Source organism: Microbacterium sp. NPDC090281 (assembly GCF_044769635.1).
Lineage (GTDB): Bacteria > Actinomycetota > Actinomycetes > Actinomycetales > Microbacteriaceae > Microbacterium.
This window is the reverse complement of the sequence record NZ_JBIVYH010000001.1, coordinates 953,747-1,010,003: the sequence shown is the minus strand read 5'-3', so window position 1 is coordinate 1,010,003 and position 56,257 is coordinate 953,747. Positions and strand designations below refer to the sequence as shown.

Here is a 56,257-nt window from a genome sequence, read left to right as displayed (position 1 = left end):
CGAGAGCATCCCCGTGCCCCCGTCGGTGGATGCGCTGGAGCCGATGCCGACGACCAACCGTGAGACACCGTGGTCGAGAGCTGCGGCCAGAGCCTGACCGAGACCCGTCGTGTCGGCATCCCAGGGGCGCAGCTCGTGCAGCAGCTCGATGCCGGAGGTCGAGCCGAGGTCGACGACGGCCGTGCCGGCCGGGGCATCATCGGTGGGCGGGAGCAGCAGCCAGGACGTGTCGATCCGCTCCCCGGCAGGTCCGTCGACCGTGATCGGCATCCGCACAGCGCCGGGCACCGCCGCCTCGAAAGCGGACACCGTGCCCTCGCCGCCGTCCGCCATCGGGCGGTGCACGAACTCGGCGGTGGGGTCGACAGCGGCCCATCCCTCGGCAAGCGCTGCAGCGGCATCCGCAGCCGTGATCGTGCCCTTGAAACTGTCCGGTGCCAGCACGACCCTGGTCACAGCGCGAGCCCCGGGGTGCTGGCGCGCACGACGACCTCGAGCGGCAACGGCGCCTGCTCCCAGTCGGCATCGACCGTCGCACGGAAGGCCTGGTAGCCGACCTCGCTCAACGGCACGCGCACCGTCGTCAACGCCGGGGAGACATCACTGCTCGCCGGCACGTCGTCGAAGCCGCAGACCGCGATGTCGCCGCCGACCTCGCGCCCGGCATCACGGATCGCGGACATCGCTCCGAGCGCCACCACATCACTGATCGCGAAGATCAGGGTGCCGGGCGCAACGCCGTCGGCGAGCGCCTTCTTCATCTCCGCGGCCCCCGACTCGCGACGGAAGTCTCCCCGGCGCACGCCCTCCACCACACCACCGGCCGGTTCGAATCCGGCACGGAAGCCGGCCAGACGATCATCCGACGTCCGCACGCCTTCCGCCGCACCCAGGGCGATCGCCGAGCGGTATCCGGCCGCGGCCATCCGCCGACCGAGAGCCTCCGCGCCGGAACGATTGTCGATCTCGATGCGACGCTCGCCTTCGTCATCCGGCCCGAACGCCACGACCCTGCCGCCGAGGCGCACGAACTCCGCGAGTTCGTGCGCGGTCTCGGTCTCCGTCGGCTCCTGCGTGCGGGAGGCGGCGAGGATCAGCCCGCGCGGACGCTGACCACGCAGGGCCCGCACGATGCGCGCCTCGCGTGCCTGGTCGCGTTCGGTGATCGCGATGGTCACGACCAGCCCCTCCTCGTCGGCGCCGCGGGCCACGCCGGAAGCGATCAGGCCGAAGTAGGGGTCGGCGATGTCGGCGACGAGCAGGGCGATGACCGGAGACGTGCCACGGGCGATCGACTGGGCCGAGACGTTCGCGGTGTATCCCAGCTTCTCGGCGGCCGACTCCACACGCTCCCGGAACGACTCAGCGACCTTGCGCTCCGATCCGTTGAGCACTCGGGACGCGGTCGCCAGCGACACACCGGCCTCGCGCGCGACGTCGTGCAGCGTGGGAGCGGGTCCCCGCGCGTGACGCTGCGCCCGCGTCGGTGAGGGGCGTTCCGCGGACGATGCGGACTTTGTCATGCCCCAGAGCCTACTTCCAGGGGCATCGTCACACCGACCCCACGAGGTACCCCCGCAGCGCTGCCGCCTCGCTCGCGAGCAGCGCCGGATCATCGCCGGGCACGAACTCCAGCAGTGCATCACGCGGCGGAGTCGCAGCGGTGCCGGCCTCGGCGAAGAACCTCGTCCACAGGGCGTCTCTGGCCCGCAGCGGCAGGCGCTCGTGCTCCGGCCACCACGAGAAGACGTGCGCGACGCTCGTGTACGTGGCCAGCGCCCGGTAGTCGTTCAGCACCGCATCGACCCCGGCGCCGACCGTCGGCTGCCAGTAGGTCGACAGAGCAGGGCTGCCTACCTCGGCCAGAAGTCGCAGCGTGCTCGGCGCCGTATCGGCGAGGGTTCCGGAATGGAACTCGAGGGCGAGACCGATCCCCCGCCCCTCGGCCTCGGATGCCGCAGCCCGGAGTCGCGCGACCACGGCGTGCCGGTCGCCTTCGGCGGCCACATCCGATCCGACGTCGCCCGCCCAGATACGCACCCGGTCTGCGCCGAGCGCCTCGGCACTGTCGAGGATCGGCGTGAGCGATTCCCCGACTCCGGCGCGGAAGTATGACCCGTAAGAGGCCACCGCGAGTCCGGCGTCGATGGTGATCCGGGCGACCTCGGCTGCTCGGACGACATCGCCCGGCGGCACGTGCACGTCGCCGCCCCACTCGATGGCCTCGAGCCCGGCATCCTTCGCGAGTTCGACGATCCGCTCCGGCGTGAGAGCTCGGAACGTCACCGAGCACAGTCCTGCGCGGATTCGGGTCATGGTGTCATCCTCTCAAGTCGTGCCCGATCGCCCCGTTCAACCGAGGTGCGGGGATACGGCGGCGGCGAACGTCTCGACCGTGCGGCGCACGACGCTCGAAGGAGCATCCGCCCAGATGTCGGCGTTGAAGATCTCGACCTCGATGTCGCGGTCGTACCCGGTCGCCACCACCGCACGGGTGAGCGAGCCGAAGTCGATCACCCCGTCTCCGGTGTAGTGCCGCGAGAGCAGCACGTCGGCGGCGAGGGGCGTCTTCCAGTCGCACACCTGGTACGTGGCGATGCGTCCTTCACGGCCGGCTCGCGCGATCTGCTCGAGCACCTGCGGATCCCACCAGATGTGGAAAGTGTCGACCGCGGCGCCGACCACGTCCGCGTCGAAGTCGCTCGCGATGTCGAGCGCCTGGCCGAGCGTCGAGACGACGGCCCGATCGGACGCGTACATCGGATGCAGCGGTTCGATCGCGAGCGTCACGCCAGCCGCCTTCGCCTCCGAAGCCAGCACACCGATCGCGTCTCGCACGCGCTCACGCGCCCCGATCAGGTCGCGCGAACCCTCGGGCAGTCCGCCCGCGACGAGCACGAGCACGGCGGTCGACCCCTCGGCACCGGCAGCGGCCAGAGTCGCCGTCTCCTCGATCGCCCGGCGGTTGTCGTCGAGCGCGGCGTTCCGCTGCGTTCCGGCCGGCAGCGTGAAGAAGCCTCCACGACAGTGGGTCGTGAAGCGCAAGCCGGAGTCGCCGAGCATCCGCGCCGCGACGTCGAGGCCGACCTCGTTCACCGGCTCGCGCCACAGTCCGATGGCCTGCACCCCGGCGTCGGCCGTGACCCGCAGAGCCGTGGCGAGGTCGGCGTGCTTGATGGTCGCCTGGTTGATCGAGAGGCGCGGGTCGGGGGTCTGCGAAGGAAGGGTCATGCGTCCACTCCGTTCAGACGCAGCATGCCGTGCCACCGTTCGCGGGCGAGGTCGGGCTGCTCCAGCGCCAGCGAGGCGTTGGCGAGCTCGACGATGCGGCTCAGATGCGGCAGGCTGCGGGCGGAGTGCAGTCCGCCGACCATCTGGAAAGCGGGCTGGTGCCCGTTGAGCCACGAGAGGAAGGCGACCCCGGTCTTGTAATAGAACGTGGGAGCCGCGAAGACCTGTCGGCTGAGCTCCTCGGTCGGGCCGAGGATGCGCAGATACCCCTCCTGGTCGCCGGCATCCAGCGCCTGGATCGCCGCGGAGGCAACGGGCGTGATCGCCGCGAACGCTCCCAGCAGCGCGTCGGAGTACGCGCCCACACCCGCACCCACACCCTCACCCACACCCCCGCCCACGCCGCCGAGTGCACGGCTTGTCGTCGAGTGCACGGCTTGTTCACCGGAAGAAGCCGTGCGCTCGGCAGCATCCGGTGCACTCGGCGAGATGTCGGGAGTGGCGGAGGGGGCGGCTGAGGGAGTGGCGGAGGTGGCGGAGGGGGTGCCGGCGATCAAGCCCACGTAGTTGAAGTCGTCGCCCGTGAACATGCGGACGCCCTCGGGGAGGCGGCCGCGCACCGCGATCTCGGACTCGGCGTTCAGCAGGCTCATCTTCACACCGGCGACCTTGCCGGGGTTCTCCTCGATGACCTGCAGGAGCACCTCGGATGCGGTCTGCCAGTCGGCCGCGCCGAAGTAGCCCGCGAGCTCGGGGTCGAACGCGGTGCCCAGCCAATGCAGCACCACCGGCGTGGTCGCGCGCGACAGCACCTCACGGTAGACGCGGCGGTAGTCGGCGGCACCTGTCGCGACGCGGGCGAGGTGCCGGGAGGCCATGAGCACGGGGCCGGCCCCCTGCTCCTCGGTGAAGTGCAGCTGCTCCTGGTAGGCCGCGATCACCTGGTCGAGCGAGATGTGCGTCTCCTCGACGTGGTCGGTGTTGACGCCGACCACGACGGATCCGCCCTCCTCGCGGGCGACCTCGGCGCTGCGGGCGATCAGCTCACGGGTGGCTGCGGCATCCAGGCCCATGTTCCGCTGCGCGGTGTCCATGGCGTCGGCGACCCCGAGCCCCCACGAGTACACGTTGCGGCGGAATGCGAGCGTGGCATCCCAGTCGATGTCGGCCGGCTGCCCCGGAGTGTTGTCGGCGTGCACCTTGGGCACGACGTGGGCGGCGGCGTACGCGACGCGGCTCTGCAGCGGGGCGGTCGGACGCGTGTAGGCGCCGGAATCGTTGAGGGCCACGTCGGCGGTCTCACCGTTCGCCCGGAGAAGTCGCAGGGTGCTCATGCGCGCCTCAGCCCAGGCTCAACGACGACAGGGCGACCTTGCGACCCTCGGCGCTGGAGGTCAGGCCGGCCTCCGCGAACTGCACACCGCGGGCGCCCGCGAGCAGGTCGAACGGGTAGTCGGTGCCCTCGACGTACGAGACCAGGTACTCCTCCCACTGCTGACGGAAGCCGTTGAGGAAGACCTCGTTGGTCGGCACGTTCTGCCAGTCGGCGTCGTAGTCGCGGGTGTCTTCCAGGTCGGGGTTCCACACCGGCTTCGGGGTGGCGTTGCGGGGCTGGATCTTCGCTCCGAACAGTCCGACGACGGCAGAGCCGTGCGTGCCGTCGACCTGGAACTCGACGAGCTCGTCGCGGTTCACGCGCACGGTCCACGAGGAGTTGATCTCGGCGATCACTCCCCCCTCGATCTCGAAGATGCCGTAGGCCGCGTCCTCGGCGGTGGCCGTGTAGTGCTCGCCCTTCTCGTCCCAGCGGTCGGCGATGTGCACGGCAGCCTGCGCGTAGACGCTCTTGACCTCGCCGAAGAGGTTCTCGAGCACGTAGTTCCAGTGCGGGAACATGTCGGTGATGATGCCTCCGCCGTCTTCGGTGCGGTAGTTCCAGCTCGGGCGCTGCGCGGGCTGCCAGTCGCCCTCGAAGACCCAGTAGCCGAACTCACCGCGCACCGAGAGGATGCGCCCGAAGAAGCCGGAGTCGATCAGGCGCTTGAGCTTCTGCAGCCCGGGGAGGTAGAGCTTGTCGTGCACGACGCCGGTCTTGACCCCCGCCTGGTCGGCGAGACGCGCGAGCTCGATCGCCTCGTCGAGCGACTCGGCGGTGGGCTTCTCGGTGTAGATCGCCTTGCCCGCGGCGATGGCCTTGCGGATCGCGGTGGCGCGGGCCTTGGTCACCAGGAAGTCGGCGTAGATCTCCCACTGCGGGTCGGCGAGGGCGGCGTCGAGGTCGGTCGTCCAGTCCTCGATGCCGTGCTTCGCTGCGAGCTCGGCGAGCTTGGCCTCGCTGCGGCCGACGAGGATCGGCTTCACGGTGATCCTCGAACCGTCGGAGAGCTCGATGCCGCCCTCCTCGCGGATCGCCAGGATCGAGCGCACCAGGTGCTGCCGATATCCCATGCGTCCGGAGACGCCGTTCATGATGATGCCGATCTCGCGGGTGTTCGCCTGGGCCATGGTGTTCCGTTCTGTCGCAGGAAGCTGTTCGCACTTGCCTCACCAACGTGGGAAAGCGCTTTCCGAGATCATGCCACGAGACTCGGGACGATCGCAACCGCAGGCCGCCGACCCGCTGCAGCCGAGATCCATCCGGCAGGCCGACGCGCTCCCGGGCCTCCGCCGTCTGCGCGGACACCCGCCATGACAGGATGGGCGGGTGACGACTCCTGCGACGACGAAGGTGCACTATGGCGACCATTCGTGAGGTCGCGAAACGCGCAGACGTCGCCCCTATGACGGTGTCGCGCGTCATCAACCGTCCGGAGACCGTCGCCGAGGCCACACGCGAGCGCGTACAGCGGGCGATCCGGGATCTCAACTACGTCCCCAACCGCCTCGGGTTGGGGCTGCGCAACAAGCAGACGATGGTGATCGCCCTCGTCGTCGGCGACATCTCGAACCCGTTCGCGACCGAGCAGATCCTCGGCGTCAGCGAGGCGGCGAAGTCGCAGGGGTACAACCTGATCTTCGCCCACACCGACTCATCGCCCGAGGAAGAGCTCGCGCAGCTTCGGCACCTGGTCGAGCGCCGCGTCGACGGCATCGTGCTCTCTCCGGTGCTGAACACTCCCGACGCGGTGCGGTTCGTGCAGGAGCAGGGCGTGCCGATCGTCGTACTGGACTACCCGATGCCCGACAACGACGTCGACGTCGTACGCAGCGACAGCGAGGACGGCGCCCACCGCCTCACGCAATACCTCATCGAGCTCGGCCACACCCGCATCGCGATGCTCAGCGGCACGGAGCAGGCGGTGACGGCCCGAGAGCGGGCAGCGGGGTACCGCGCGGCGATGCAGGCCGCAGGACTCAGCGAAGACATCCGCTTCGGCGCCTTCAGCATCGCGAGCGGGTACGCCATGGCCGGCGACGTCCTCACGGCGAAGGAGCGTCCGACCGCACTCGTCACCGCCAGCAACTTCATCGGGCTCGGAGCCGCACGCAGGGCCCGCGACCTCGGCCTGCGGATCCCGGAAGACGTCTCAGTCGTCACGTTCGACAACATCGGCACCGAGATCGCCTTCGACCCGTTCTTCACCGGCATGGTGCAGCCGGTGCGGGAGCTCGCCGCCCTCGCGACCGACATGCTCCTCGAGCGTGCCACCGAGCGCCATGAGGGTCCTGGCCGCGATGTCGTGCGGCTGATGGAGCTCGACACGCACAGCTCCGCCGCCGGACCGCACCCCGGCTGACCCCGACCCGCACCGCCACCCGGGCGCCCGACTCACTCCTTCACTCCGCCGGCCGCGAGCCCCTTCGTGACGAAGCGGAACGCGAACACGATGATGATCAGCGCCGGGACGCCGAGCAGGACCAGCGCGGCGTAGTACTGCGACGACTCCAGCGGCGTCGGCGCGAAGGCACTGCGGATCGACTGCACGGCCTGCGCCGCGGTCGTGAGCTCGGCGGAGCGCAGCAGCACTGAAGGGAACACGAAGTCCTGCAGCGACCACATCACACTCAGCGCGGCCAGGTTGATCAGCGGCCCCCGGCTGAGCGGGACGGCGATGCTCCAGAAGATGCGGAAATGCCCGGCGCGGTCGATGATCGCGGCCTCGACGAGCTGCCTCGGGATGTCATCCATCCGGTTGCGCAGGAGGAGCACCGCGAACGGCAGCGTCAGCACCGCCTCGGGCAATGCGACCCCGAGATGCGTGTTGAACAGGCTCAGCGTGCCGCTGAGGAAGTACACCGGAACCAGGATGGCCGTCGCCGGCACCGCGAGGAACAGGAGCACGCCGTAGTACAGCGCCTCCTTCCCGCGGAACGGCACGAACGAGAACGCGTAGGCGGCGAGCGCGCCGATCGTGCAGACGAGGAGCGCGTGGAACAGTGCGACGATCGCGCTGTTGAGGAACGTCTGCGGGATCGAGACGCCGTTGAGCGGCCGGGTCAGCACAGCCCAGTAGTTGCCGATGCCGCCGACGGCCACCGACATCTGGACGGCATTGATCAGCGGGGCGGCGAAGGCCAGCGCGAAGATCGCGAGGAAGGCGTAGATCACGATCCGGTCGACTCGACGGGCCCTGATCGGGAGCGATTCCTCGCTCTCCTCACTCCTGGCCTCGGCGCGCCGACGCTGTCGTTCCGTGATCGTCGATGCGGCCGTCGAGACCGCCTTCGTCGATGCCGTGGTCGTCATCGGTTCGCCTTCCGCTGGGAGAGGATCTGGAGCACCGAGATCCCGAGAGCCACGATCAGCACGATGATGGATGCCGCGGCTGCGAAGCCGACCCGGTCCGCGCCGAGCGTCGCGCTGTAGATGTAGGTGCCGACGATGTCCGTCCGACCGCCCGGCTGTCCGCCGGTGGAGAAGTAGATGATGTCGAACGCGCGGAAGCTGCCGAGGAGCACCGAGAGCGCCACCGTGATGTGTGTCGTGCGCAGCAGCGGGAACAGCATGATGCGGTAGATCTGCCAGACGCTCGCGCCGTCCAGCACCGCCGACTCGATGATCGACGCGTTCACCTGGGCGACATCGGTCGTGTAGTACATGATCGGCAGACCGATGCCGTAGGTGAGCAGGATGCCCACTGCCACGTAGGCGGCAGTGGGATCGCCGAGCCAGTCCGGCGCGACCCATCCGAGTCCGGTGGCGCGGAGAGCCTGGTTGAGCGCCCCGTCGCGCGTCTCGAGCATCCGTCCGAACACCGTCGCGAACAGCGACATCGGGATCAGCGACGGCAGCAGGAACACGGTGTAGAAGAGCCTGCGGAGCTTCACCCCCGACGCCATCATCATCGCCAGCACGAAGCCGAGCGTCATCGCGACGACCACGCTGAACAGTCCGAAGAGCACGGTGTTCAGCAGCGACTGCTGGAACGACGGATCCCCCAGCACGAGGACGAAGTTCTGCGCGCCGACGTCGACCGCGTTGCGGAAGGTCAGCCCGACCTGCTGCGTGCTGACGACCCCGAGGATGCCGAAGCTGTAGAGGTAGTACACGCCGTAGAAGATCAGCAGCGGAGCCAGGAAGAGCAGGGCGATCCAGCCGCCGTGCTTGCGCAGCGGCCCGCCGGCAGCCCGGGGGCGACGTTTGCGTCGCCCCCGGGCTCCTTCCGCGACGATGACGGATGTCTCCGTCATTGCGCCCCGCTCTCGCCGTGCGGGTAGCGACCCGAGTCCCATTCGGACTGCATCTGGGCCGCGGCGTCCTCTGCCGAGGTCGTGCCGCGGAGCACGTCGAGGATCGCGTTGCCCTCGACCTTGTTCAGGAAGTCCTGCTGGCTGTTTCGCTGTGAGGTCGGGTCGGCGATCACGGCGCTCACGGCCGCGTAGCCGGCACGCGCCGCATCCGTCTCGAGCACGTCCTCGGAGACCCCGTAGCCGGTGAGGCTCGGGACCAGGATCAGGTCCTTCGCCCAGATGTCGGCACCGGCCGGGCTCAGCAGGAACGAGATGAACGTGGTCGCCGCCTTGACGTTCTTCGAGTTCGCCGGGATCGCGAGGCCACCCTCGGCGAGGGCGCGGATGGCAGGCTCGCCGCCGTCGACCAGCGGCAGCGGCGCAGCACCGACATCCTCGAGGTCGATCCCGGCAGCCGCACGTCCTGAGGCGGACAGCAGCGAGTTCTGCCACGAGCCGTCGATGAAGAAGGCCGCCTCGCCGGAGGCGAACAGCTCGCTCGGTCGGCTGCCCTGCAGACTCAGCACGTCGGAGCCGACGATGCCGTCGTCGAACAGCGACTTGTAGGCGTTGAGCCCGTCGACCAGCGCGGGCTGGTCCCAGGAGCCGCTGCCGCCGATGATGTCGTCGGAGAGTCCCGGCGAGGTCTGCTCGGCGATCGTGAACAGCATCTCCTCCTGCCAGTACGGCTCACCGCTGAAGACCACGGGAGTGACGTCGGGCTTCGCGGCCTCGACGGCGGCGACAGCGGTCTTCCACTCGTCCGCTGTCTTCGGCACCGCGATCCCGAGCTCGTCGAGCATCGCCGCGTTGTAGTACATGACGGCGCTGCCGATGGAGCCCATCGGCAGCGAGTACAGCTCGCCGTCCGAGGCGATCTGCTCGGTCTGCGCGACCATGGACTCGTTGAGTCCGCCGACGAGATCGGCACCCCAGTCGCTCACCGGCAGCAGGTAGTCCTTGACCGTGTTGGTCATCGCCGAGACCTGGACGCCGACCACGTCGATGCTCTCGTCGCCGCTGAGGGCCAGCGGCAGCTGCTTCTGGTAGTCCTCGTTGGTGAAGGTCTTGAGCTTCACGGTGATGTTCGGATTGGCCTTCTCGAACGCGTCGATCGCGGCGTTCAGGGTCGCCTCCGGCGGGAACCACGTCCAGTACGTGATCGTCGCCTTCTCGGAGGTGTTCTGCTCGACGCCTTCATCGCCGCCGACACCGCCGCTCGAACCGCAGCCCGCCAGGGCGACGGCCGCGACGGTCAGAGCGGCCAGGGATGCCGTCTTCACGAATCGCTTCATGGTGTTCCTTCGCTTCCTTGTGATTGTGCCCCCGGGTGGGGCGTTCAGGAGAAGATCGGTTCCGGGCGCTGCTCGCTCGGAACCGCGGATGAGCCGTGCACGTCGAGCACCGTCGGCAGCACGATGTCGCGTCCGGGTCCCGAGTACTCCCGGTCGAGGCGCTCGAGCAGCAGCGCGGTCGCCTGGCGCGTCATGGCATCGACGGGTTGGACGATGCCGGTGAAGAACGGGTCGTGCACGATCTCGGTGCGGGCGTTGTCGAACGTGACGATCGACAGGTCGTCCGGGATCGTGGCGCCCCTCTCGCTCGCACGCCGTGCCGCGCCGATGGCGATGAAGTTGTTCGCGGTGACGAGCGCGGTGGGACCGGATGGTGCGTCGAGCACGCCCTCCGCCATCGCATAGCCGCTGGCGATGGTGAAGTCTCCATACCGGATGTCGACAGGGAGTCCTGCCGCGTCCATCGCGTCGCGGTATCCGTCCGCCCGGTCGACCGCCGTGACGATCTCGCGCTGTCCGCTCAGCATCGTGATGCGGCGGTGCCCGAGGAGGAGGAGATGCTCGGTGAGCTCGGCGGCGGCGGAGCGCGAGTCGCAGCGCACCGCATCCACGTCATTCTCCGGCATGCGGTAGCCGATCACGACGATCTCGCATCCGGCCTGCTGCACGAAGTCGACGGGTTCGGCGCCGTTGCGGACAGGCGAGAGAATGACGCCGTCGACCCTGCGCTCGATCATGGAGCGCAACTGCCGCATCTCTTCGGCGGGGTCCGCCTGCGTGTGGGCGAAGATCACGGTGTATCCGGCCGCGCGCGCCGCGTCGCTGACCGCGGTGATCTGCTGGATCGCGAAAGGGTTCGTGATGTCGCTCACAAGGAGTGCGAGCGTCATGGTGCGCTGGTGTCGCAACCCCTGCCCGATCATGTTCGGCACGTACTTCAGGTCATGGATGGCCTGCTCGACCCGTACGCGCGTCTTCGGTGCCACGCTGCCCGGATCGTTGAGCACGCGGGAGACGGTCATGGGCGCCACTGCTGCCCGTCGTGCGACGTCGCGCATCGTTGCCATCGTCCACCTCCTCGTGTGCGGTACGCGTATCATGATATGCGTACCATGAAGGAATGCACAACCTCGAAGGAGCAACGATGTCCCTCACCCCCGCCAGCTGGTTCCCCGGAGCCGCACTCGGCATCTTCATCCACTTCGGGCACGCCGCCCGCCGAGGATGGGAGCTCTCGTGGCAGCTGACCGGAGGCGTCGAAGGACAGTTCCCCGCCCGGGAGCCGGTGCCGGCGGAGGAGTACTTCGCGAATGCGGCTCTCTTCGATCCCCAGGGTTTCGATGCCGCTGAGTGGGCGGATGCGATCGCCGCGACGGGCGCGACCTACGCGGTGTTCACGACCAAGCACCACGACGGCTTCGCGATGTTCGACACCGCACTGAGCGACTACTCCATCACGCGCACCTCGCCGTTCGGGCGCGACATCACGCGCGAGCTCGTCGACGCGCTGCGCGCCCGCGGCATCCGGATCGGCTTCTACTTCTCGTTCCCCGACTGGCACCACGAGGACTACCCGCGGATGACGGATGCCACCACCACCAAGCCGTACCGGATCGGCTCCTACGTGCGCACGTCGCCGGCGCAGTGGGCGAGGTTCCACGCGTTCATGCGCGGCCAGATCACCGAGCTGCTCACGAACTACGGCGACGTGGCCGTGCTCTGGTTCGACGGTGAATTCGAGCACACCGCCGAAGAATGGGACTTCGCCGGGATACGCGAGCACGTCCGCTCCCTGCAGCCCGACTGCCTGGTGAACGACCGCTGCCTCGGCCAGGGCGACTTCCTCACCCCGGAGCAGCAGCTTCCGGACGCGGCACCGGCGCAGCCCTGGGAGGTGTGCCTCACCATGAACGAGTCCTGGGGGTGGACTACCGACGACGAACGCTGGAAGAGCACCGCGACGATCCTCGACCGCTTCATCCACACGATCGCCGCCGGCGGCAATCTCCTCCTCAACGTCGGCCCGAAGGGTGACGGCACGTTCCCCGCGGAAGCGAGCGAACGGCTCACCGAACTCGGCGCGTGGGTGTCGCGGAACCGTGAGGCCGTGTACGGCCTCACGGCCGCACCGGATCGGATCAGCGGCCCCGTCCCGCTCGCCGCCAGGACCGCCGACGACGGCATCCGGCTCTTCGCATACTGCACACTGCGCCCGTGGGACCGCCTCGTCCTCCGCGGGGTGCCGGTGCGGCGTGTCCGCGGCGTGCGGGTTCTCGGCACCGACAGCGCCCTCGAGTACGAGGCCGTCCCGAGTCTTCCCGACGTGCACGCGGGGTCGACCGATCCCCGCGGAGACCTCGAGATCACAGTGCCGCGGGATGTCGCCGACAGCCTCATGCCGGTGATCGAAGTACACCTGGCACCGCTGGCCTGATCCCCTCTCGGCGCGCCCGTCCAGGCCGGCAGTCACTCCGCCTCGGAGCCGGTGGGTCTTGCGTTCCGGAGGATGCTACGCGTACCATCGCCAACGATACGCGTACCATGCGTGTCGTCCTCGAGAGATCAGTCGCAACGATGCGGAGACCCTGATGAAGACCATGCCCGCCAGGCGCGGAACCCGCGCCCGGATCGCCACGATGGCGGTCGCCGCTCTGGTCGGAGGCCTGCTGGCCGCCACCGTCCAGACGCCGGCGATCGCCGCCACCCCCACCGTCCCCCTGCCTCAGGCGGCGGACTTCGAGCAGCCGATCACCCTCCTCACCGCGAGCGGCGAGCTCTCCCCGGGCCTCGCCGTCAACCGCCCGGCGGCGCAGCCCAAGCACTTCTGGACCGACGGCTTCATCGACGGCAGCCGCTCGGTCACCTGGTCGGTGTCGTCCACCCAGCCGACCTCGTACCGGATCTCGCTGCTCGCAGACCTCGGCACCGGATCCACCCTCACTCTCACGTCGAGCGCCGGCGCTGTGGCGACGATCACGACGACCGCATCAGGGTGGACGCGCACGGATGGCGGCGAGATCGCCCTCCCCGCCGGGACGAGCACGCTGACCCTCGCCCACACGAGCGGTTCCGGGCAATCGATCAAGTCGATCGAGCTCGTGCCCGCCGGCGCCTGGGCCGACTACCAGGCTCGCGTCGCCGCCTTCAAGCAGGCGTCGGAGGCGACCAGGGTCGAACTCTCCGAGTCCGGGATGGGACTCATGTTCCAGTACGGGGGATGGTCGTTCCCCGCGACCGGGGCCAACCCCGACCTCGAGACCCACACCGATGGCTTCGACGTCGAGGCGTTCGCCGACCTGGTCGAGGAGGCAGGAGTCGAGCACGTCATCTGGTCGATCACGTGGTGGAACTACACGATGCAGGCGCCGATATCCGCGGTCGACGACATCGTCGGCAACGGGAACCGCACCGCGTCACGCGACCTGATCGGCGAGCTGGCCGATGCGTTCGAGGAGCGCGGGATCATGTTCCTGCTCTACTACCACATCGGTCAGGACGAGCACCTCGGCTACAACTCGACCGACTTCTGGCAGGCGCAGCAGTGGCCGGACACGTTCACCCCGACCGGGCTCGGCGACCGCTCCACCGCGCTCGAGAACTGGAAGACGATCGTCACGCAGATCGGCGAGCGCTACGGCACGAAGCTCGACGGCTGGTTCTTCGACGACGGACTGATCTACTACCCGGCCGACTTCGAGGAGCTTGGTGCGGTCGCGCGTGCAGGCAACCCCGCGCGCCTCGTGTCGTGGAACAACTGGATCGTCGCCGACTACACCGAGTTCCAGGACGTGGCCTTCGGCGAGGAGGGGTGCGTCGACCGACCGGGAGCGGGTTCGCCCGCCGTGGGCGGGGACGGCATCATCGTCTCCGGCAAGGATGCGGGCCTCCTCCAGCACTGCATGCAGCGGATGGAGCAGGACTGGGGAGTCAACAGCGCGAACATGCCGATCACGACCCAGCAGACCGCGGCCGGGCTGCAGTGCTCGGTCAGCGATCGCCTCGCCCGCAACGGCGCGGTCAGCCTGAACCTGATGATGCACTACCCCGGAGTGCCCTCAGCGACGTCGATGGCCGAGATCGAGAAGCTGGCGGCGGGTCCCGTCGCCCCTGAACCCGACGCACTGATCAACAACACCGAGTGCGGCATCTCATACTCGGAAGGCTGGGCCACAGCGAGCAACCGCACCGGCGCCGGGGACCACCTCCTCGACGTCACCTACACCCAGACGCTCGATGCCTCGTTCGAATACGCCTTCACCGGCACCGGGATCGACGTGCTCGGCCCGATCGACTCGGCCGCGAGCGTCGGCGATGTCTACATCGACGGGGCCAAGGTCGACTCGTTCTCGCTGACGGCACCGTCATACACTCCGCAGAGCGTTCTGGCATCGGTCCAGGGCCTGCCTGCGGGTTCGCACACGCTGAAGGTCGTCCGCACCGGCGGCTCCTACCTGCAGCTCGACGCCCTGCGGATCACCGCCGCTCCCCCGGAGGTCGCCGTCGAAGCCACCGTCGTCGCGACCTGCCGCGGCGCGAAGGCGTACCTGAACGCATCGGTGACGAACGGCGAGGGCGCGCCCGTCTCGGTGAGCATCACCACCGCCTACGGCACGAAGGAGATCGAGAGCGTTCACGCCGACAGGACGCGAGACGTCACGGTGAAGACGAAGCTCAAGAGGATCCCGGCAGGGACGACGACCGTCACGGGCTCGACAGCAGACGGCCGCACGTTCACCCGCACGATCGAGTACGCCGCCGTCGCCTGCCGCTGACGACGCACGACCGGGTGGGCGGGTGCCGGCTCCACATGAGCGAGCACCCGCCCGCCCGCGCATCCGCGCATCCGGGCATCCGGGCATCCGGGCTCAGCGCATCCCGGCTCAGCGGGACGACGGCTCAGCGCATCTGGGCTCAGCGGGACGAGGGCTCAGCGGGACGAGGTGCTCGCGCGCTCGACGAGAACCGTCGGGATGACGTCAGCCTCGAAGACTTCCGAGGTGCCCTCGATCGCTCCGACCAATGCCGACACCGCGCGGTGGGCGAGGGCTTCGAAGTCCTGACGGATCGTGGTCAGCGGCGGGCGGTAGTTCGCGGCATCCGGCACGTCGTCGAAGCCGATCACACCGACGTCCTCCGGCACGCGACGGCCGGAATCGGCAAGCGCCCGCAGCAGCCCGAGCGCCATCTGGTCGTTGGCGCAGAAGACGGCTGAGGCCGAGGCCAGCGCCTGCCCCTGGGCATAACCGGAGTCCGCGCTCCAGTCCCCGCGGACGACGGCGGGAGGACGGATGCCCGCTGCGATGAGCGTCTCGCGCCACCCCCGCTCGCGCTCGAACGAGGCGAAGGAGTCGGCGGGTCCCGCGAGGTGGTGCACGGTGGCATGTCCGAGGGCGAGGAGCCGACTCGTGGCCGCGGACGCGCCGCCCGCGTGGTCGCTGTGCACCGACGCGAAACCGGCGTCGATCGGCGCATCGACCACGACCAGACGCAGTCCCGCTGGACGCTGCGCGTCGGAGACGAGCGCCGACGCCTCGTTCAGGACGATGGCGCCGTCGACCTCCTGCTCCGCCAGTCGGTCGAACGCTTCGGCGACGCCGTCGGCCGCTGTCACGAGGGTGAGAGCGTATCCGCGTTCCGCCGCCGCTTCGGCTGTGGCCTGCAGCATCCGAGAGTTGCCGACCGTGGCGAGCGTGGTGACGACGAGTCCGATCGTCTGCGAGCGGCCGGTGCGCAGAGCGCGAGCCGCACGGTGCGGGCGGTAGCCGAGCGCGGCCATCGCGTTCTCGACGCGCGTGCGGGTGTCGGGGTCGACTCGTGGACTGCCGTTGACGACCCGCGAGACCGTCTGGCCGGAGACCCCGGCGTTCGCGGCGACCATGGCCATCGACACGCGGCCCGAAGACTGCCGTTGCCGCGCGGGGCCGGAGCCCTCGACCTGGTCGTGTTCGCTCTCGGTCACCGACATCCTCCGTCCGCAGCGCCGGTCGTCACTCGGGTCACGACTCGGGCTCACATACCCACCGTGTTGACGTTATCACGGCTCTGTGCGTACCATGTTTACGTGAACACGCACGATCTTCCCGAGTTGAGCTCCGAGACGCTCGGCGCCGGCGTCGTCAAACGCGCCACCACCCTCGCCGACGGCCGAGACCTCATCTACTACGACGATCCCGGCACCGCGCTCGGAGCCGAGCGCGCGGTCGATGCCCGTACCCTCGACCCTCGCCCCGACACCGCGACGATGCGCCTCGACGTGCTGACCGGAGATTGGATCACGGTCGCCGCGAACCGGCAGAACCGGGTCATGATGCCAGGCGTGCACGCCGACCCTCTGGCGCCGCAGACACCCGACAACCCGTCGGAGGTGCCATCGCGCTACGACGTCGCGGTGTTCGAGAACCGCTCCCCCGCATTCGGCCCCGCACTCGCCGCGGCCGTCGGCACCGCGCCGGAGGCCTCGAACCCCCCGCGCGGGCTCGACGACCTCGCAGCTCTCGGCCTCGGGCGCACCCGCACCTCTGTCGGGCGGTGCGAGGTCGTCTGCTTCAGCCCCGAGCCCGCAGGCTCGTTCGGCACGCAGACCGTCACCCGCGCCCGCACCGTCATCGAGGCCTGGGCCGATCGCACGGCCGCGATCTCGCAGCTGCCGGGCATCGAGCAGATCTTCCCGTTCGAGAACCGGGGCGAGGCGATCGGTGTGACTCTGCCGCATCCGCACGGTCAGATCTACGCCTACCCGTACGTGACTCCGCGCACCGCCCGCGTGCTGGAGTCGATCGACCGCACCGCGCCCGACCTGTTCCAGCGCATCCTCGAGTCGGAGCAGGCCTCCGAGCGTGTCGTGTTCCAGGGCGAGCACTGGACGGCGTTCGTGCCGTTCGCCGCACGCTGGCCGCTCGAGGTGCACCTGATGCCACACCGCCACGTGCCCGACTTCGCCGAGACGACCGAGGCAGAACGCGACGAGCTCGCGCCCCTCTACCTGCGGCTGCTGCGCGGCGTCGACGCCCTCTACGACTCCCCGACACCGTACATTGCGGCCTGGCATCAGGCCCCCGTACACGTCGGTCGCGACACCGTGCGGCTGCACCTGCAGCTGACGAGCCCTCGCCGAGCCGCCGACAAGCTGAAGTTCCTCGCCGGCTCCGAGGCCGCGATGTGGGCCTGGGCCGCCGAGGTGCCGCCGGAGCTGGGCGCAGCGCGCCTCCGCGACGCGATCGAACGCGCATCGCACGACCAGAACGACGCAGGAGCATCCGCATGACCGCCGCACACGACGCCGCACGAGCCCTCTTCACCGCACTCACCGGGCGCACCCCTGACGGCCTCTGGTCGGCTCCCGGCCGCGTGAACCTCATCGGCGAGCACACCGACTACAACGACGGCTTCGTGCTGCCGTTCGCCATCCCGCAGCGCACCGTCGCCGCGGTCGGCCTCCGCGACGACGATCGCGGTCGGGTTCTGGTGGGCTCGACCTTCGCCGATGAGCCGGTCGAAGTCGCCCTCGAAGATCTCGACCGGCTGTTCCCCACGGCGCCCGGCGCGCATCCGGCTGTCCCGGAATGGGCCGCCTACCCACTCGGCGTCGCCTGGGCTCTGCGTCAGGCCGCAGGCGCGGGCGGTCCGTTCGGTGGACTCGACATCGCGATCGCCTCCGACGTGCCAGTGGGCGCGGGGCTCTCGTCCTCCGCCGCGATCGAAGGCGCGACGGCATCCGCGCTGAACGAGCTGTGGGGAACCGGTTTCGACGGCACCGCCCTCGCCCGCATCGGAAGGCGGGCCGAGAACGAGGCCGTCGGCGCACCCACCGGCATCATGGACCAGATGGCGTCGATGCTCGGCGAACCCGACACGGCGATCTTCCTCGACTGCCGGTCGCTCGAGACTCAGCTCGTGCCGCTCGGCGTCGCAGAAGCCGGGCTCGCGATCCTCGTGATCGACACCCGCGTGAAGCACGCCCACTCCACCGGCGGCTACCGTGAACGCCGAGCATCCTGCGAACTCGGGGCCTCGATCATGGGCGTGCCTGCGCTGCGCGACGTGTCGATCGCCGACCTGCCGAGGGCTCAGGAGCTCATGGACGACGTGACCTTCCGACGGGTGCGCCACATCGTCACCGAGAACCAGCGCGTGCTCGACACCGTGCAGCTGCTCCGCGAAAAGGGCGTGCGGGCGATCGGCGACCTCCTCGTCGCGTCGCACGCCTCGATGCGCGACGACTTCGAGATCTCGACCCCCGAACTCGACACCGCTGTCGACACAGCACTGGCCGCCGGCGCACTGGGGGCCCGGATGACCGGTGGCGGGTTCGGAGGAGCCGCGATCGCCCTGGTCGAGCTGGCTGCCGTCGACCGTGTTTCGGCCGCGGTGAACGCAGCCTTCGCCGCCTCCCGGTTCGCATCCCCCCTGCTGTTCACGGTCACCCCGTCCGCCGGCCCGCGCCGCGACGCATGACAGAATGATCCATCGGGCCGCGACGACTCCGCGGCGGAAGAGGAGAGCAATGTCCTGGATCGTCACCGGTGGCGCCGGCTACATCGGAGCCCATGTCGTGCGCGCCCTCGCGGACGCCGGGCTGACCCCCGTCGTGCTCGATGACCTGTCCAGCGGAGTCGCATCGTTCGTGCCCGAGGGTGTGGCATTCGTGCAGGGCAGCATCCTCGACCGCGAGCTCGTCGAGAAGACGCTGCGTGATCACGATGCCGAAGGCGTGATCCACGTCGCAGGCTTCAAATACGCGGGTGTCTCGGTGCAGCGCCCCCTGCACAACTATGCGCAGAACGTCGAAGGCACCAGGGTCGTCCTCGAAGCGATGGAGGCCGCCGGGGTCTCGAACATCGTGTTCTCGTCGTCGGCCGCGGTGTTCGGCACCCCCGACGTCGCACTCGTCGTCGAAGACACCGCCAAGAAGCCCGCCAGCCCCTACGGGGAGTCGAAGCTCATCGGCGAGTGGCTGCTTCGCGACCAGGCCATCGCGACGGCAGACTCCGAGCGCCCGTTGCGTCACACCTCGCTGCGGTACTTCAACGTGGTCGGCTCGGCCGATCCGACGGTCTACGACGTCAGCCCGCACAACCTGTTCCCGATCGTGTTCGAATCGCTGCTCGCGGGGAAGACCCCCCGCATCAACGGCGACGACTACGACACCGAGGACGGCACGAACGTGCGCGACTACGTGCACGTGGGCGACATCGCCGCGGCCCACGTCGCGGCGGCTCAGCGCCTCGCCGACGGCCGCCCGATCGAGACCGCCTACAACCTCGGTTCCGGCGACGGGCTCAGCGTGAAGCAGATCATGGATGCCATGGTCCGCGTCACGGGCATCGACTTCACACCCGAGATCGGCCCGAGGCGTGCCGGCGACCCCGACCGCATCGTGGCGACCGGCGAGCTCGCAGCGCGTGACCTCGACTGGAGCATGCGGTACTCGGTGGACGAGATGGTGCGCACCGGGTGGGAGGCGCGGCAGGCTGCTGCTTCCTAGGCGTCAGAGGTCGCGGGTGCGGATGGGGTAGAGCCAGAAGCAGAGCCAGGCGAGGGCGGTGAAACCGAGCGGGACGACGGCCAGCATCAGGCGGATGCCACCGTCCACCGTCTCGGGCTGCGTGTCGCCGAGCGTGGCGTCGAAACCGGAGGCTGTCAGCACGACCGCTGCGACGATCGCCTGCAGCACCACCGAGCCGCGCACCACGAATCCGTTCACCCCGAAGTAGGCGCCTTCACGACGGTGGCCGGTGCGCACGGCATCCTCATCGATGATCTGCGCGAGCATGACCTCGAGCAGTTGCAGCAGTCCGCCGACACCCACGCCGACCGCCACACCGACCAGGGCCGCCCCGAGCACGTTCGACGGGGCGAGGTAGCCGAGCACGGCCACACCGAACACCGCGACGCTCCACAACACCGCGGTGCGAGGCGAGGTGCGACGCACGACCGCGCTCCACAGCACGATCGAGGGGATCGCGGTGACGAAGATGGCGCCGAGCAGCAGGCTGCCCTCCCCCTCAGGTGCGTGCAGGGAGTAGCGCACGTAGAAGGGGATCGCGGCGAGGATCACGGCGATCGAGGTCTGCACGAACAGCGATCCGAGCACATACGGGACGAAGGCCCGATTGCGGAACGTGTACTTCAGCTGGTCGCTCCAGCGCATGGCCGCGGATGCCGCCTCTGGAACCCGACGCTCGATCATCCCGCCGAAGAACGACCAGACCAGCAGGACCAGACAGACCGCGGCGAGCACGATGGCCATGCCCGGCCAGCCGATCGCGCTGTAGAGAGCGGGGGCACCGGCCGTGCCCAGCACCATGCCGAGGATCGCGAAGATCTGCCGCGGCACATTGCCACGGGAGCGCTCCTCGGTGGTGCGGAAGATCTCGGGGAACAGTGCCGAGATGTTCAGCACCACCACCACGAACGCGACGTCGTACACCGCGACGACGACGAGGAACCAGACGATGAGGCCCGCGACGGGAAGCTCCGGCGGCATCCAGACCAGCGCGAAGGCCACCACGAGCGGCACGATTCCGAGGCCGATCCAGGGGATGCGACGCCCCCACGGGGTGCGCAGCCGATCCGAGAGAGCGCCGACGACGGGGTTCAGCACGGCGTTCAGGATGCCGTGGACGATCATCGCCACCGCCACCCACCCCGCCGGCACCGCGAGGTGGGAGACGTAGAAGTAGACGACGAAGGCCGAGAAGGTCTGCGCCATGAGCTGCGTCGGGAACCCCGATGCTCCGAAGGCGATCGTCTGCCCTCTGGTGGGCGCCGCATCGAGGCGCCGGTCGCGCAGACGCTCGCGAAGCGACGTCACCGCGAGCCCGCCCGCTGCAGGTCGCGCAGGTCGCGCCACCCGACGCGCACGAGCGCCTCATCCTCGATCGCCTGCAGCACTGCCGGGTCGCTCAGCAGACGCAGCTCGTAGCCGCGCTTCGCGGCGCTGAAGTCGACGGCCGCACGAAGTTCGTCGTCATCGACCATCGGATGCAGGTAGATCTCGGTGACCCCGGCCGGCACGGCTCGCAGCAGAGCGATGAAGCCGTCGCGCATCTGCTCGTACGTCTCCTCGTCTGGTGTGCCTTCGGCGCGGAGTTCGAACGGATGCGACCACAGCCGATCGATGATCTCCACACCGATTCCGTCCGCGGCCGCCGCTGCGCCATCGAGCTGGGTCTGCAACGCGGAACCCTCGCCCACACCGTCCATGCTGCGGGGCAGCCGGAACGGGAGGCCGTGCCGTGCGGCGAGCTCGAAAACCGGACGGAGGAAGTCGCGGCCGGTGACGAGTCCGTAGACCGAGCCCATGTGATTGTCGACGTGGGTGACGTCGACCCCGGCATCGAGCGCCGTCTGCAGTTGGGCGGAGAGCTCGGCGGCGACATCCTCGTCGGAGGCGTTCTGCTCGACGGAGAGGACATCGGTCGGGAAGAATCCCGCGGCGTCGACGAGGCTCGTGGCGGTGCCGGTGAGCGGACGCCACCGGTAGCGAGCCCACTCGCTGGTGAGGACGAGGTGCACTCCGATGTCGAGGTCGGTGCGAGATGCAGCGAAGGCGAGGGCTTCCGGGGACCACGAGCACGGGACCATCAGTGTCGTCGAGTCGATCCGGCCGGCAGTCAGCAGGTCGACGATGGCGGTGTTCGCCGCATGGCACATGCCGAAGTCATCCGCGTTGATGATGATCGCCCTGGCTCCGGGGGCGAGCCCGAGGCGGTCGGCGAGGTCGGAGGGTGCGGTCATCGGGGGTCCTGTCGGGTATGGGCAGCGGGGGTGTTCGAGCGGGTGGTGCTCAGCGGGGGTGTTCGAGCGGGTGGTATTCAGCGGGTGGTGTTCGAGCGGGTGGTATTCAGCGGGTGCCCTTGGGAGCGGGCGTGAGGATGCGGGTGAAGAGTTCGCCTCGGAGCGCAGCGGCCGCTTCGTCGACAGCACCGACGAGCGGAGCCTCCGGACCGAAAGACGAGACGAGGAACCGGAGCGGGAGCTGCGCCTCGTACTCGTCGGCGATGCGCTTGATCGCGGTGACGAGTGCCGGGTGAGCCGCCTTGCCGCTGAGGATGAATGCCTCCGGGTCGAGCACCAGCCCCACGCTGCCGGCCACGAGAACGATCCGACGGGCGATTTCGGAGACGATCTGGATCGCCGCGTCGTCTCCCAGGACGGCCGCCTCCAGATGATCGGCCAGAGTCGCCTCGGCATCGCGGCCGACGCCGAGGGCGAGGTCACCGACCACAGCGTCTCCCACGAGGGGTGCGCCGATCGGGATGGGTGTCTGCGGAAGGTACATGACTTCGCCGGCGACGCCGGAGAATCCGCGGTGCAGGGTGCCGTCGATCACGAGGCCGGCTCCGAGGCCGTCGTCGAGCAGCAGCAGCGCGAAGCTGGCGAGGTCGCCGCCGACACCGGCTGTGAGCTCGGCGAGGGCGGCGAGGTTGACGTCGTTCTCGACGCGGACCGGGCAGTCGAGCGCCGCGGCCAGGGCTGAGCGGAATGCGCCCCCGTCGGGACCGAGGTCGTCGCGGATGCCTCCGTCTGCAGTGACGATGCCGGGCACCCCGACGACGGCGACGTGCACGGCTCCCTTGGCCGCCTTGACCGAAAGGCGACACCGGTCGACGAGCGCCACGATGTGCGTGACGCGATCGTCGGTTCCGGGGAACGCGGCGTGCTCTTCGGCACGCACGGTCCCGGTGGCATCGACGAGCACGACATGGGCGGCATGGTGATCGACGTGCACAGCGGCGGCGAACCCGAGGCGCGGGTGCAATTCGACGCGTCCTGCTGCAGGCCCACGCGTCTCGCGGTCGAGCCCCGCTGCGGCGACAGCGCCCGCGCTCTCGAGCATCCGCAGCACTTGGGTGACGGCGGTGCGCGACAGGCCGGTGGCCGACATCAGCTCGGCACGAGTCTGCGGACCACTGCGCGCGAGAGTCTCGAGAATTGCGCGGCCGTTGAGCGTGCGTAGCAGGCCCTGCGGCCCCGCAAGTGGTCTGGACATGTGCTCCCTGGAGTGTCTGGTCCTGCGCCGATGCCCGCCCAGCCTGCCACATCAGGTCGCACTAGTCGACACTTCGAGTCGCACTCATTCACGATCAATCCGACCTGCGGCAACGTCTGGTTCGAGCATCCGGTAGCCCCTTCGTTCACACGCGCACCTGCATGTTGATTCAGATGCGCACGCGCGTTCGGCGCGGGGATCTGGGAGCCGTGGTGGTGGTGGGTTGTGCTGTGCGCCATTGTCGGGTGGGGTCCCACCAGGCGGGGCCGCGGACGTGGGGGGCGCCTTTGTGCATGCGGATTTGCCATCCGCTGGTGGTGAGGGTGCGGTGGTGGTGCCAGCAGAGGGCGACGCCGTTGTCGGTGTGGGTGGGGCCGCCGTCGGCGTGTTCGTGGACGTGGTGGATTTCGCACCAGGTCGCGGGGACGTGGCAGCCGGGGATGAGGCATTCTTTGTCGCGGAGGGTGATCGCTCGGCGTTGGTGGGTGGTGAAGATCCGGTCGGTGGTGCTGATTCCGATGATGCGCCCGTGTGGGTCGAACAGCACTCGTTGCACGCCGCCCGCGCAGGCGGTGTGTGCGGCGACGCGGGTGGGAACCGGGGTGTCGATGCCGTCGACATGCGCCCATCCATGCCCGGTCGCATAGTCGTCGGCGGTGACCGACACGATCAGGGTCGGTGCGGCACCACCGAGGCGGGGCATGTCGTCGTGGCGAGCGGCGATGCCGAGGGCCGCGGCGAGGGTGTCGTGCTGTTTCTGCGCCCGGGTGCGGGCGTCGATCATTCGTCCCGGGTCTCCGGAGGGCAGGACGGCGTCGTCCATCCCGCCGGTCGCAGCTGTGATCGCACCTGTGGCCGTCGTCGCGTCGGCCTCGTCTGAGGGTCGGAACATGACTCCGGGGAGGGGTGGTCCGTCGACTTTCGGGTTCAGGTAGGCGTCGAAGATGCGTTGCAGTTGACCGGCGACTTCCGGGAGCAGCCCGCCCCGGATCGGGATCACCCCGTCTTTCGCCCGGCCGAGGATGATCCCGCGCGCCCGCATCGCGATGTCGTCCGCGGGCTCGGCGCCATCGGGGTCGAGGTACTGCACGATCACCTGCGCAAGGATCCGGAGGTCTTCCGGCGTCGCCGCCGGCGCGACGCCACACTCCACGCCCGCATCCGACCCCTCATCCGCACCCGCCTCGGCATCCGGGCCTGCGGTCGTGCCGGCGGCCGGGATCCCGCGCGCATACGCCGCGAGCTCCGCATCCGCGAGCAACCGGTCCGCCGTCCCGACCCGGCTCCCGGCCTGTTCCACCGGTCCGGTCGCGGCCAACACTCCGGCGACACCGACCGTCCCGTCCAGCAGTGCCGCCCGCAGTTCGGGCCACCGCGCGGGCAACCAAGCCCCCGACGACAAGTTCACCTCACGTCGCACAGCCTTGGCCGCCTTCACCACCCGCCCCGCACCCGCGGCGTCCGTGCGCAGCACCCGCTGCAGCAACTCACCCACCGTGCGGCACCCGAACTGTCCGCAGAACCCGACCTCTCCCGACCCGGCCGGACGCTCATCGACCGACGCGACCGTCTCCACGACCACCGCCTCCACCCGCCGCTGCACCTCGCCCGCCACCCGCAGAAGCTCCATCTTCTCCACATCATTCAGCCCCGCCACCACGTCAGAACGCAGCACCACATCCAGATCGGCGACGACCTGACCAAGCAGTTCCACGGGGCTGTTCATACCCGCAAGTCAACACGGAACCACCGACATTCAGACCCTCAAGAACCCCAGATCAGAGCAATATTCCAGAACACTCTCGAAGCCCATATATCCTCCACAACAAGACTCAGAGCGCCGCTCTCCACACCTCCAGCCCCCGCCCAGGAAACCACCCCTCACCCCTCCATAAGGTGGACGAATGAGCCCAGTGATGATCCGCAAAGCCCGCACCGATGACACCGAAGACTCCGAAGACATCACGGGAGCGCGCATCCGCACGCGAGGTCTCACCTAGCCCAGACTCATCGAGCACCCCGTTCGCGCTAATACTCCAGCTCGACCCCACGACACGTCCCCAACGCCGATCCTCGACCCCGCACGAGAACCACCGTCATCCGCTCTCGATTTGACGCTCACGATTTCGCCGATTAAATTACAGATCGGTAACGGTGGCATCCGGGGGGATCGACCGCCGCGAATACCTGCCCTCCCGGAAGGATCCCGTCACGAATTCCCTGCCACCCGAGCGCGCTCATGATGCCTCGGAAGTCCCGACAGAAGTCCCCGACTCGACCCGACCGCTTTTGCGGCGTGACCGGCGGCGCTCCGCCATCACAGATTCGCAGAGTCCCCTCCCGGTGAACGCAGCCCCCGCACCGGACGCAGCCCCCGCACCCGACGCGGCCCCCGCACGCAACGCCGCGCCTGAGGCAGCCCCCGCACGTGACGCAGCCTCCGCCCCTGAAGCGGCCCCCGCGCCCGAGGCAGCGGCACCGCAACCGCAGACAGCCAACAAGCCCCGGTCCTGGGACCCGCGCCTGCGGCCCCGGCACATGGCTCCGCAGACCGCACCGCGGGCCGCATCGCCCTCGCGGGTTCCAGCCGGCCGAGCGAAGCGTCCGTGGGCGAAGGCCAAGGCGCTCGGCGCCACCTTCGCCATCGGTGTGATGATCACCGGTGCCGCACTGCCCGCGCTCAGCACCACGAGCGATCAGGCCGCCGCGACCACTGCCCGGGTCTCCACCGTGGCAGACGGTACCGCACAGTCCTACACGGCGAAGGACGAGATCCGCGCCGAGATCGCTCCGCGTGGGAGCTTCTCCGCGACGACGCCAGAGGAGATCAAGGAAACCCACTCGCGCGCCGTCGCCGCGGCAATCGCTGCCGGTATGCCGCTCGGGAGCGCGTTGGAGATCCCTCTGGCCGGACGCATCGTCATGCCGATGGCCGATGGGACCTACTCGTTCACGGATGGGTTCGGCGCCTCGCGTCCAGGCAGATCGCATCTCGGGCAAGACTTCGCAGCCCCCGTCGGCACGCCGATCAACGCCGCGATGAAGGGCTGTGTCTCCCGCTCCACCGAGAGCTACCAGGGCTACGGCGTGACGATCCAGATCGAGAGCATCGTCGACGGGCAGGCCGTGAGCACGGTCTACTCGCACATGACATACGGAAGCCGTGCGGTCGAGGTCGGCGACTGTGTCGAAGAGGGCCAGTACATCGGCGACGTCGGATCGACCGGCTATGTGTTCGGCTCCTGCCTCCACTTCGAGGTGCACATCAACACGGTCGCCGTCGATCCCATGCCGTGGCTCAAGAAGAACGTGAGCTGACCCCGACCGTCCACCTGCACGGCCGCCGCTCGACTCCGCAATCCCCATAGGGTGGGTGGATGAACCCGCTGGTGATCCGCGCCGCCCGCGCCGAAGACGCCGAAGACATCGCCGGCGTGCACGTCCGCTCGTGGCAGGTCGCCTATCGCGGGCTCATCGACCAGTCCGTGCTCGACGGTCTCTCCATCGACGAGCGCGCTGCAGGTTGGCGTCGCATCGTCGCTGAACCGCTGCCGACGGGCCTCGGAACCCTTGTCGCCGTGCGCGACGACCGCGTCGTGGGCTGGGCATCGCTCGGCTCGGGCCGAGACCCCGATGGACTCACCGACGGAGAGGTCTACGGCATCTACGCCGACCCCTCAGCCTGGTCGACGGGCGCAGGCCACGCGCTGCTCGAGGCGGCCGAACAACGCATCATCGAGGCCGGCCATGACCGCGCCTACCTCTGGGTGCTCGATGGGAACGAACGTGCCGACTCCTTCTACGCCCGCCACGGTTGGGTCGAGGACGGCGCGATCAAGATCGAGGAGCGCCCGCAGCTCATCCTGCGCGAGCACCGCCGAGTGAAGCTGCTGCCGGCCTGACCGTTCGGTTTCCCCACTCGGCTTCCCGCACGATTCGCCGCACGATCCCCGTCAACCGGCCATCGCGCGACCGGCACTCACTGCCCGGTCGAGCTGGGCATCGAGTGCGCGCCAGGCGCCGAGCTCGAACGACAACACGATCGCGATCGGCGAGATCACGATGACGAGCAGGCACAGCCACAGCGGAAGCCCCACCGCCGCCAGCACGATCGCGAGCACCGGCAACGCGAGAACGGTGATCTGCAGCGGCGAGTTCTTGGGGAACTCGGACACCAGCCAGGCATGCAGCAGGTACAGCGTGACCATGAAGACCAGCACCGGGATCGCGATCGACGAGATCGCCGTGAGAGTGCTCACGTGGTAGTGCTCGTCGTACACGTACCCGATGACGTGCAGGCCCGCACCGACCGCGGCGATCGCGGCGAAGAGCAGGATGTGGCCATACCCCCACACCAGCGCCTTGGAGCGACGCACCGCGAGGATCGGCGCGCTCGGAACCATGAAGTAGACCCACCACAGGGCGAAAGCCATGACGATCCCGAGCCCGATCACCATGATCGAAGAGAACGACCAGCCCTCCGCGTCGGTCACCGCCTGCGCCGCAGCCAGCGTGCCGAACACGGTCTCTCCGAGCGCGATGATCGCGAGCAGCGAGTAGCGCTCGGCGATGTGGTGCGGATGCCACGGGGTGGCCCCGCCGTGGCGAAGCCCCTTCGTCTCGGCGACGATCGGACTCGACCAGTCGATCACCGAGACGATCAGCGCTCCGATCAGGAACCCCATCGGATCGAGCGGGAGGAAGAGCAGGATCACCCATCCCACCTGCGCGATCCCGATGATCAGGGCGTAGGTCTTGGCGACGGCGAGATACTGCGGACTCCCGTGCGCGGCACGCAACCACTGCGCGATGACGGCCACCCGCATCACCACATAGCCGGCGACCATGACCTCGTTCGCGACCGGCTGTCCCCGCTCGAGCGACGCGAACATCTGCGGAAGGCCGATCGCCAGCACGACCACGCCCGCCATCTGCACCATGGTGAGCACCCGGAACAACCAGTCATCCGTGTCGAACGCCGACGCGAACCATGAGTAGTTGATCCACGCCCACACGATCGCGACCATGGCGAAGCAGAACCCGCCGATACCTGCGGCGAAGTCGCCGTGGGCGATCGCCGAGGCGAGCTGGTTACCGGCGACCCCGAACGCGGCGACGAATGTCAGATCGAACAGCAGCTCGAGTGGAGTCGCGGCGCGATGCGACTCGGTCGCATCGCGACCCGACATCCGTCGCAGTCCATGGCGGAAGTAAGCAGGCGTCGACATGTGAACCCCCCAGAGTTTGTCGGTTCACGATAGTAGCCCGCTTCGACCGCCGGGCTCGCGTCAGTCGAGCGCGCTCATCACGTGCTTGATGCGCGTGTAGTCGTCGAAGCCGTACTGCGAGAGGTCTTTCCCGTAGCCGGAGTGCTTGAACCCGCCGTGCGGCATGTCCGACACGAACGGGATGTGCGTGTTGATCCACACGCAGCCGAAGTCGAGGTCGCGCGAGAAGCGCATCGCCCGTGCGTGGTCGGTCGTCCACACCGAAGCGGCGAGGGCGTACGGCACGTCGTTCGCCATCTCCAGCGCCTCGTCATTCTCGGAGAACGACTGCACCGTGAGCACCGGCCCGAAGATCTCGCCCTGCACGACCTCATCGTCCTGGTGCACGCCGGATACGATCGTGGCCTCCCAGAAGTAGCCCTGATCTCCCTGGCGACGGCCACCGGTCTCGATCTTCGCGTGAGCGGGCAGGCGATCGATGAATCCCTGCACCTGTGCGAGCTGGGCGGCGCTGCTCAGCGGGCCGTACAGCACGCTTTCCTCGTGCGGGGCGCCGGTGCGGGCGTGCGTCTTCGCCCTGGCCACGAGCGCGGCGACGAGCTCGTCGTGCCGTGAGGCGTGCACGAGCACCCGGGTGGCCGCGGTGCAGTCCTGTCCGCCGTTGAAGAAGGCCCCGTTGACGATGCCGTCGACGGCCTTCTCGATCGATGCGTCGGCGAACACGATGGCCGGAGCCTTGCCGCCGAGCTCCAGGTGCACGCGTTTGACGTCGTTCGCCGCAGAACGCGCCACCGCCATGCCCGCCCGCACCGAACCGGTGATCGCGACCATCTGCGGCGTGGGGTGCTCTACGAGCGCGACGCCCGTGTCCCGATCACCGAGCACGACGTTGAGGGTGCCGGCCGGCGTGTGCAGCGCGACGATCTCGGCGAGCAGCAGCGTGGTGAGCGGTGTCGACTCCGCAGGCTTCAGCACGACCGTGTTGCCGGCGGCGAGCGCGGGAGCGATCTTCCACACCGCCATGTTCAGCGGGTAGTTCCACGGGGTCACCTGGCCGATCACCCCGACGGGCTCGCGACGCACGAAGGAGGTGTGCCCGGCGAGGTACTCCCCCGCCGCCCGACCCTCGAGGCTGCGAGCGGCGCCGGCGAAGAAGCGCAGCTGGTCGACCGACTGCATGATCTCGTCGGCGACCAGGCTCGCGCGCGGCTTCCCCGTGTCCTGCGACTCGAGATCGGCGAACTCCTCGGCCCGCGCCAGCATCTCGTCGGCGATGCGGAACAGCGCCAGCTGCCGGTCGGCGGGCGTGACGTCACGCCAGAACCGGAAGGCGGCGGATGCGGCGGCATACGCGGCATCCACGTCGCTCACGTCGGAGAGCGGCAGCTCGCCGTAGGTGTCTTCGGTGACCGGGTCGATGAGCGGCATCCGGCCGGCGCCACCCGCGGGCACGTAGCGTCCGCCGATGAAGTTCTGCAACGGCGCTGAATCCTTCAGAAGATGACTGGGCATGGGGTCATCGTATCCGCTTCGATACGGAATCTGAAGATCTGATCAGAGCAGACGACTGAATCAGTTGCGCAACAAAGGTATGGCTGACAATATCGACATATGAGCACGAAGCCGTCCCTGCCTGCCCTTGATGACATCTCGAAGCGCATCGTCGAACTGCTGCAGGAGGACGGCCGCCGCCCCTACGCCGAGATCGCTCGAGAGGTCGGGCTCAGCGAAGCTGCGGCCCGCCAGCGGGTGCAGCGGATGACAGAGGCAGGCATCATCCAGATCGTCGCGGTCACCGACCCGATGCAGCTCGGCTTCCACCGCATGTCGATGGTCGGCATCCGGGTCTCGGGGGATCCCCGCGCGATCGCCGAGGAGCTCACCACGATCCCCGAGCTGGCCTACGTCGTCGTCACGCTCGGTACCTTCGACATCCTCGTTGAGGCCGTGTGCGAGAACGATGAGCATCTGATCGACCTCATCGCGACCCGCATCCGCACGATCCCCGGCGTCGCGCACACCGAGAGCATGCTCTACGCAGGCCTCTACAAAGACCTCTACAACTGGGGCACGCGCTGAAGCGCGCCCCGCACACAACGGAGAGAACAATGGGCACCACCGTTTTCGAACGCCAGCAGCCGTCACCGTCCGTCATCGACGACTCCCTCCGCGACACCGCCCTGCGGGTGTTCTGGCTCGACGATGTCGATCGACCGACGCATCCTCGCCTGAACGGCACGGTCCGCGCCGACCTCGCCATCGTCGGCGGCGGGTACGCCGGGCTGTGGACGGCGGTGCGAGCGAAGGAGCGCGACCCCGAACGCCGCGTCGTGGTGGTCGAGGCCTCGCGCATCGCCTGGGCGGCCTCCGGTCGCAACGGTGGCTTCTGCGAGTCGAGCCTCACGCACGGTCACGAGAACGGCGTGAACCGGTGGCCGGAAGAGATCGACCGGCTCGAAGAGCTGGGCCACGAGAACCTCGACGGCATCGGCGAGACCGTCGAGCGCTACGGCATGGATGCGGAGTTCGAGCGCACGGGGCAGCTGGCCGTCGCCGTCGAGCCGCACCAGGTCGAGTGGTACCGCGATGAGCCGGGCTTCCTCGACCGCGAAGCCGTGCAGGCCGAGGTGCACTCGGAGACGTTCCTCGCCGGAGACTGGGACCGCGACGGCTGCGCCATGGTGCATCCGGCCAAGCTCGGCCTGGAGCTGGCGCGCGTGGCCGCAGACCTGGGCGTCGAGATCTACGAGCACAGCCTGGTGCGCGCCATCGAGGGCGACGGGTCGGGACCGATCACGCTGGTCACCCCGAACGGTCGGGTGATCGCGGATGCCGTGGCCCTCGGCACGAACGTCTTCCCCTCGCTCCTCAAGCGCAACCGCCTGATGACCGTACCCGTGTACGACTACGTGCTGATGACCGAGCCGCTCACGACCGAGCAGCTGGCGTCCATCGGCTGGTCGAACCGCCAAGGCCTCGCCGACAGCGCGAACCAGTTCCACTACTACCGGCTCACGGGCGACAACCGCATCCTGTTCGGCGGCTACGACGCGGTCTACCACTTCGGCGGCAAGGTGCGCCCCGAGTACGAGGACCGCATCGAGAGCCACCGCAAGCTCGCCTCGCACTTCTTCACGACGTTCCCGCAGCTGGAGGGCTTGCGCTTCACGCACCGCTGGGCCGGGGCGATCGACTCGTCGAGCCGGTTCTGCGCGTTCTTCGGCACGGCTCGCAAGGGACGCGTGGCCTACGCGACCGGGTTCACCGGCCTGGGTGTGGGAGCCGCACGCTTCGCGGCCGACGTCATGCTCGACAAGCTGTCGGGCGATTCGACCGAGCGCACCGAGCTGCGGATGGTGCGCGAGAAGCCCATCCCCTTCCCGCCGGAGCCCGCCGCGTCGATCGGCGTCAACCTGGTTCGGGCCGCGATGAACCAGGCCGACCACAACGAGGGCAAGCGCAACCTGTTCCTCAAGACGCTCGACGCCGTCGGAATGGGCTTCGACTCGTGAACGGTCTCGCCGCAGGGGCGGGAGTGGATGCCGGCGCCCTGGCACTCGACCACGAGCCACTCCCTGCCGAAGAGGTGCTCGCCGGTTCGCCGACGACCGCCGTACACGAGTTGGCGACGCTCGGCGGGATCGAGGTCGGCATCTGGGAGATGACCCCGGGCACCGCGACCGACACCGAGGCCGACGAGGTGTTCGTCGTGCTGTCCGGCCGCGCCACGATCGCGTTCGCCTCATCCGGCCTCCCCGACCTCGAGGTCGGCCCCGGCTCGGTGGTGCGCCTCGCCGAGGGCATGCGCACGACCTGGACCGTCACCGAGACGCTCCTCAAGATCTACGTGGCCTGAGCCCGGACTCGTTCGAATCGCGCGAATGGCCCCATCCGGAGGGGAAATGGGGCCATTCGCGCGATTCGAACCGGCGGGTCAGGTGATCGGAACCGGCACCGAGTCGATCAGCAGTCGCGTGTACTCGTGCTTCGGGTCGCCCAGCAGCTGCTCGGTCGGACCGGCCTCGACGATCTCGCCTCGACGCATCACGATCGTCTCGGCGCACACCTTGCGCACGACCGCGAGGTCGTGGCTGATGAACAGCAGGGTGAGACCCTGCTCCCGACGGATCCCGGCGACGAGGTCGAGCACCTGCGCCTGCACCGAGACGTCGAGCGCACTGGTCGCCTCGTCCATCACGAGCAGCTCCGGCTCCACGGCGAGTGCGCGGGCGATCGCGACGCGCTGACGCTGACCGCCCGACAGCGTGCGGGGTCGGGCGGCGAGATGCTCCTCCCCCAACCCGACGGCCGTGATCAGCTCGAGCGCCCTGGCAGCGGCATCGGCCCCGGTCCGCCCGGTGTGCAGTTTCAGCACGTCTTCGATCGCTCTCCCCGCAGGGATCCGCGGGTCCAGCGACAGATACGGATCCTGGAACACCATCTGCACGCTCTTCGCGCGCTCGAGGCGCTCCGCACGCGACCGCGGGATGCCCGACATCGAGCGTCCGCCGATGCGGATCTCCCCGGCGTCAGGCTCCTCGAGCCCGACGATCATCCGCGCGAGCGTCGACTTGCCCGACCCCGACTCGCCCACCACGGCCAGCGATCCGCCACGGGCGATCACGAGATCGGCATCGGCGACGGCCGCGACCGGATCCTTCCCTCGGCGCCGATACGTCTTGCCGACTCCGGCCACCACGAGCTGCGGTTCGGAACCGGATGCCGCGGTCGGCGGCGTGATCGACCCCGAGATGCGCGGAGTCGCGGCGACGAGACGACGCGTGTATTCGGCGGCAGGCGCCGTGAGCACCTCCCGCGCTGTGCCCTCCTCGACGATCGCGCCGTCCTTCATCACCACGAGGCGATCACACAGGGAGCCGGCGAGGTTCAGGTCGTGCGTGATGAACAGCATCCCCATCCCGCTCTGCGCGCACAGGTCGCGCAGCACCTGCACGATCTCGGCCTGGGTCGTGACGTCGAGCGCGGTGGTCGGCTCGTCGCACACCAGCAGGCTCGGCGACGCGCTCAACGCTCCCGCGATCATCACACGCTGCAGCATGCCGCCTGACAGCTCGTACGGATGCTGCGACAGATGGTCGGCGGGCGCCGGCAGACGCACGGCCGTGAGCAGCTCGACGGCCCGTGCGTGCGCGGCATCCTTCGCCCACCCCTCGCACAGTCGCAGCGCCTCCGTGACGTGGTCGCCGATCGTGCGCATGGGGTTGATGCCGGCCCGCGGATCCTGGAACACCATCGCCGCCTCGTGTCTACGGATCTCCTGCCGACCGGCCGCTCCCGCGAGCGGAGACCGCCCGTTCACCTCGACGGTGCCGCCCGTGATCGCCCGGTCGGGCAGCAGGCCGAGCACCGAACGCGCCGTGAGCGATTTGCCGGAGCCGGACTCGCCGACCAGCCCGACGGTCTCGCCAGGCGCGACCTGCAGCGAGATGCCGTGCAGGAGGCGGGTGCCGTTCGGGAGGTCGAGCGTGAGGTCCTGGATGTCGAGAAGAGTGCTCATGCGGGGATCCCTCCGCCGATCCGATCGGAGAGTTCCTCACCGATGATGTTCACGCACACGACGACGATCACGACGGCGACGGCCGGTGCGATCGCCGGCAGGAACTGCCCTGCCGCCACCCCCGACTGGGCCTCGTTGATCATCGCGCCCCAGTCGGCGGTCGGCGCCTGTACGCCGAGGCCGAGGAACGACAGCCCCGCGAGCTCCGCGAGCACGTAGCCGAAGTTCAGAGTGGACTGGGCCCCGACGATCGGCGTGACGTTCGGCAGCACGCGGCGCAGGGCGATCCACGATCCACCGAAACCCTGCACCCGATAGGCCGAGACATACGGGCGGGTGCGCTCCGCGGCGACCAGCGAGCGGGTGAGCCGAGCGACGAAGGGGGCGTAGGCGATGCTCATCGCGATGACAGGTGCGACCAGCCCCTTGCCGAACAGGGCGACCGCCATGATCGCGATCAGCAGCGAGGGGAACGCGAACAGCACGTCGAAGACCCGGCTGAGTGCGGCGTCGATCCACCCACCCCGCCATCCGGCCCAGAGCCCCAGCAGGATGCCGATGACCGTGGAGAAGACGACCACGAGGAGCGGGCCGATGAGCGCCGTGCGCCCGCCGTAGATCAAACGGCTGAGCAGGTCGCGACCGAGCGAGTCGGTGCCGAGCCAGTGCGCGGCCGAGGGCGGAGCAAGGAAGGCGGTGAAATCCACCGCATCAGGATCGTAGGGTGCGATGAAGGGCGCGAAGATCGCGGCGAGCACGACGACCCCGAGCACGACGACGCTGGCGAGGTAGAGGAATCGCGGACGCTTCCGGCGGGGCGCACGCAGCACCCGCATCGCGAGAGTGGGGGTCGAGGAGGTCATCGGGCACCAGCTCCGGCAGCGGATCGCGGGTCGATCCAGGGTTCGAGGATGTCGACGATGGCGTTCATCACGACGAACGCCATCACGACGAGGAGGACGATGGCCTGCACGACCGGGAAGTCGAGCCGGTCGACGGACTGCACGAGAAGCGAGCCGATGCCTGACAGCCCGAACGCGGCCTCGACGATCGAGCTCGCCACGATGAGCCCTGCCACGAGCACGCCGCTCACGGTGAGGATCGGGCCCAGGGCATTGCGCAGCACATGCCGGCGCACGACCACCGAGCGTCGCACGCCACGGCTCGTCGACACCTCGACATGCTCGCGGCCCAGCTGATCGACCATGGCCGAGCGAGTCACCTTGCCGACCAGGACGATGAACACCAGCGCCAGCGCAATCGAGGGCAGCGTCAGGTGATAGACCATGTCGAAGAAGCCCTCGCCGGCCCCGAATGAGGGGAACCAGCCCAGCTGCACCGAGAACAGCGCGATGAGGACGATCGCTCCGACGAACGACGGGATCGCGCCGAGCACCGTGAGTCCGATCAGCACGAACCGGTCGAGGGCCTTCCCTCGGTTCAGCGCGGCGACGGCACCGAGCACGACGCCGGCCACGAGCACGATCGCACCCGACATCGTCACGAGCATCAGCGTCACGGGAAGCCGGTCGCCGATCACCTCGGTGACGTCCTGCCGATACTGCAGCGACCGGCCGAGGTCGCCCTGCAGCAGCCCGAGGACCCACCGGATGTACTGCTCCCACGGCGGGAGGTCGAGCCCGTACTGGGCGGTGACCTGCGCCACCGCCTCCGGGCTGGGCTTGCGCCCGCGGAGCAGGAAGCTCACGGGATCTCCCGGCACCAGGAAGCGCGAGAAGAAGACGAGCAGCGACGCCAGGAACAGCGTCAGCAGCAGGCCGCCGAGCTTTCCGGCGACGCGACGTGCGGCTGTCATCGGGTGGTCTCCTCCGGGGTCGAGGTTCCGGCGATGCCGGGGGTGACGGGTGCGGCGGCCGCTTCGGGGCGGCCGCCGCATCCGCTCAGCGGGCGCCGATCGTGGCGGCCCAGGGGTAGTACATGAAGGCGATCGAGGGCTGCACGCCCGTGATGCGCTCGCCCAGGTAGAGCGAGATCGGCGCCTGGTACAGCGGCAGCCACGGCAGCTCCTCGTTGGCGATCTGCTGCGCCTTCGAGGTCAGCTCGCTGCGCGCCGCCGGGTCGTCGATCGTGACGGCCTCCTGCAGGATCTGGTCGAACTCAGGGTTCGACCAGCCGCCGTAGTTGCTGAAGTCGCCGGTCCTCAGCACCGAGTACATCTCGAGCGCATCGGGGCTGGAGAGATACCAGCTCGTGTAGAACAAGTCGACGCCTTCGCGGGCGCTCGGGTCGGAGAAGAGCGCGGTGTAGGCGTTCGGGGTGACGGTCTCGACCTTCACCTTCAGACCGATCGACTGCGCCGCGGCGACGGTCGCCTGCGAGATGACGGCGAAGTCGTTGCTGATGGGCGCGGTGACGTAGGTGAGCTCCGCCCCCTCGGCACCGGCCTCGGCGATGAGCTTCTTCGCCTCCTCCACGTTCTGGTCGTAGGAGGTGATGTCGTCGAACGCCGCCGTACGAGCGGCATCCGAGGCGTCCTGCCAGACCGACTCGGTGGTCATCACATCGGTCGTCGCGCCCACCCCGCGATACGCGGCCTGGAGGATCCCGTCGCGGTCCATCGCGAGCAGCAGCGCCTTGCGCACGCGGACGTCGCCGAGCGGGCCCTCGAGGTTGCTCACGACGACGTTGCCGACCGCTGTGTTCATGCCGAACAGCACGTCACCCTTGCCCGCGGACTGCAGGGTGGGCACGGCCTCCATCGGCACCATCCACGAGCCGTCGACGCTGCCCGACTTCAGGGCGTTGATCCGCGCGGTCGGGTCGGTCATGAAGACGAACTTCACCTCGCCCGAGCGGGCCTTGAGGTCGGCGTCCCAGTAGTCGTCGTAGCGGGTCATCGTGATCGACTCCCCCGAGTCCCACGAGGTCAGCTGGAACGGGCCGGTGCAGTTCACGCCACCGGTCGAGTTGCCGTAGTCGGCGCCCTTCTCGGAGAGCGTCGCCGCCGACTCGATGACGCCGGCCGACCCGCCCATGCCGAGGTTGAACTGCGAGTCGGGCCCGGTCATCGTGACCGTCACCTGACGGTCGCCGGTCTGCTCGATGGACTTCACGTTCTGATAGACCGAGAACCAGAACGAACCCACGGCGGGGTCCAGGTGTCGGCTCATCGACGCGACCGCATCGGCGGCGGTGAGCGGCGTTCCGTCGTGGAAAGTGACGCCCTCGCGGATCGTGTAGACCCAGGTATCGGGCGTCGGGTGCTCGAACGACTCGGCCAGTCCCGGGCTGAGCGAGTAGTCGGGGTTCAACCGCAGCAGCGATTCGCAGACGTTCGCGAGCACGGAGTTGTCGGCATAGTCGAAGGCGTACGCGTAGTCGAGGGAGTACGGCTCGGCGTAGCTCGCGAAGGTGAACGAGTCGATGTCGCCGCTGGGTGCGGCCGTGGTCTCGGTCAGCTTCCAGTCGATCGGTTCGTCGGAGCCGGCGTCGGTCGAGCCGGCGGGGCCGCAGCCGGCGAGCGCGGTGACGGCGAGCAGGCCGGCGAGGGCTGCCGCGCTGCCACGGATGAGGGGGCGGGAGAGGAGCGTGCGGTTCATCAGGACTCCTTGCGGTGGGTGTCGGGTACAGCAGGGTCGGATGCAGCAGGGTCGGATGCGGAGGCGTCGTATGCAGAGGCGTCGGATGCAGAAGCGTCGTACACGAGGCGCCCTTCGATCCACGTCGACGCGACCCGTGCCGTGTGGAGTTCGGCGGACGGGACGCCGAACGGGTTCGGCTCGATCACGACGAGGTTGGCGAGGTAGCCCTCCTGGATGCTGCCGGTGTCGTCGTCGCGCCGGTTCACGTATGCGGTGCCTGAGGTGTAGGCGGCGAATGCGGTTTCGAGGTCGAGTCGCTGCTGCTCACCACCGAGTGGCGGTTGCGCGGACCCCGGGTAGGTGCGGTTCACCGCGACGTGGATTGCGGCGAGGGGATCGGCCGTGGAGACCGGCCAGTCGCTGCCCGCTGCCAGGCGCACGTTCTCGCGCACGAAGTCGCCGAACGGATACTGCCGGTCGACCTGTCCGTCCTGAAGGAACGGCAGCGTGAGCTCGTCGAGCTGATCCTCGTGCGTGGCCCACAGCGCCTGGATGTTGGCGATGGCGTCGAGCGGCGCGAAGCGCGCGACGTCATCCGCTGCGACGATCTGCAGGTGCGCGAGGTGGTGCCGGCCATCGGTGTCGCCGTTGGCGTCGCGAGCGATCTGCAGGGCGTCGAGCGCCTCACGCACGGCGCGGTCTCCGAGCGCATGCATGTGCACCTGCTGCCCGGCTTCGTCGAGCGCTGTCACGTATTCGCGCAGCTTCTCCGGCTCGATGAAGCTGAGGCCGTGGTTGCAGGTGTCGTGCCCCGTCTCGTCACGGTACGGGGTGAGCATCGCGGCGGTCTGGTTCTCGGCCACGCCGTCGACCATGATCTTGGTGGTCCCGAGATCGATCCGACGATCGGGGTACTCGGCGGCGGCGCGGGCACGGCGGTCCGCCATCCGCGCGACCTGGTCGATCCCCCCGTCGCGCGCCCACCACTGCGCACCGACGACGTGCACCAGCAGGCGCCCTTCGGCAGCGGCGCGCTCGTACGCGGGGAGCGGGTCGGCGATGCCGCCGGAGTTCGCTGCGACCATCGCGTCCTGCCATCCCGTGACGCCGAGGGCGATGAGCTCGTCCTGTGCACGCAGGAGTCCCTGATACGCGAGATCGTCGGAGGTGGCGGGGCGCACGGTGGCGAACAGCTCGCCCGCTCCCTCGTGGAAGGTCCCTGCCGGGAAGCCGTCGGCCTCACGCACGATCCGGCCGTCTTCCGGGTCGGGCGTCTCGGCCGTGATCCCGGCCCGCTCGATCGCCGCGGTGCTCGCCCAGGTGCTGTGGTGGTCGCGGCTCTGCAGCAGCACAGGGCGACCGCCCGCCGCCTCGTCGAGCAGGCCACGGGGCGGGTTGCCGCCGGGGAAGTGGTCCATCCCCCACCCACCGCCGAGGATCCACTCCTCGTCGGGGTTCTCCTCGGCGTAGGCGCGGATGAGGGATGCCGTCTGCTCGGCGTTCTCGGCCTCGGTGAGGTTGCACTGCAGCAGTTCGATGCCGCCGCCGACGGGGTGGATGTGCGCATCCTGGAAACCAGGGCTGAGCAGCGCGCCCGCGAGGTCGACCCAGGTCGCATCCCCCGCCGCACGCGCCGAAGCATCCGCGTCGGGGATGACGGCGGCGATCCGCCCGTCGCGGACGATCACGGCGTGACCGGTGAGCGGGGTGCCGGTGCCGGTGAAGACCGCACCGCCATGGAAGACGAACTCGGATGACATCGTTCTGCCTCTCTGCAGCATCGAAGGGGGAACTGCGATCACGCTAGCTCCCGACAACACCGGTGTCAACAGTGTTGACCACACTCGGGACTCGACCTAGATTGAAGACGTCGCGTCACGCTCGGAATCCGATCGGACTGCGATGATGGACGAGACGGAAGGAGGCGGCGATGAGCGCGGTCACGAAGAAGGACCAGCCGCCCAAGCGCGCCCGACTGGATCGAGACCTCATCGTCGAGGCCGGCCTCGAACTCTCCGGCGCACCTGGCGTCACGACGATCTCGGTACGCGACCTCGGCTCCAGGCTCGGTGCCGACCCCACCGCGATCTACCGCCACTTCCAGAGCAAAGACGCCCTGATGGGTGCGCTCCTGGACGAGCTCAACGGCCGCGCAGCGGCATCAGTGCAGACGCCGCCGGAGCGGTGGGACGAGCGCCTGCGCGAACTGTCGCTAGCGACACTCGACCTGTTCACCCGGCACCCCGCGATCGGCGCAGAGGCGATGACGCTCACGACGCACGGGCCCGGCGAACTCGCCGCCATCGAGCTGATGCTCGACGCGTTCCAGCGCTGCGGACTCGACGGTGAGGAACTGGTGCGGCACTACGCCCTGCTGGCCGCGCACGTGCTCTCGCTCGCCGCCGGCATCGCTCGGGCACGGGCAGAGAACACGAGCGATGACGATGGCGACTCCTGGCTCGACACTCCGCTGCTCGCCGACCCGCGCAGGTTCCCGCTCATCGCGCAGCACTCCCTGCTGCTCTCAGAGCTGCAGGACCGGGACCTCTTCCTGAGCGGGGTCGACCTCATCATCGACTCCGCCAGACGCACCGCCGCCGCCTGAACACGCGGACCTCTTGCGCACCAAGTAGTTTTGTGACAAAACTATGTTCACCGCTCACGGCGAGCGGAGAGCAGGAGAGATCGATGAGGATCATCATCGTCGGCGCAGGCATCGGCGGACTCGCCACCGCGATCAGCCTGCACGAGGCGGGGTTGCGCGACGTGACCGTGTTCGAACGCAGCAGCACCATCCGCGGGCTCGGCGTCGGCATCAACCTCCTCCCCCACGCGATGCGCGAGCTCACCGAACTCGGTGTCGCCGACTCGATCGCCGCCGAAGGCGTCACTCCCACGACACTCAGCTACTTCAGCCGCCGCGGCCAGGAGATCTGGAGCGAGCCGCGCGGCCTCGCCGCCGGCTACCACTGGCCGCAGCTCTCCGTGCACCGGGGCCGTCTGCAGCTCGCCCTGCGCGACCTCGCCGAAGCCCGCCTGGCCGAGCCGATCCGCCTCGGCCACCGACTGATGGCCACGGCATCGAACACCGACGGCACCGAGACCGCGCGCTTCGCGACCGACGACGGCGAGGTCGAAGAGACCGCAGACGTGATCATCGGCGCCGACGGCATCCACTCCGCACTCCGAGCCCTGAGCTACCCCGACGAGGGCGCACCGCCCTGGAGCGGCCTGACGCTGTGGCGCGGCATCACCCGCATTCCCGCGTTCCTCGACGGCCGCACCATGATCATGGCCGGCGACGGCGAGCAGAAGTTCGTCGCCTACCCCCTGAGCGAGAGGGATGCCGCGGGCGACATGCTCGTGAACTTCATCGCCGAGCGCCGCGTCGGCGGCACCGGCGATGCGGACTGGAACCGCGCCGTCGACCCGGCACCGATCGCCGAGCTGTTCCGCGAGTGGAGCTTCGACTGGCTCGACATCCCCGCTGCGATCGCGCGTGCCGAAGAGATCCTCGAGTATCCGATGGTCGACCGCGATCCCCTCCCGCAGTGGACCCACGGGCGCACCACCCTTCTCGGCGACGCCGCGCACGCGATGTACCCGAACGGGTCGAACGGCGGCTCGCAGGCGATCCTCGATGCCCGCACGCTGGCGTTCCACCTTGCCGCCTCCGACGACTCCGCCGCCGGCATCGAGGAGGCGCTCGCCCGCTATGAAGACGCTCGTCGCCCCGCGATGACCGCGCTGCTCGCCGGGACCAGGGCCACCGGACCCGAGCGGGTGATGCAGCTCGCCCGCGAGCGCGCACCGCAGGGCTTCGACGACATCGAGCAGGTGATCCCCTTGGCCGAGCGTCGACGGATCGCGACCGACTACAAGGTCGCGGCCGGATTCCTGCCCGAGCTGCTCAACGACCGGCCGTCGCTCACCCCGCCCTCTGATCGCTCGTCGACTCCGACGGAAGCGCGCCGATGACCGGGCTGGACGCCGCCAGACTCGCCGCCGTCATCTCTCCGCTGCGTCGCGCACTGCTGGCCGCGACGCGCGCGGAAGCCGGTCTCCCCGAGCTCTCGGAAGCGCAGATCGATGTCCTCCGCACCCTTCCGGCGGGTGCGAGCCGAGGTCCGGCGGAGATCGCCGCGCAGCTGCGCCTGAGCCGACCGACGGTGAGCAACCTGCTCAGTTCGATGGAAGCGGACGGCCTGGTCGAGCGTGGCCCCGATCCATCCGACGGACGTCGAGTCGTGGTGCGCGCCTCCGACCGGGCGCTGGACCTGTTCGACCGCTTCGATGCCGTGAACTCCGCCCTCGTCGAACGGGTGAGCCGCGAACTCGATGACGCGGATCGCGCTGCCCTCGACGCCGCACTCCCCGCACTCGAACGCCTCTGCGCCGCGCTCACCAGGCCGGATGCCCCCACTTCGTCGAACCGTCAGGACACCCCGTGAACACCCTGCATGACCTGCTGCCCGCCCCGACGCTCGAGGCCGCCTTCGACGTCTCCGTCGATCTCGGGGGGCTGGAAGACCACGGTCCGACCAGTGCCGGGCACCGCCGCGTGGTCCCGATCCTCGGCGGCCGCATCACCGGCATCGTCGAGGCCGAGATCCTTCCCGGCGGCGCCGACTGGCAGCTCATCCGCTCCGACGGCACGATCGAGATCGACGGCCGCTATTCGGCGCGCACCGCATCCGGCGATCTCCTGCTGCTGCACGCGAAGGGACTGCGCACCGGGTCGCCGGAGGTGCTGGAGAGACTGGGCCGCGGAGAAGACGTCGATCCCCGCTCGTACTGCTTCCGCACGACCGTGCAGGTCGAGACCGCTGCACCTGCGCTCGCCGATCTCCAGCGCAGCCTCTTCATCGCGGTCGCGCAGCGCCAGGCGAACGCGGTGCACTACCGCGCCCATCGCGTGGGCTGACTCCGGATGCGAAGAACGCCGGGAGCCCCTGAGAGCTCCCGGCGTTCTCGATATCGTGCCGAGACCTCAGGCCGCGGCATCCGCCTTCCGCAGGAACCACATGCGGCGCTCCTGATCGCGGCGCAGCCAGGGCAGGAACGCCCACCACAGCAGCACGGCCACCGCAGCACCGCCGATCAGCCCGGCGCACGTGTCGGTGAACCAGTGCGCGTTGATGAGCGTGCGCTGCCACACCATGCCGACGGCCAGGAGCACTCCGAGCACGATCCAGACGCGACGCACCCAGACCGCGGATGCCGGGATCAGCGCGAGCACCGTGATGATGATCGCCGCCATGCTCACCGAATGCCCGGAGGGGAACGAACCGTGGTCGACCTGCACGAGCGGGCCGAAGAGTCCGCCCGCCACGTCTTCGGCCGGACGCGGCCTGTCGACGAGGTTCTTCGTGAGCTGCGACAGGAGCCCAGGGCCTGAGAGCTGCACCGCGATCACGAACAGCGCGGAACGCCAACGCCCGATCAGCACCAGCACGAGCGGGAGCAGGATCATCATGAGCACGGCCCCGGGGAGCTGACCGAGGTTCTGGAACATCTGCGCCAGCGCGAAGCCGGGCAGCGTCGACTCCGGCCCGACCCCGATGCCGCTGCGCCACAGGTCGTCGAGGCCCTGCGTCCACGGAGCATCGGGTGCGGCGAGCACGCCGATCGCGAGCGCCACGAACACCGCGAGCAGCCCGAGCGCGGTCCACAGCATCCACCGAGGGCGCGGCATCGCTGCCGGTCGGGTGGTGTCCCCGACCGCGACAGCCGTCGTCACGACGACGTTCCCAGCAGTGGACGCACCGAAGCGTAGGCGTCGGCGACGTCACGCGTCGGCACGTCGTAGACCCGGGCGATGCCCTTCGCCCCCTGATGGCGCGGCCACCCGGGGTCACCGCCCGCGATGAACGCCACAGCGGCTCCGTGCACCTCGTCGGCCAGCTCCTGCGGCGGGTTCGGGCCGGCGAGCGGCTCCATCGCAGGGCCATCGAGGCAGTCGAAGAAGAACGGCACGTCGAGGCAGTGCTCGGCGAATCCGAAGTGTCCCGACGGCCACGAGAACCGGTACAGCCAGGTGGGGGCGGTGCCGCGGTCGGCGACGATCTTCAGCAGAGCCGAGCGGAACATCCGGTCGGTCAGCAGCCGACCGGCCACGCGTGCGTTGCCCAGCCCCGTGACGTCGGCGTTGGCGGCGAGATACTCCCGACGCACGCTCTTCGGCAGACCGAGTTTGTTCAGCAGGAGCGACCTCGGCACCCAGCGGAGCTTCTTCGCCGCGTCCGAGAACGCCATCGTGAACTCGTCGTCGGTCGCGCCGAGCACCAGCGGCTTGTCGGCGCCCACACCGGCCCTGAGCGCCTCGCGCGTCGAGCGCGGCAGCAGGTCGCCGTCGATGGTGGGTCCGAGCGGCAGCCCCTCTTCGACCATGCTCCCGAGCGAATCGGGCCCGAGCGCTGTCGCCTTCTTCTGCAGTTCGAGGATGCGCTCCTCGGACAGCGTCGAGAACCCGGCGACGGTCGGCTCGACACCCGCCGCCGCAGCGAGTCCACGACCGAACGCCTCGGCACGCGCCGGGGCGACGTCGGCGAGCGCACCGGAGATCGCATACACACCCTGGAACAGGTGCTGCGCCTTCTCCATGCCGAGCAGCGTCATCACAGCGCCGCCACCGGCGGACTGCCCGGCGATCGTGACCCGCGACGGGTCCCCGCCGAACTCCGCGATGTTCTGCTGCACCCACTCGAGCGCGAGCAGCCAGTCGCGCACGCCGCGGTTCGAGGGAGCATCCTCGATCCAGCCGAAGCCGTCGAAGCCGAGGCGGTACGACAGCGACACGGTCACGACGCCGTCGCGGTTGAAGTTGCGGCCGTCGTACCAGGGGCTCGCGGGCGAGCCGGCGAAGTATCCGCCGCCGTGGATCCAGACGAGCACCGGGAGCCCTGCCCCCTGCTCCACGCGGGCCGGGTTCGGGGTGAAGACGTTCACGTTGAGCGTGGAGTCGCCCTCGACGCTCGGCTCGGGGATGAGCGTCACGCCCGGGTCGCCGCGCTGCGCGGTGGCCGCGAACTCGAGTGCGTCATGCACACCCTCCCACGGACGCTTGGGCACGGGCGCCTGGAAGCGCAGCTCGCCGATCGGCGCCTCCGCGAACGGGATGCCGAGGAACCCCGCCGACCGCGGATTCCCACGCCCTCCCGTGGTCGGACGCCAGCGGCCACGCACCCGTCCTGCGGCGGTGGCCACCTCGACGAAGTCGGCGGTCGTCTCGAAGTCGGTATCCGTCATCACAGCATTCTCCTGGTCGTTCCTGGTCATCAGCGCACTCCCTTGATCGGCGCGGTCGCGACGGCGGCGAGGATCACGAACACGATCGCGAAGACGAACAGCATCGCGTAGCCGCCCAGAGCCGTGATGATGACACCGCCGATCGCGGGGCTCAGAGCCTGCGGCACGTTGGTCGCGACGTTGAGGATGCCGAGGTCCTTGCCCGCCGAGACGCCCTCGTTCGGCAGCACCTCGGTCATGAGCGCCGCATCCACCGACATGTAGAGGCCGAAGCCGACGCCGTTGATGATGCTCATCAGGATCATGCCGGTCATGTTCGGCTGCAGCAGCGGCATCGCAAGCCCCGCCACCATCACGACGGATGCGGCGTAGATGAAGACCTTGCGACGACCGACCTTGTCGCTCCACCAGCCCGAGAGCGCGATCGCGATCAACGTCGGGACGAACGCCACGAGCGTCAGGGTGACCACCGCACCCTGGGCTTCAGCGAGAGGCAGCCCGATGTAGTCGGTGAGCATGTACAGCTGGTAGGCGCTGACGACGAAGTAGCCGAGGATCAGCAGGAACCGCGCGGCGAACGCCCACGCGAAGTCCGGGTGGCGACGCGGGTCGATCCAGAAGCCCTTGAAGAATGCGCCCCAGCGGAACGCGTCGACAGCGGCATGCTTCGACGACCAGTCGCGGTTCACGAGCGCGAACAGCAGCGCGGCCACGATCACCGCGCCGCCGAAGATCCCGTATCCGATGCCGATCTGCGCGGCGAACGCACCGGCGAGCATGATGCCGACCGTCATACCCAGCTGGGTGCCGAGGCCGATCATCGCGCTCGCGCCGCCTCGCTTCGAGCGGGGGAATCGGTCGGCTGTGATAGCGGTGAGCGGCGCCTGGAAGAAGTTCAACGCCACCTGGATGACCACCCAGAACACCGTGATCCAGAGGATGTCCGTCAACGAGCCCATACCGAACAGGAAGATGCCGCCGATGACCGCGCCGAGCACCATCCACGGCACGCGGCGCCCGAAGCGTGAGCGTGTGCGGTCGCTCAGCGCACCGACGATCGGCTGAGCGAACAGCGTGAAGACGAAGGAGATCGTCGTCACGATGGCGAGGTTGCCGACCTTGTTCGCCTCGTCGATCATCAGGATCTGGCTGGGCAGCAGGATGGCGATGAGTCCGCCGTACGTGGCGAACAGAGTGAGTGACGCGATCAGCAGGCTGGGCAGCAGACGCCGATTCGCCGGCGGGCTCGCGGCAGGGTCACCCGCTTCGGGGGGCACGGATCGGATCGTGCCGGTCGGGGCGAGTTCGGCGGCGGGGTCGAGCGGGGACACGGACATGTCGGCTCCTCGTTGAGCGGTTTCGGGTTAATACCAAACGCTGTTCGGTATTCATCCGACATCGTGACAGATCGGATGCCACCCCCGCAAGCCATTAACGAACGTTGTTTGGTTTTTGTGATCTCGCCGTGACGGTTACCCTGGAGCGATGGCGACACGAGGGGCATACGCGAAGGGCGTCGCGAAGCGCGAAGAGATCCTGGAAGCCGCCCTCGCCGTCGTGGCCGAGCACGGATACCGCAAGGCCTCGGTGCGTGAGATCGCGGATGCCGCCGGCCTCAGCCCCGCGGGACTCCTGCACTACTTCGGCTCCAAAGAAGAGCTGTTCGTCGCGATCCTGCGTGCCAGAGACGACCGCGACGAGCAGCAGTACGCCGGAACGGATGCCGCCACCGCCTTCCTCGCGGTCATGCGCCACAACGCCTCCGTCCCCGGTCTCGTGCAGCTCTACGCTCAGCTGGCCGCCGAGGCGGGAGATCCCTCGCACCCCGCGCACACCTACTTCCGCGAACGCACCGCACGCGTCGAGGGATTCTCCCTCGCCCAGCTCGCGGAAGATCAGCGCGAAGGCCGCATCCGCTCCGACCTCGACCCCGCCTGGGTCGTGCGCACCCTGCACGCCCTGGCCGACGGACTCCAGGCGGCATGGATGCTCGACCCGACGCTCGACATGGCGGCCGAGATCGAGCAGTTCCTGGTGCTGCTGCGGCCCGTGTGACGACGAGCCCGACCACTCGGTTCAGTCGAGCGTCTTCACCTCGGCGTGCGGCATCCGCGTCTTCATGATCCGGACCGCCTCGGGGTTGTCGTCGACCAGCACGGCGTCGCGGCCGAGCGCCGAGGCGACCGCTCCCGTCGTGCCACTCCCCGCGAACAGGTCGAGCACCCGGTCACCCGGACGACTCGAGGCCGTCACGATGCGGCGCAGGATCCCCTCGGGCTTCTGCGTGGGATAGCCGGTCTTCTCGCGCCCGGTCGTGGGCACGATCGTGTGCCACCAGACGTCGGTGGGGAGCTTTCCGCGCGCGGCCTTCTCGGCCGTGACCAGCCCCGGCGCCATGTAGGGCTCGCGGTCGACCTCGTCGGAGTTGAAGACGTACTCCCGCGGGTTCTTCACGTAGACCAGGATCGTGTCGTGCTTCGTGGGCCACCGGCTGCGCGACTTGGCGCCGTAGTCGTACGCCCAGATGAGCTCGTTGAGGAAGCAGTCGCGCCCGAACACCGCATCGAGCATGACTTTCGCATAGTGCGCCTCGCGGTAGTCGAGGTGCAGGTAAAGAGTGCCGTCATCCGCCAGCAGTCGCCAGGCTTCCTCGAGCCGCGGCATCAGGAACGCGCCGTAGTCGTCGAAGCGGTCGTCGTAGGCGCGCAGCATCCCGCGCACGCGCTCGTACGCGTGGCCGTGGAATCCGTGCCGCACCTCGGTCTCGGGTGCGGGCGCTCCGGCAGTCGCCCAGGGATCCGTGGTCGGGGCCTCCGGTGCCGCCTTCCCTGCTTCCGCGTCGACCCCGACCGGATCAGTAACTTCTTCCAGCGCCGGGAAGGTGCGCCGTGCGGTGACTACCTGCCGCTCCTGCGTGCGGCCGGTGTTGAACGGCGGGTCGAGGTACACGAGCGTGAACGACCCGGAAGGCAGGGTCGCGGCGACGGCGAGGTTGTCGCCCTCGACGATCGTCACCGCACCGGGAACGACAGGATCGGGCACGACCGGCGCGATCACGGACGCGATGTCCGACACGTCGTCCGGAGCGTCCTCCACGGCGTCCGCCGCCGTGGGGAGGTCAGGTTCCAGCGCCGTCACGGCACCCGATGCAGCCACGCCTCGGTGGCGAACTTCGACTCCACGAGCGCCTCGGCGTCGGCATATTCGTCTGCCGAGATCGACCCGGTCTCGGCGTCGGTCAGCGAGCGGAAGGTGTCTTTGAACCGCTCGATGATCTCGGCGCGCTCGAGTCCGGTCTGGCTGCGCAGCGGGTCGACGCGCTTGGCGGCGGACGCGGTGCCCTTGTCGCTGAGCTTCTCTCGCCCGATGCGCAGCACCTCGGTCATCATCTGACCATCGATGTCGTACGACAGGGTCGCGTGGTGCAGCACTCCCCCGTTGGCGAGGCGCTTCTGCGCGGCGCCGCCGATCTTGCCGGTCGGGCTCGCGATGTCGTTGAGCGGCTGGTAGACCGCGTCGATGCCGAGCGAGCGCAACGCCTGCAGCACCCAGTCGTCGAGGAAGGCGTAGGAGTCGGCGAAGGTCATCCCGGCCACGAGCGACGCCGGCACGTACAGCGAGTAGGTGATGATCTGCCCTGCTGCCATGAGCATCGCGCCGCCGCCGGAGATGCGGCGGACGACGTCGAATCCGTGCTTGGCCGCACCATCGGGATCGACCTCGTTGCGATACGACTGGAACGAGCCGATCACCACGGCCGACTGGTCCCACTCCCAGATGCGCAGGGTGGGTCGGCGGCGCCCTTCGCCGACACGGGCGGTGAGCACCTCGTCGAGGGCGAGGTTCATGCGGGGCGAGACGGCCTTCTCGTGCACGATCTCCCAGTCGAAGTCACGCCACCCCGGCGCCGTGACGAGCGCACGGCGCACAGCGGTGCCGACCGCTTCAGGAGTGAAGCCGAGCAGCTGAGCACCATCGGGCAGCGCCTCGCGGACGGCGGATGCGATCGCCGTCGCATCGGACTCCACCGGCAGGCCGTCGACCGCGGCGTTGATGTCGTCCAGCGCCGAGTCCGGCTCGAGGAAGAAGTCTCCGGCGAGGCGGAAGCGGGAGATCCGGTCGCCTTCGATCTCGAGGTCGACGACGACGAGCTTTCCACCTGGGACCTTGTATTCACCGTGCACGGTTCCAGCTTAAGGCGCGCAGCCCTCGTTCCGGCGGTCAGCCTCCGAGCACCACCACGCGCTCCCCGGCGCGGATCGGCGTCGAGTACCGATTGCCGACGGGTGGGAGCGGGCAGACGAACTGATCGGAGAACGCGCACGGCGGCAGGTACGCGCGGTTGAAGTCGATCACGGCCGTGCCGTCATCGGCCGGCTCGTCGACCGGCAGGAATCGGAAGCGATAGGTCTCGAGCCCGTTCGTGCCGTCGGCGAACACCGCGCTCAGCGCCCCCTGTCCGTTCCTGGTCACGGTGAGCGTCTGCGGCGCCCCGGCCAGCTCGAACCGCAGCCGCCCGGCGACGGCGGTCTCTCGCGCATCACCGTCGACCGACGTGATCACGATCTGCTCGTCCGGCGTCTCCTCGAAGATCGCCGGCAGTCGCCAGCGTTCATCGGGGGAATACGCATCGATCGCCGTGAACCACTCCCGCTGCGGGCGGGCCGGATTCAGCACGCGCAGCGCCAGCGTGCCGTGGCGTTCGAACACGCGCACCTCGCGACGGCCGAGACGGATGCTCTCCGCACCGCGCAGCGTGACGGTCGAGCCTGCCTGACCGAGCTCACTGCCGCGGATGCCGCCGTCGCCGGTCAGCGCCCAGAGCCCGGGGATGCCGTCGACCGCCGCCGCCTCGGTGATGAGCCAGTTCGTCGACTCCAGCGCCGACGGACCGTACTCCGACCCCGCATAGCGCTCGCGTGACGCGTGCCAGTCCTGCCAGTCCTTCACGAAGCTCATCGGAGCGGATCCTCCCTTGCGAGGGCACCGCACCGCGGAGCACTCCTCGCTCATGCGCGGAATATTGCCCCGAATCTACGGTGGCTCCGCGGCCGGTGAGGCGGTCGCGTCACACGCCTTCACCGCGCGTAACGCCGCGTCACACCAGCGGCGTCGGGGAAGGATCCTCAGCGCGCGGGGATGTGCTTGTCGAGCCACGCCAGCACGTCGGCGCGCACCTCGTCCTGCTGCAGTTCGTTGAAGATCTCGTGACGCGCATCCGGGTAGACCAGCGTCGTGATGTCGGTGAGTCCGGAACGGCTTCGGTACTCGTCGGCGAGCTTGTGCACGCTGCGGGGTCCGCCCACCGGGTCGTCGCGCCCGACCAGCAGCAGCAGGGGGATGTCATGCCCGAGGGCCTTGGCCGGGCGGCCGTAGAGCTTCGCGGCCTCGATCGGCCCGAACAGCTTGAGCAGTGGCTCATCGGTGGTCAGCGGGTCCTCGTCGAACGAGGTCCAGACACCCGGGTCTCGGCTGAGCCATTCGAACCCGGTCGCCTCATCGGCCGACCAGCGCGCGTTCAGGGGTGCGGCGTTGAGCGAGCCGGGCATCCGAAGCGCAGAGCCGGAGAGGATGACCGCATCCCATGCGTCGGGGTGGTCGTTGACGAGCATCTGCGCCAGGAAGGAACCCCAGGAATGACCGAGCAGCACGAGCGGCAGATCGGAGTTCTCGTCGCGGATGATCTCGGTCAGCTGCCAGACGGCCTCTTCGGCCGCGCGCAGGCCGCCCTTGCCCAGTCGGCCGAGCTTCTCGGGCCCGCCGTGCTGACGGATGCCGGTGCGGCCGTGCCCGCGGTGGTCGTCGGCATAGACGTGGAAGCCGGCAGCGGTGAGCGCCGCGATCAGCGCGCCGTACCTCCCGGCATGCTCGCCGACACCGTGCAGAAGCTGCACCACGCCGCGGGGCGTCCCCTCGGCGGAATGGACGTCGTAGACGATGTCGACGCCATAGGCATCGGTGAACTCACGGGTATCCATCACGGTGCGAGCCTACCCACGCGCGTCGCAGGCGGCTAGCGCGCGAGGGCATCCCGGATCGCGAAGGCGATGTCGCGGTCAGTGACCTCGTACCCGCCGACGCCGTCGGAGGCAGAGCCCATGCGCACGCCGCCGTCCTCTGCCACGGCACGCTTGGCGGAGAAGTGGATCGCATCGACGCCGGCCGCCGCGAGCACCGGAGCACTGGCGACATCGACCCCGCTGCCGGCCATGATCTCGATCTCACCCTCGGCTGCGGCGACGAGCGCACGCAGGGTGTCGATGCCGTCGATCGCGGCGGAGGCTCCACCCGAGGTGAGTACGCGGGCAAGGCCCAGCTCGCGGGCGCTCTGCAGCGTCGCGACGGGATCGGCGGTGACATCGATCGCGCGGTGCAGCGTCGCGGGCGCGCCGCCGGCGGCATCGCGCAGACGCGCCATGGCGAAGAGGTCGAGGCGCCCGTCGGCGTCGAGCGCACCGATCACCACACCGGATGCACCGGCGGCGATCGCGCGGCGCACATCGAGTTCGGCGACCGTGAGCTCATCCTCGTCGTAGTGGAAGCCACCGGCGCGCGGCCTGATCAGCACGTGCACCTCCGGGCCATCCGCTCCGGCAGCCTCGACCGCGAGCTCGAGCGTCGCGGGCGACGGGGTGAGTCCGCCGAGAGCGAGGGCCGTCGCGAGCTCGACGCGCGCGGCGCCGACCTCCTTGGCGATGCGCACTCCTGCGGGGTCCTGCACGGCGATTTCCAGGGCGAGCGTTCGGGTCACCCCTCCATTGTGCCCGCTGCCGCGACGGCATCCGAAAAATTAGATAGACTAACTAAGTAATGTCTGCGTCTGATGAATCACTCCACCTCACCGCCACAGACCTTCGCATGGCCACTTTCCGGCTGGCCCGTCGCCTGCGTTGCGCACGCGCCGCCGACACGATGAGCGATGCGCAGCTGGCGGTGCTCGCCGACCTGCGCATGAACGGACGCCGCACGATCTCGACCCTCGCCGAGCGCGAGCGGGTGACGGCACCGTCGATGACCAACACCATCAACGGTCTCGAGGAACAGGGCTTCGTCGTGCGTGCCACCGACGAGGACGACCGCCGCCGCGTGCAGGTCGCCATCACCGAGGCCGGCACCGAGATCGTCGTCGAGACCATCCGCCGCCGCGACGAGCTGCTGGCCGACATGCTGCGCGAGGTCGACTACACCGAGGCCGAGCTCACCACGCTGCGAGAGGCCAGCGCCCTGATGAGACGGGTGGTCGAGCGATGAGCGCCATGTTCCGCTCCTTCGCGAACATCAACTACCGCATCTGGTTCGCCGGCGCCCTGGTCTCCAACGTCGGCGGGTGGATGCAGGCGACCGCCCAGGACTGGGTGGTGCTCACAGAGCTCACCGACAACGACGCGACGGCGATGGGCGTCACCATGGCCCTGCAGTTCGGGCCGCCGCTCGTGCTCGTCAGCCTGACCGGGTGGGTGGCCGACCGCTTCGACCGGCGGCACATCCTGTTCGCGACCCAGTCGGCACTGCTGGCCCTCGCGATCGCGGTCGGCGTGCTCCTGCTCAATGACGTGATGACGCTGCCGATGATGTTCTGCTTCGCCCTGGGCTTCGGCGTCGTGAACGCGTTCGATGCCCCCGCCAGGCAGGCGTTCGTCTCCGACATGGTCTCCACAGGTGACACCTCCAACGCGGTCGCACTCAACTCCGCATCGTTCAACCTCGCCCGCATGGTGGGGCCGGCGGTCGGAGGCCTCCTGATCGTGGCGATCGGCTCCGGCTGGGTGTTCATCGTCAACGCCGCGACCTTCCTGGCGATGCTCCTCGCGCTGATGATGCTGCGCCGCAGCCTGCTCGCCCCTCGCCTGAAGAACCGCAGCCGCGGCGGGCTCGCTGCCGGATTCCGCTACGTGTGGGGACGCAGCGACCTGCGCGTGGTGTTCGTCACGGTGTTCCTGATCGGCGCCTTCGGCATGAACTTCCCGATCTTCGCCTCGACCATGGCTCTCGAGTTCGGAGCGGGAGCAGACGGCTACGGCGTGCTCAGCTCGGTCCTCGCGATCGGCTCGCTCATCGGCGCCCTGCTCGCCGCACGACGCGATCGGGCACGGGTGCGGGTGGTGATCCTGGCCGCCGGCGGATTCGGGATCGCCGCGTTCGTCTCGTCCGCGATGCCGACCTACGCCTCGTACGCCGTCACCCTGACCTTCACCGGCTTCATGATCGTGACCCTGCTCACCACGGCCAACGGCTACGTGCAGATCACGACCGAACCGGCGCTGCGCGGACGCGTGCTCGCCCTCTACATGGCCGTGATCATGGGCTCGACCCCGGTCGGCGCCCCCATCGCCGGGTGGGTCGCCGACACGTTCGGGCCGCGCGCCGCGATCATGCTCGGCGGCACCGCCGGATTCGTCGCGTGCGCGATCGGCGTCATCTGGGTGGCGACCTCGGGACGCCTCCGGCGCGCCGAGAACCGTCGATTCCTCCTCACGCTCGACGAGACCCGTCCGCTCCGCGTCGTCGAGGTCGACCCGATCGAGTTCAGCGACGAGGCGGCCGTCACCACCCCGATCCGGAGCGCCAAAAAGCGCGACCTCGAAGGCTGACCCTCCTCGCGGCGTTTGTCAACGCCCTCCACGAGGTGCCGGTGGCGACCGTACCGTCGAAGCATGGACGAGAACACGGAACGCACCCCCCACCCGCACCCGCAGGATCCGGCTGAGGGCGCGCGCCGGGTGCCTGAAGAAGACACCGGGCAGGGCGACGGCACCGGTGGCGCGATCCAGGGCGACAGCTCACGCGGAGAGTCGACCGGCGGTGCCATCCAGGGCGACGCAGGCCAGGGTCACCGCGCACCTCTGGGCGGCGACGAAGGCACCGAGGATCAGCTCGACGCCGACAACGAAGCAGAAGAAGACACCCTGAAGACGCTCGACCCGGATTCCCCACCGGCCTGAGCTTCTGCGAGGGCAGCGCCACCGCCAGCCGTCGGCTTCCCCAGGCCACGGCCCTCCCCTGCGATGGCGTTGCCCGCCGCATCGGCCCGCTCTCCTGAACGCGAAGAACCCCCTTGCAGACGATCGCAAGGGGGTTCTTCGACGAGGCAGGTCAGGCGAGCACGAGTTTGAGCTGCTCCACCGCCCAGTCGAGCTCGGTCGCGCGGATCACGAGCGGCGGTGCGATGCGCACGGTCTGGCCGTGCGTGTCCTTCACCAGCACGCCGCGCTCGAGGAGCTTCTCGGCGATCTGACGCCCGGTGCCCTTGGCGGGGTCGATGTCGACACCGGCCCAGAGACCGGCGATGCGGACGGCCGTGACACCGTTGCCGATCAGCGGCTGCAGGGCCTTCTCCAGGTGTGCGCCGAGCGCCCGCGCCCGCTCCTGGAACTCGCCGGACTGCAGCATCTCGACCACGCGCAGCCCCACGGCAGCGGCGAGCGGGTTGCCGCCGAAGGTCGAGCCGTGCTCGCCGGGACGGATGACGCCCAGCACGTCGGTGTTGCCGACCACGGCCGAGACCGGAAGGATTCCGCCGCCGAGCGCCTTGCCGAGCAGGTAGAGGTCGGGCACGACGCCCTCGCGGTCGCACGCGAACGTCTCGCCGACACGGCCGAGGCCGGCCTGGATCTCGTCGGCGATGAACAGCACGTTCTTCTCGTCGCAGATCTCGCGGATGCGGCGCAGGTACCCCTCCGGAGGAATCACCACTCCCGCCTCGCCCTGGATCGGCTCGACCAGCACGGCTGCGGTGTCGGGCGTGATGGCAGCCGCGATGGCATCCGCGTCTCCGTACGGCACGACGTCGAAGCCGGGCGTGTAGGGCCCGAAGTCGTCACGCGCCTGCTCGTCGTCGCTGAAGCTGACGATCGTGGTCGTGCGCCCGTGGAAGTTGCCGGCCGCGACGATGATGCGCGCCTTGCCCGGAGCGACCCCCTTGACCCGGTATCCCCACGCGCGGGCGACCTTGATGCCGGTCTCGACGGCCTCGGCCCCGGTGTTCATCGGGAGCACGAGATCTTTGCCGGCGAGCTCTGCGAGCGCTGCAGCGAACGGCTCGAGCCGGTCGCTCTGGAACGCACGGCTGACGAGCGTGACCCGGCCGAGCTGCTCGGTGACCGCGGCCACGAGGGCCGGATGCCGGTGCCCGAAGTTCACGGCCGAGTACGCCGCGAGCAGGTCGAGGTACCGCTTGCCCTCGACATCCGTGACCCACGCACCCTCGCCGCGGGCGATGTTCACCGGCAGCGGGTGGTAGTTGTGGGCGACGTGGGGCTCGGTGCCCGCCTCCGTCACGGCCTCCGCGCCCGCGGTGGCGTCGACCGCGGTCACTCGGCACCCCGCAGCTCGAGCGTGCAGCACTTGATGCCGCCGCCGCCGAGCAGCAGCTCGGAGAGGTCGATCATGATCGGGTTGTAGCCGCGCTCGCGCAGCTGCTTCTCGAAGCCCTTCGCGCGCGGCGAGATGACCACGTTGTAGCCGTCGCTCGCCGAGTTCAGGCCGAACACCGAACCGTCTTCGTCCGAGACCAGGATCGCGTCGGGGAAGCGCTCCTCGAGCACAGCGCGGCTGGCGTCGTCGAAGGCACCGGGGAGGTATGCGATGTTCGCGCGCTCCGGGCCGCCGTTCTCCGTGCCCTGCACCGGGTCGAGCACGGCGATGGCGGTGTCGAGGTGGTAGAAACGCGGGTCGACCAGGTTCAGCGACACGACCTCACGGCCGAAGATCTCGCCCACCTCGCGGTGGCTGTCGCCCGTGGAGCGGAAGCCGGTGCCCGCGAGGATCACGTCGCCGACGAGCAGGAAGTCGCCCTCGCCCTCGTTGACCTCCTTCGGCATCACGGTGTCGTAGCCGGCGGCGCGGAACCAGTCGGCGAAGGCAGGAGACTCGCCCTGGCGCTGCACGAAGCGGAACTCGGGCACGTAGGCACGGCCGTCGATGAGGAATCCGCCGTTGGCCGTGTAGACCATGTCGGGGTAGCCGGCGAGCGGCTCGATGAGCTCGACCTCGTGGCCGAGTTCGATGTAGAGGTCGTAGAGCTTCTGCCACTGCGCGACCGCATTCGCGGTGTCGGTGGGCTTGGTCGGCTCCATCCACGGGTTGATGGAGTAGTTGACCGTGAAGTGCTCCGGCTTGCACATCAGGTAGTGGCGGTGATGCGCGGTGCGGGCGGGTGCGGTGGAGACGGCGGCTTCAGTCGTCGACATGGGTGCTCTCCTCATAGGACGGGCGCGGCGGACGCTGTCCAGGGGCCCGGCGGTCCTTCGACCTTTCGCTCGTTCAGAGCGGGCGTCGGGGAAGATGCGACTCGGGCACGCCGGGATCCATTGTGTCATCCGTCCCCTGTACGCCGCCAGAGCGCCGCCCGTTCCTGCCCCTCCCCTCCCGCCGGTCCCGCCCGTCCCGCCCTCCCGCCGGTCCCGCCCCTCCTGCCGGCCCCGCCCGTCCCGGATGTTCCGCCGCTCCCGAATGCTCCGGTCGCAGTTGCTGCCGCCTTTTTCCCACAGGGGCGGCAGGAACTGCGACCGGAACGAGAGGAACGACGCGAT

52 protein-coding genes (2 of these 52 cut by a window edge) are annotated in these 56,257 nt (G+C 69.2%); 19 read left to right on the top strand and 33 right to left on the bottom strand.

Going from position 1 to position 56,257, the window contains the following annotated elements; translation table 11 throughout:
• The 6 genes in view from ACIQTX_RS04810 to ACIQTX_RS04785 are tightly spaced (at most 36 nt apart) and all read right to left on the bottom strand, a layout consistent with a single transcriptional unit that may run on beyond the window.
• Positions 1-456, bottom strand: partial view of a glycerate kinase gene (locus ACIQTX_RS04810; RefSeq protein ID WP_402969583.1) — the start only. 651 nt of this gene lie to the left of the window's left edge; the window shows 456 of its 1,107 coding nt (coding positions 1-456); its start codon is at positions 454-456; its stop codon lies beyond the left edge, outside the window.
• A complete protein-coding gene (locus tag ACIQTX_RS04805; RefSeq protein ID WP_402969580.1) occupies positions 453-1,523 on the bottom strand; it encodes a LacI family DNA-binding transcriptional regulator in 1,071 nt (356 codons plus the stop codon). The genes ACIQTX_RS04810 and ACIQTX_RS04805 overlap by 4 nt, the downstream gene beginning before the upstream one ends.
• Before the next feature lie 28 nt (positions 1,524-1,551).
• Entirely contained in the window at positions 1,552-2,316 is a 765-nt protein-coding gene (locus tag ACIQTX_RS04800) for a sugar phosphate isomerase/epimerase family protein (RefSeq protein ID WP_402969577.1), read from the bottom strand.
• A gap of 36 nt (positions 2,317-2,352) precedes the next feature.
• Entirely contained in the window at positions 2,353-3,231 is an 879-nt protein-coding gene (locus ACIQTX_RS04795; RefSeq protein ID WP_402969575.1) for a sugar phosphate isomerase/epimerase family protein, read from the bottom strand.
• The gene (locus ACIQTX_RS04790) at positions 3,228-4,565 is read right to left on the bottom strand and encodes a dihydrodipicolinate synthase family protein (RefSeq protein WP_402969572.1); all 1,338 of its coding nucleotides are present in this window, start codon (positions 4,563-4,565) and stop codon (positions 3,228-3,230) included. Before ACIQTX_RS04790 ends, ACIQTX_RS04795 begins: the two co-directional genes overlap by 4 nt.
• Positions 4,566-4,572: 7 nt before the next feature.
• Positions 4,573-5,736, bottom strand: coding sequence for a Gfo/Idh/MocA family protein (locus tag ACIQTX_RS04785; RefSeq protein ID WP_402969569.1), 1,164 nt, complete (start codon positions 5,734-5,736; stop codon positions 4,573-4,575).
• A 230-nt stretch (positions 5,737-5,966) separates the two neighbouring features.
• Between ACIQTX_RS04785 and ACIQTX_RS04780 the strand changes: the two genes are divergently transcribed.
• Positions 5,967-6,968 (top strand): LacI family DNA-binding transcriptional regulator, encoded by a 1,002-nt coding sequence (locus ACIQTX_RS04780; protein WP_402969566.1) that lies wholly within the window; start codon positions 5,967-5,969, stop codon positions 6,966-6,968.
• Between the two features lie 32 nt (positions 6,969-7,000).
• Here ACIQTX_RS04780 and ACIQTX_RS04775 read toward each other — a convergent pair whose 3' ends face one another.
• Genes ACIQTX_RS04775 through ACIQTX_RS04760 form a run of 4 tightly spaced genes read right to left on the bottom strand, consistent with a single transcriptional unit; the run spans position 7,001 to position 11,263 of the window.
• Entirely contained in the window at positions 7,001-7,918 is a 918-nt protein-coding gene (locus ACIQTX_RS04775; RefSeq protein WP_402969563.1) for a carbohydrate ABC transporter permease, read from the bottom strand.
• The gene (locus ACIQTX_RS04770) at positions 7,915-8,862 is read right to left on the bottom strand and encodes a carbohydrate ABC transporter permease (RefSeq protein WP_402969561.1); all 948 of its coding nucleotides are present in this window, start codon (positions 8,860-8,862) and stop codon (positions 7,915-7,917) included. Before ACIQTX_RS04770 ends, ACIQTX_RS04775 begins: the two co-directional genes overlap by 4 nt.
• Positions 8,859-10,196, bottom strand: a complete 1,338-nt coding sequence (locus ACIQTX_RS04765) for an ABC transporter substrate-binding protein (RefSeq protein WP_402969558.1) — start codon at positions 10,194-10,196, stop codon at positions 8,859-8,861. The genes ACIQTX_RS04770 and ACIQTX_RS04765 overlap by 4 nt, the downstream gene beginning before the upstream one ends.
• Before the next feature lie 44 nt (positions 10,197-10,240).
• Entirely contained in the window at positions 10,241-11,263 is a 1,023-nt protein-coding gene (locus tag ACIQTX_RS04760; protein ID WP_402969556.1) for a LacI family DNA-binding transcriptional regulator, read from the bottom strand.
• Positions 11,264-11,340: 77 nt separating this feature from the next.
• On the opposite strand from ACIQTX_RS04760, the gene ACIQTX_RS04755 reads away from it, so the two are divergent.
• Both ACIQTX_RS04755 and ACIQTX_RS04750 read left to right on the top strand, forming a co-directional pair.
• Complete coding sequence (locus ACIQTX_RS04755; RefSeq protein ID WP_402969553.1) at positions 11,341-12,630, top strand: alpha-L-fucosidase; 1,290 nt, start codon at positions 11,341-11,343, stop codon at positions 12,628-12,630.
• Between the two features lie 154 nt (positions 12,631-12,784).
• Positions 12,785-14,968, top strand: a complete 2,184-nt coding sequence (locus ACIQTX_RS04750; RefSeq protein ID WP_402969550.1) for an alpha-L-fucosidase — start codon at positions 12,785-12,787, stop codon at positions 14,966-14,968.
• A 155-nt stretch (positions 14,969-15,123) separates the two neighbouring features.
• Here ACIQTX_RS04750 and ACIQTX_RS04745 read toward each other — a convergent pair whose 3' ends face one another.
• A complete protein-coding gene (locus tag ACIQTX_RS04745) occupies positions 15,124-16,080 on the bottom strand; it encodes a LacI family DNA-binding transcriptional regulator (protein WP_402972960.1) in 957 nt (318 codons plus the stop codon).
• A gap of 177 nt (positions 16,081-16,257) precedes the next feature.
• Between ACIQTX_RS04745 and galT the strand changes: the two genes are divergently transcribed.
• From galT to galE, 3 genes are read left to right on the top strand one after another with little or no spacing between them, the layout of a single operon-like run.
• The gene (galT, locus tag ACIQTX_RS04740) at positions 16,258-17,460 is read left to right on the top strand and encodes a galactose-1-phosphate uridylyltransferase (protein WP_402969547.1); all 1,203 of its coding nucleotides are present in this window, start codon (positions 16,258-16,260) and stop codon (positions 17,458-17,460) included.
• Positions 17,457-18,650: a galactokinase gene (gene galK / locus ACIQTX_RS04735; protein WP_402969544.1), complete on the top strand. Its 1,194-nt coding sequence runs from the start codon at positions 17,457-17,459 to the stop codon at positions 18,648-18,650. Before galT ends, galK begins: the two co-directional genes overlap by 4 nt.
• 49 nt (positions 18,651-18,699) lie before the next feature.
• Positions 18,700-19,680, top strand: a complete 981-nt coding sequence (galE, locus tag ACIQTX_RS04730) for a UDP-glucose 4-epimerase GalE (RefSeq protein ID WP_402969541.1) — start codon at positions 18,700-18,702, stop codon at positions 19,678-19,680.
• Between the two features lie 3 nt (positions 19,681-19,683).
• Here galE and ACIQTX_RS04725 read toward each other — a convergent pair whose 3' ends face one another.
• From ACIQTX_RS04725 to ACIQTX_RS04710, 4 genes are all read right to left on the bottom strand, one after another.
• Positions 19,684-21,009 carry an MFS transporter gene (locus ACIQTX_RS04725; protein WP_402969538.1) on the bottom strand — a complete coding sequence of 442 codons (1,326 nt, stop codon included), beginning with the start codon at positions 21,007-21,009 and terminating at the stop codon, positions 19,684-19,686.
• Positions 21,006-21,935 (bottom strand): polysaccharide deacetylase family protein, encoded by a 930-nt coding sequence (locus tag ACIQTX_RS04720; RefSeq protein ID WP_402969535.1) that lies wholly within the window; start codon positions 21,933-21,935, stop codon positions 21,006-21,008. The genes ACIQTX_RS04725 and ACIQTX_RS04720 overlap by 4 nt, the downstream gene beginning before the upstream one ends.
• A gap of 106 nt (positions 21,936-22,041) precedes the next feature.
• Positions 22,042-23,190: an ROK family transcriptional regulator gene (locus ACIQTX_RS04715; RefSeq protein ID WP_402969532.1), complete on the bottom strand. Its 1,149-nt coding sequence runs from the start codon at positions 23,188-23,190 to the stop codon at positions 22,042-22,044.
• Positions 23,191-23,359: 169 nt separating this feature from the next.
• Positions 23,360-24,916: a DUF222 domain-containing protein gene (locus ACIQTX_RS04710; protein WP_402969529.1), complete on the bottom strand. Its 1,557-nt coding sequence runs from the start codon at positions 24,914-24,916 to the stop codon at positions 23,360-23,362.
• A 617-nt stretch (positions 24,917-25,533) separates the two neighbouring features.
• Here ACIQTX_RS04710 and ACIQTX_RS04705 point away from each other — a divergent pair.
• Together ACIQTX_RS04705 and ACIQTX_RS04700 are read left to right on the top strand one after the other, a co-directional pair.
• Positions 25,534-26,508 carry a M23 family metallopeptidase gene (locus tag ACIQTX_RS04705; protein WP_402969526.1) on the top strand — a complete coding sequence of 325 codons (975 nt, stop codon included), beginning with the start codon at positions 25,534-25,536 and terminating at the stop codon, positions 26,506-26,508.
• Between the two features lie 59 nt (positions 26,509-26,567).
• Positions 26,568-27,092 (top strand): GNAT family N-acetyltransferase, encoded by a 525-nt coding sequence (locus ACIQTX_RS04700; RefSeq protein ID WP_402969523.1) that lies wholly within the window; start codon positions 26,568-26,570, stop codon positions 27,090-27,092.
• A 51-nt stretch (positions 27,093-27,143) separates the two neighbouring features.
• On the opposite strand, the gene ACIQTX_RS04695 is transcribed toward ACIQTX_RS04700, so the two are convergent.
• Together ACIQTX_RS04695 and ACIQTX_RS04690 are read right to left on the bottom strand one after the other, a co-directional pair.
• A complete protein-coding gene (locus tag ACIQTX_RS04695; RefSeq protein WP_402969520.1) occupies positions 27,144-28,418 on the bottom strand; it encodes a low temperature requirement protein A in 1,275 nt (424 codons plus the stop codon).
• 60 nt (positions 28,419-28,478) lie between these two features.
• Complete coding sequence (locus ACIQTX_RS04690; protein ID WP_402969517.1) at positions 28,479-29,930, bottom strand: gamma-aminobutyraldehyde dehydrogenase; 1,452 nt, start codon at positions 29,928-29,930, stop codon at positions 28,479-28,481.
• A 99-nt stretch (positions 29,931-30,029) separates the two neighbouring features.
• Between ACIQTX_RS04690 and ACIQTX_RS04685 the strand changes: the two genes are divergently transcribed.
• From ACIQTX_RS04685 to ACIQTX_RS04675, 3 genes are read left to right on the top strand one after another with little or no spacing between them, the layout of a single operon-like run.
• On the top strand, positions 30,030-30,497 hold the full coding sequence (locus tag ACIQTX_RS04685; RefSeq protein WP_028500716.1) for an Lrp/AsnC family transcriptional regulator: 468 nt from the start codon (positions 30,030-30,032) through the stop codon (positions 30,495-30,497).
• A gap of 29 nt (positions 30,498-30,526) precedes the next feature.
• Positions 30,527-31,930: an NAD(P)/FAD-dependent oxidoreductase gene (locus tag ACIQTX_RS04680; RefSeq protein WP_402969513.1), complete on the top strand. Its 1,404-nt coding sequence runs from the start codon at positions 30,527-30,529 to the stop codon at positions 31,928-31,930.
• On the top strand, positions 31,927-32,274 hold the full coding sequence (locus tag ACIQTX_RS04675; RefSeq protein ID WP_402969510.1) for a cupin domain-containing protein: 348 nt from the start codon (positions 31,927-31,929) through the stop codon (positions 32,272-32,274). Before ACIQTX_RS04680 ends, ACIQTX_RS04675 begins: the two co-directional genes overlap by 4 nt.
• A gap of 78 nt (positions 32,275-32,352) precedes the next feature.
• On the opposite strand, the gene ACIQTX_RS04670 is transcribed toward ACIQTX_RS04675, so the two are convergent.
• The 5 genes from ACIQTX_RS04670 to ACIQTX_RS04650 all read right to left on the bottom strand — a co-directional run bounded on the left by ACIQTX_RS04670 (position 32,353) and on the right by ACIQTX_RS04650 (position 39,238).
• Positions 32,353-33,936 carry an ABC transporter ATP-binding protein gene (locus ACIQTX_RS04670; RefSeq protein ID WP_402969507.1) on the bottom strand — a complete coding sequence of 528 codons (1,584 nt, stop codon included), beginning with the start codon at positions 33,934-33,936 and terminating at the stop codon, positions 32,353-32,355.
• Entirely contained in the window at positions 33,933-34,799 is an 867-nt protein-coding gene (locus tag ACIQTX_RS04665; RefSeq protein ID WP_402969504.1) for an ABC transporter permease, read from the bottom strand. Before ACIQTX_RS04665 ends, ACIQTX_RS04670 begins: the two co-directional genes overlap by 4 nt.
• Positions 34,796-35,752 (bottom strand): ABC transporter permease, encoded by a 957-nt coding sequence (locus ACIQTX_RS04660; RefSeq protein WP_402969502.1) that lies wholly within the window; start codon positions 35,750-35,752, stop codon positions 34,796-34,798. The genes ACIQTX_RS04665 and ACIQTX_RS04660 overlap by 4 nt, the downstream gene beginning before the upstream one ends.
• A gap of 85 nt (positions 35,753-35,837) precedes the next feature.
• The gene (locus ACIQTX_RS04655; RefSeq protein ID WP_402969499.1) at positions 35,838-37,496 is read right to left on the bottom strand and encodes an ABC transporter substrate-binding protein; all 1,659 of its coding nucleotides are present in this window, start codon (positions 37,494-37,496) and stop codon (positions 35,838-35,840) included.
• Complete coding sequence (locus ACIQTX_RS04650) at positions 37,496-39,238, bottom strand: amidohydrolase (RefSeq protein WP_402969496.1); 1,743 nt, start codon at positions 39,236-39,238, stop codon at positions 37,496-37,498. The genes ACIQTX_RS04655 and ACIQTX_RS04650 overlap by 1 nt, the downstream gene beginning before the upstream one ends.
• A gap of 170 nt (positions 39,239-39,408) precedes the next feature.
• Here ACIQTX_RS04650 and ACIQTX_RS04645 point away from each other — a divergent pair, with 170 nt between their 5' ends.
• From ACIQTX_RS04645 to ACIQTX_RS04630, 4 genes are all read left to right on the top strand, one after another.
• Positions 39,409-40,083 (top strand): TetR/AcrR family transcriptional regulator, encoded by a 675-nt coding sequence (locus ACIQTX_RS04645; RefSeq protein ID WP_402969493.1) that lies wholly within the window; start codon positions 39,409-39,411, stop codon positions 40,081-40,083.
• A gap of 83 nt (positions 40,084-40,166) precedes the next feature.
• A complete protein-coding gene (locus tag ACIQTX_RS04640; protein WP_402969491.1) occupies positions 40,167-41,456 on the top strand; it encodes a flavin-dependent oxidoreductase in 1,290 nt (429 codons plus the stop codon).
• Entirely contained in the window at positions 41,453-41,929 is a 477-nt protein-coding gene (locus ACIQTX_RS04635; RefSeq protein ID WP_402969488.1) for a MarR family winged helix-turn-helix transcriptional regulator, read from the top strand. The genes ACIQTX_RS04640 and ACIQTX_RS04635 overlap by 4 nt, the downstream gene beginning before the upstream one ends.
• Positions 41,926-42,402 (top strand): DUF3237 domain-containing protein, encoded by a 477-nt coding sequence (locus ACIQTX_RS04630; RefSeq protein WP_402969485.1) that lies wholly within the window; start codon positions 41,926-41,928, stop codon positions 42,400-42,402. The genes ACIQTX_RS04635 and ACIQTX_RS04630 overlap by 4 nt, the downstream gene beginning before the upstream one ends.
• 66 nt (positions 42,403-42,468) lie before the next feature.
• Here the strand turns inward: ACIQTX_RS04630 and ACIQTX_RS04625 are convergent, their stop codons facing one another.
• From ACIQTX_RS04625 to ACIQTX_RS04615, 3 genes are read right to left on the bottom strand one after another with little or no spacing between them, the layout of a single operon-like run.
• Positions 42,469-43,218, bottom strand: coding sequence for a phosphatase PAP2 family protein (locus ACIQTX_RS04625; RefSeq protein WP_402969482.1), 750 nt, complete (start codon positions 43,216-43,218; stop codon positions 42,469-42,471).
• The gene (locus ACIQTX_RS04620) at positions 43,215-44,726 is read right to left on the bottom strand and encodes a carboxylesterase/lipase family protein (RefSeq protein ID WP_402969479.1); all 1,512 of its coding nucleotides are present in this window, start codon (positions 44,724-44,726) and stop codon (positions 43,215-43,217) included. Before ACIQTX_RS04620 ends, ACIQTX_RS04625 begins: the two co-directional genes overlap by 4 nt.
• Before the next feature lie 29 nt (positions 44,727-44,755).
• Positions 44,756-46,063, bottom strand: a complete 1,308-nt coding sequence (locus tag ACIQTX_RS04615) for an MFS transporter (RefSeq protein ID WP_402969476.1) — start codon at positions 46,061-46,063, stop codon at positions 44,756-44,758.
• A gap of 148 nt (positions 46,064-46,211) precedes the next feature.
• On the opposite strand from ACIQTX_RS04615, the gene ACIQTX_RS04610 reads away from it, so the two are divergent.
• On the top strand, positions 46,212-46,781 hold the full coding sequence (locus ACIQTX_RS04610; RefSeq protein ID WP_402969473.1) for a TetR/AcrR family transcriptional regulator: 570 nt from the start codon (positions 46,212-46,214) through the stop codon (positions 46,779-46,781).
• 21 nt (positions 46,782-46,802) lie between these two features.
• Here the strand turns inward: ACIQTX_RS04610 and ACIQTX_RS04605 are convergent, their stop codons facing one another.
• The 5 genes from ACIQTX_RS04605 to ACIQTX_RS04585 form a co-directional block, all read right to left on the bottom strand.
• A complete protein-coding gene (locus tag ACIQTX_RS04605; protein ID WP_402972958.1) occupies positions 46,803-47,741 on the bottom strand; it encodes a DNA-methyltransferase in 939 nt (312 codons plus the stop codon).
• A gap of 119 nt (positions 47,742-47,860) precedes the next feature.
• A complete protein-coding gene (locus ACIQTX_RS04600; RefSeq protein ID WP_402969470.1) occupies positions 47,861-48,910 on the bottom strand; it encodes a biotin/lipoate A/B protein ligase family protein in 1,050 nt (349 codons plus the stop codon).
• Positions 48,911-48,947: 37 nt separating this feature from the next.
• Positions 48,948-49,685 (bottom strand): DUF1684 domain-containing protein, encoded by a 738-nt coding sequence (locus tag ACIQTX_RS04595; RefSeq protein ID WP_105528498.1) that lies wholly within the window; start codon positions 49,683-49,685, stop codon positions 48,948-48,950.
• A 167-nt stretch (positions 49,686-49,852) separates the two neighbouring features.
• Positions 49,853-50,704: an alpha/beta fold hydrolase gene (locus ACIQTX_RS04590; RefSeq protein WP_402972956.1), complete on the bottom strand. Its 852-nt coding sequence runs from the start codon at positions 50,702-50,704 to the stop codon at positions 49,853-49,855.
• Between the two features lie 35 nt (positions 50,705-50,739).
• Positions 50,740-51,477 carry a copper homeostasis protein CutC gene (locus tag ACIQTX_RS04585; protein WP_402969466.1) on the bottom strand — a complete coding sequence of 246 codons (738 nt, stop codon included), beginning with the start codon at positions 51,475-51,477 and terminating at the stop codon, positions 50,740-50,742.
• Positions 51,478-51,536: 59 nt separating this feature from the next.
• On the opposite strand from ACIQTX_RS04585, the gene ACIQTX_RS04580 reads away from it, so the two are divergent.
• The 3 genes from ACIQTX_RS04580 to ACIQTX_RS04570 all read left to right on the top strand — a co-directional run bounded on the left by ACIQTX_RS04580 (position 51,537) and on the right by ACIQTX_RS04570 (position 53,668).
• Positions 51,537-51,977, top strand: a complete 441-nt coding sequence (locus ACIQTX_RS04580) for a MarR family winged helix-turn-helix transcriptional regulator (protein WP_402969463.1) — start codon at positions 51,537-51,539, stop codon at positions 51,975-51,977.
• Positions 51,978-51,982: 5 nt separating this feature from the next.
• The gene (locus ACIQTX_RS04575; protein ID WP_402972954.1) at positions 51,983-53,317 is read left to right on the top strand and encodes an MFS transporter; all 1,335 of its coding nucleotides are present in this window, start codon (positions 51,983-51,985) and stop codon (positions 53,315-53,317) included.
• A gap of 63 nt (positions 53,318-53,380) precedes the next feature.
• Positions 53,381-53,668, top strand: a complete 288-nt coding sequence (locus tag ACIQTX_RS04570) for a hypothetical protein (RefSeq protein ID WP_402969460.1) — start codon at positions 53,381-53,383, stop codon at positions 53,666-53,668.
• A 151-nt stretch (positions 53,669-53,819) separates the two neighbouring features.
• Here ACIQTX_RS04570 and rocD read toward each other — a convergent pair whose 3' ends face one another.
• From rocD to ACIQTX_RS04555, 3 genes are all read right to left on the bottom strand, one after another.
• Entirely contained in the window at positions 53,820-55,040 is a 1,221-nt protein-coding gene (gene rocD / locus ACIQTX_RS04565; RefSeq protein WP_402969457.1) for an ornithine--oxo-acid transaminase, read from the bottom strand.
• A complete protein-coding gene (gene ddaH, locus ACIQTX_RS04560) occupies positions 55,037-55,915 on the bottom strand; it encodes a dimethylargininase (protein ID WP_402969454.1) in 879 nt (292 codons plus the stop codon). Before ddaH ends, rocD begins: the two co-directional genes overlap by 4 nt.
• Positions 55,916-56,256: 341 nt before the next feature.
• Position 56,257, bottom strand: a 1-nt sliver of a protein-coding gene (locus tag ACIQTX_RS04555; RefSeq protein WP_402969451.1) for an NAD(P)-dependent alcohol dehydrogenase. Its footprint extends 1,016 nt past the window's final position; just 1 of its 1,017 coding nucleotides falls inside the window; its start codon lies beyond the right edge, outside the window; only part of the stop codon is in view: it crosses the right edge, with 1 base visible at position 56,257.

Excerpts from the sequence above, each read along its gene's own strand:
- ACIQTX_RS04765 (WP_402969558.1), bottom strand. The coding sequence starts at position 10,196 with ATGAAGCGATTCGTGAAGACGGCATCCCTGGCCGCTCTGACCGTCGCG.
- ACIQTX_RS04680 (WP_402969513.1), top strand. The coding sequence starts at position 30,527 with ATGGGCACCACCGTTTTCGAACGCCAGCAGCCGTCACCGTCCGTCATC.
- ACIQTX_RS04640 (WP_402969491.1), top strand. The coding sequence starts at position 40,167 with ATGAGGATCATCATCGTCGGCGCAGGCATCGGCGGACTCGCCACCGCG.
- ACIQTX_RS04670 (WP_402969507.1), bottom strand. The coding sequence starts at position 33,936 with ATGAGCACTCTTCTCGACATCCAGGACCTCACGCTCGACCTCCCGAAC.
- ACIQTX_RS04650 (WP_402969496.1), bottom strand. The coding sequence starts at position 39,238 with ATGTCATCCGAGTTCGTCTTCCATGGCGGTGCGGTCTTCACCGGCACC.
- ddaH (WP_402969454.1), bottom strand. The coding sequence starts at position 55,915 with ATGTCGACGACTGAAGCCGCCGTCTCCACCGCACCCGCCCGCACCGCG.
- ACIQTX_RS04780 (WP_402969566.1), top strand. The coding sequence starts at position 5,967 with ATGGCGACCATTCGTGAGGTCGCGAAACGCGCAGACGTCGCCCCTATG.
- ACIQTX_RS04750 (WP_402969550.1), top strand. The coding sequence starts at position 12,785 with ATGAAGACCATGCCCGCCAGGCGCGGAACCCGCGCCCGGATCGCCACG.
- galE (WP_402969541.1), top strand. The coding sequence starts at position 18,700 with ATGTCCTGGATCGTCACCGGTGGCGCCGGCTACATCGGAGCCCATGTC.
- ACIQTX_RS04615 (WP_402969476.1), bottom strand. The coding sequence starts at position 46,063 with ATGTCCGTGTCCCCGCTCGACCCCGCCGCCGAACTCGCCCCGACCGGC.
- ACIQTX_RS04800 (WP_402969577.1), bottom strand. The coding sequence starts at position 2,316 with ATGACCCGAATCCGCGCAGGACTGTGCTCGGTGACGTTCCGAGCTCTC.
- ACIQTX_RS04770 (WP_402969561.1), bottom strand. The coding sequence starts at position 8,862 with ATGACGGAGACATCCGTCATCGTCGCGGAAGGAGCCCGGGGGCGACGC.
- ACIQTX_RS04795 (WP_402969575.1), bottom strand. The coding sequence starts at position 3,231 with ATGACCCTTCCTTCGCAGACCCCCGACCCGCGCCTCTCGATCAACCAG.
- ACIQTX_RS04610 (WP_402969473.1), top strand. The coding sequence starts at position 46,212 with ATGGCGACACGAGGGGCATACGCGAAGGGCGTCGCGAAGCGCGAAGAG.
- ACIQTX_RS04755 (WP_402969553.1), top strand. The coding sequence starts at position 11,341 with ATGTCCCTCACCCCCGCCAGCTGGTTCCCCGGAGCCGCACTCGGCATC.
- ACIQTX_RS04620 (WP_402969479.1), bottom strand. The coding sequence starts at position 44,726 with ATGACGGATACCGACTTCGAGACGACCGCCGACTTCGTCGAGGTGGCC.
- galK (WP_402969544.1), top strand. The coding sequence starts at position 17,457 with ATGACCGCCGCACACGACGCCGCACGAGCCCTCTTCACCGCACTCACC.
- ACIQTX_RS04685 (WP_028500716.1), top strand. The coding sequence starts at position 30,030 with ATGAGCACGAAGCCGTCCCTGCCTGCCCTTGATGACATCTCGAAGCGC.
- ACIQTX_RS04785 (WP_402969569.1), bottom strand. The coding sequence starts at position 5,736 with ATGGCCCAGGCGAACACCCGCGAGATCGGCATCATCATGAACGGCGTC.
- ACIQTX_RS04690 (WP_402969517.1), bottom strand. The coding sequence starts at position 29,930 with ATGCCCAGTCATCTTCTGAAGGATTCAGCGCCGTTGCAGAACTTCATC.
- ACIQTX_RS04775 (WP_402969563.1), bottom strand. The coding sequence starts at position 7,918 with ATGACGACCACGGCATCGACGAAGGCGGTCTCGACGGCCGCATCGACG.
- ACIQTX_RS04710 (WP_402969529.1), bottom strand. The coding sequence starts at position 24,916 with ATGAACAGCCCCGTGGAACTGCTTGGTCAGGTCGTCGCCGATCTGGAT.
- ACIQTX_RS04695 (WP_402969520.1), bottom strand. The coding sequence starts at position 28,418 with ATGTCGACGCCTGCTTACTTCCGCCATGGACTGCGACGGATGTCGGGT.
- ACIQTX_RS04700 (WP_402969523.1), top strand. The coding sequence starts at position 26,568 with ATGAACCCGCTGGTGATCCGCGCCGCCCGCGCCGAAGACGCCGAAGAC.
- ACIQTX_RS04665 (WP_402969504.1), bottom strand. The coding sequence starts at position 34,799 with ATGACCTCCTCGACCCCCACTCTCGCGATGCGGGTGCTGCGTGCGCCC.
- ACIQTX_RS04760 (WP_402969556.1), bottom strand. The coding sequence starts at position 11,263 with ATGGCAACGATGCGCGACGTCGCACGACGGGCAGCAGTGGCGCCCATG.
- ACIQTX_RS04715 (WP_402969532.1), bottom strand. The coding sequence starts at position 23,190 with ATGTCCAGACCACTTGCGGGGCCGCAGGGCCTGCTACGCACGCTCAAC.
- ACIQTX_RS04745 (WP_402972960.1), bottom strand. The coding sequence starts at position 16,080 with ATGGCCATGGTCGCCGCGAACGCCGGGGTCTCCGGCCAGACGGTCTCG.
- ACIQTX_RS04660 (WP_402969502.1), bottom strand. The coding sequence starts at position 35,752 with ATGACAGCCGCACGTCGCGTCGCCGGAAAGCTCGGCGGCCTGCTGCTG.
- ACIQTX_RS04720 (WP_402969535.1), bottom strand. The coding sequence starts at position 21,935 with ATGACCGCACCCTCCGACCTCGCCGACCGCCTCGGGCTCGCCCCCGGA.
- ACIQTX_RS04645 (WP_402969493.1), top strand. The coding sequence starts at position 39,409 with ATGAGCGCGGTCACGAAGAAGGACCAGCCGCCCAAGCGCGCCCGACTG.
- ACIQTX_RS04655 (WP_402969499.1), bottom strand. The coding sequence starts at position 37,496 with ATGAACCGCACGCTCCTCTCCCGCCCCCTCATCCGTGGCAGCGCGGCA.
- ACIQTX_RS04805 (WP_402969580.1), bottom strand. The coding sequence starts at position 1,523 with ATGACAAAGTCCGCATCGTCCGCGGAACGCCCCTCACCGACGCGGGCG.
- ACIQTX_RS04635 (WP_402969488.1), top strand. The coding sequence starts at position 41,453 with ATGACCGGGCTGGACGCCGCCAGACTCGCCGCCGTCATCTCTCCGCTG.
- ACIQTX_RS04575 (WP_402972954.1), top strand. The coding sequence starts at position 51,983 with ATGTTCCGCTCCTTCGCGAACATCAACTACCGCATCTGGTTCGCCGGC.
- ACIQTX_RS04790 (WP_402969572.1), bottom strand. The coding sequence starts at position 4,565 with ATGAGCACCCTGCGACTTCTCCGGGCGAACGGTGAGACCGCCGACGTG.
- ACIQTX_RS04570 (WP_402969460.1), top strand. The coding sequence starts at position 53,381 with ATGGACGAGAACACGGAACGCACCCCCCACCCGCACCCGCAGGATCCG.
- ACIQTX_RS04590 (WP_402972956.1), bottom strand. The coding sequence starts at position 50,704 with ATGGATACCCGTGAGTTCACCGATGCCTATGGCGTCGACATCGTCTAC.
- ACIQTX_RS04595 (WP_105528498.1), bottom strand. The coding sequence starts at position 49,685 with ATGAGCTTCGTGAAGGACTGGCAGGACTGGCACGCGTCACGCGAGCGC.
- ACIQTX_RS04580 (WP_402969463.1), top strand. The coding sequence starts at position 51,537 with ATGTCTGCGTCTGATGAATCACTCCACCTCACCGCCACAGACCTTCGC.